Genomic DNA, 56,944 nt, shown 5'->3' with positions numbered 1-56,944 from the left:
CGCAGTGCACGGCCGGTGGGCACCCAGGTGGTGGGCATGGCCTTGACCGCACCCCGTGACCAGGCTCGATGCAGCGCGGTGAGCCGTGGGGTGGCTTCGGTCCTCGCGAGCGGGGTGCCCTCGTCGGACGCGGTCAGTTCGGCGACGAGCCCACACTGCCGGATCGCCTCGACGATCGCCTCGGCCCGCCACGCGTCGCCGACAACGATGGAGATGCGGGAACCCGCGTCGGACACCGACGACTGACCGTGCGCGGCGAGCAGACCGGTGAGGTCGTCGATCGCCGGCTCGTCGATCTCCGCGGAGAAGAACGCCAACTGCGCCACGCAACGAGACTACTTGCCCGCACACCCGCCGGGCGGCAAACACGGCGGGTGCTCACGCGAGCGAGAACACCCCCGACAACACACCGCTCCCGCCCTCATGAGGGCGGGAGCGGTGTGTTCAAGCTCTGTGAGGAGCCGCGTGGTCTCAGACGGCGCGGACGCCCGTCGCCTGCGGTCCCTTGGTGCCCTGACCGACCTCGAACTCGACCCGCTGGTTCTCCTCGAGGGTACGGAATCCATTGCCCTGGATTTCCGAGTAGTGGACGAACACGTCGTCATTGCCCTCGTCGGGAGCAATAAAGCCGAAGCCCTTCTCCGCGTTGAACCACTTCACAGTTCCCTGTGCCATTCCTGCAATCCTTTTCATACATTCAAACTGTCCCGACACGCTGGTCACGTGTCGTGGCCGGTCTTACCGCCATACCTCGGAGAACGCCGATGGGAGAGTTCGTGGACGAACACCGCTCCGCCTGACAACTTCAGTACCACGGCTGCAACCCGATCCCGCACGATCACCGCGTAGAGCGATGGCCACCCGGGAGCTGCGGCCCAGATCAGTCAATCACGTTCGAGCCGCAAAGGATAGTCACTGCAACCACACTGAATGAAAGCCTCGCAGATTTCAGCCGAACGACATCGGCAGGTAACATCACCTGAGCTCGGACAACCCCTCACCATGCGCCACCCCGGCGGAGCCGGTGTCGTCCGTTCGGATCAATTCACGATGCATCCTCACACCTTTGGCACCGACCTCCTCCAGCGCTCCCTCGCCGGCACCGATCCGGACTTGAGTCCGCTCACCCATGTGTCGGTGATCAGTTCTCGCGCAGCAACTTTCACCCAATGGCCAACCTGGGTGCCCGATCCGGTGCGCGACGCGTTCGCCGCAACGGGCATCGAGCGGCCGTGGAGCCACCAGGCCACCGCGGCCGATCTCGCCTTCGCCGGTCACCACGTCGCGATCTCCACCGGAACAGCGTCCGGCAAGTCGTTGTCGTACCAGATGCCGATTCTCACGACACTTCTCGACGACCCACACGCGACGGCCCTCTACATCTCGCCGACCAAGGCGCTCGGCAGTGATCAGATCAAGGCGGTGGCGTCGATCATCTCCGGTCGTCCGGCGTTCTCGCATCTGCAGCCGTGCGCCTACGACGGTGACACCGATCCGGATCTACGGCAGTGGGCGCGCGCTCATTCCCGCTGGATCTTCACCAATCCCGACATGCTGCACGTCGGTATTCTCTCCGGCGCAACCACGCCCGGCGCCGGCTTCACCGGCGGGGCCGCGGTTCCGGGACGATGGCGCCAGTTCTTCCGGCATCTGCGATATGTGGTGGTCGACGAATCACATCATTACCGTGGTGTATTCGGCTCGCACACAGCGTTGATCCTGCGCCGACTGCTGCGCCTGGCGCGCGCTGCGGGCGCCGACCCCACCGTCATCGCCGCGAGCGCCACCTCCGCAGATCCCGCGGCCACCCTGACCCGACTCATCGGCGAGCCTGCCGTCGCGGTGACCGATGACGGCGCACCGCGCGGCGAACGCACTGTGGCACTGTGGGAGCCACCTTTCGTGCCCGGTATCACCGGCGAGCACGGTGCGCCGGTACGACGGTCGGCGGGTGCCGAATCGGCGCGGCTGCTGGCCGATTTCGTCATCGAGGGGGCCCGCACCCTGTGCTTCGGTCGCAGTCGTCGCGGCGTGGAGGTGACAGCGCTCAGTGCTCGTAACCTGTTGTCGCACAGCGCCCCCGAGTTGGTCGAGAAGGTGGCCGCCTATCGCGCCGGGTATCTCGCCGACGATCGTCGCCGGTTGGAGGCGTCGATCTCCACCGGCGAACTGGTCGGCGTGGCCACCACCAACGCGCTCGAACTCGGGGTGGACATCAGTGGGCTCGATGCGGTGATCGTGGGCGGCTACCCGGGGACCGTCGCGTCGTTTTGGCAGCAGGCGGGAAGGGCGGGCCGCCAACGGGAGTCGGGCGATGCCCTGGTGGTGCTCGTCGCCCGCGACGATCCGCTCGACACCTACCTGGTGAATCATCCCGAGGCGCTGCTGACCACCCCGGTCGAGGCGACGGTGATCGACCCGACCAATCCGTACGTATTGCGCCCCCATCTGCTATGCGCGGCATCGGAATTGCCGCTGCGCGACAACGAGATCGAGGCATGGCGAGCACATGATGCGGTGGCCGCGCTGGCCGCCGACGGGCTACTCAAACGTCGCAAGGCCGGCTGGTATCCGGCGGCGGGTGTGGACCCGTACGCCGACGTCGACATCCGCGGCGGGTCCGGCGCGCAGGTGCTGATCGTCGACCACACGTCGTCGCGCCTGCTGGGCACGGTCGACGCCGGGCGTGCGCCGTCGACCGTCCATCCCGGGGCGGTGCACATCCATCAGGGTGAGTCGTATGTGGTCGACGAACTCGATCTCGACGACGGCCTGGCGCTGACGCATCCGGAGGAGCCGGACTGGACCACCTCGGCTCGGGAGACCACCGAGATCGCGATCACCCGGGTGATCGAATCCGTCGATCGGGGTCCGCTGACCGTGTCGCTGGTGGAGGTGGACGTGACCCACCAGGTGGTGGGGTATCTGCGCACGTTGCTCACCGGTGAAGTGCTCGACGCGGTGGAACTCGACATGCCGCGGCAGACGTTGCCCACCCGCGCGGTGATGTACACGCTCACCCCCGAGGTGCTCGCGGAGGTCGGCATCGACGCCGTGCGGATGCCCGGATCGCTGCACGCCGCCGAGCACGCCGCGATCGGCATGCTCGGACTGGTGGCGACCTGCGATCGGTGGGATATCGGGGGCCTGTCGACCAACCTGCACCCCGACACCGGACTGCCCACCGTATTCGTCTACGACGGATATCTGGGCGGTGCGGGGTTCGCCGAGCGTGGCTTCGAGGCCTTCGCCACCTGGATCGACGCCACCCGAGCCGCGGTGGCCGACTGCCGGTGTGAGAGCGGGTGCCCTTCGTGCGTGCAGTCACCCAAGTGTGGCAACGGCAACGATCCTCTCGACAAACCCGGCGCGGAAACCGTGCTTTCCCTACTCGCTGAGCGATACTGAAACGATGCATGACGCGTTTTCCGGACGCGCACGGCCCGTCCGGGACATCAGTACGGCCCGAGCCGCCTTCTTCATCCTGGCCCGGCCCACCGAGACGCCCGACCGGTTTCCGGCCACGATCGGTGAGCCCGACGTGTTCTTCAGCGAGGAAGAGGCCCTCGACGCGCTCGACGTGCACTTCGCGTGGTGCCACGCGCGGGTCGCCGAGTTGGGCAGCGCCGTCGAGTCCGCGCAGTGGTATCTGCAGAGCGCGATGGTGGGGCCACGACTCGCCCCCGCACTCGGCGAGGTCTACCTTGCCGCCACCGACCGCGGCACCAACGAGACCTGGGCGGCGGCGGGCGGTTTCCTCACCGAAGGCGAACTGACGCACTGGTCGCCGTTCGTGCACGCCGTGGCGCCGATGGTGTTGGGAGGACGTCACAGCGATGCCCTGACACTGGCATACCGCGGCGACACGGCCGTGCATTTCCATCGGCTGTGGTTCGCGCCGATGCACTCCGCTCGCGTCTATCCGCGCCCGATCATGCTCGACGAGGAGAGCGCCGGCTGATTCCGGCCACCGGCCGAACCTCCCCCGGCACCGCGACTACTCGACCGGACCCGCCCGGGCGTCGGCGGTGGCATATCGCTGCCCGAGCGCCCCGAGGCTCACCGGTGCGCGCACCGTCACCACCACATCCTCGCCCGTGATCCGGCACCGCGTGAGGATCACCTCGGGGCGCTGCGCCCGGGTGACCTCCTGCGCCGCCAAACACGGATCTGGTTGGGCCGCAACGTGTTGGACAGCCGCGGCCAGTGCCGCCAGATCGGCAGCCGACTGAGCGCGATGTCGCGCCAGGACGGCGGCGCCGACGTAGATCACCAGCACGAGGATGGCGGCGAGACCCGCGATGACGCCTGCCGCCGCCACCGTCGCATACCCGCGCTCGTCGCGGACGAGTGCGGCGCCCGCCGTCATCGGTGCACTCCCGGAGCGAAGTCGACCTGATCGTCGGCGTCGGGTTCGGGGGCCGCGACGGCACGCGCCGAGAGAGTCAGTCCCGGCAACAGCGGTGCCGCCCGCCGCACCTGCACCACGATCCGGTCGGGCTGCTCGGAGATCGAGATCTGCGCATCGTCGCCGGCGATCCGCTGCCCCGCCGACCCGGGTGCCGCGTCGCCCGCGGCAGCGAGTCGGGCCACCTCACGCGCGGCGTCGGTGCATCGGATCTGCGTGGTCACCGCGGTGATCGCGGCCACCGCGAGCACCACCGTGATGACGATTGCGGCAATGGCGTACGCGCCTTCGACGGTGACCATGCCCTCGTCGTCGGCCGCGAGACGCCGCAGCACGCGCACCTCAGCCCACCGACGTGTTGAGCGCCTTGTTGATGATGCCGGTGAGCGCGCTGACGATGTTGTCGCCGCTGATCACCGTGTAGAGGACGGCACCGAACGCGGCCGCCGCAATGGTGCCGATGGCGTACTCTGCGGTGCTCATGCCTTCGTCGTCGGCCACGAGACGGGCGGTGGCCTCGGTGACCGAGTCCAGCCCGGACCGGATCCGACTAATGATGTCATTCGTGTTGTGTGTCATGGTTTCTGACCTTCCTCATCGGGGGTGTCGGTGAATACTTGGACGTGCCGGAACGGCGAAAGGATCCGCGCTCGAGCTCATCGATGCCGGATCTCACAGTCCGCCGAGGGTGACGCGAGCGAGCCCGATCACCACGGGCACGATGCCGAGGCACACGAAGGCCGGGAGAAAGCACAACCCGAGCGGACCGCTGACCAAGACGCCCGCTCGCTCGGCGCGGGCGAGCGCGTCGTCGTGGGCCGCGCGTCTGGTGTCGGTGGCCAACTCGGCGACCCCCGCCGAGAGTGCCGCGCCGGAACGTGCCGAGCGTCGCGCAAGCATCGCCAGATCGTCAAAATGGTTTGCGCCCAGGCCGTTCGGATCAGACGCGTGGTCGGTGAGTGCCGCCGTCCAGGCTCGCTGCGGTTCCGCACCGAGTTCGAGAAGCTCGGCGGCGGCCGCCAACGGCGCAGCAAGCGAGGTGGGCGCCGTCGCGGCAACCGCACGCGCCGCACCGGGTACCGGCAACCCTGCACGCAAACACACCGCGAAGAGGTCGAGAGCTGCAGCAACGGCAAAGGGATCGTCGCGACGCCGAACACCCAGCCAGCGCGCTTTGCGCGGCGGCGACGCGGGTGGATCAATCACCCGGTACATCGTCCATCGAGGCGCCGGAAGCACCAGCAGTGCGGCGGCCACGAGCGTGAAAGCTGCTGACAGAGAGGTCATCCGGAGAGCACCTTGTCGGTGATGCGTTCGGTCCACACAAGGCCCGCCGCAGCAAGAGCGGTGCCCACCACCAGCAGGATTCCGCCCAACCCGCCGCCAAGCAGCACCCGAAGCGGGTTCGCGCCGGTCGCCTGTCCCAATGCGATGCCCAGCAGCGGTAGCCCGGCCAGCACCGTGGCCGTCGCCCGCGGCCCGGCCAGTCCGGCGCGGGTGCGATCGACGAATGCGCGCCGCGCCGCGAGATCGTCACGGACAGCCGCGAGCAGTTCGGCCATCGGCACGCCGTGTCGGTCGGCGGTGTGCCATGCCACCGCGATCCGCTGCCAGGATCGGTCCCCCGCGTCGTCGCCAGTGTGGGATTCACCGCCCGTGTGGGATTCACCGCCCGTGTGGGATTCACCGCCCGTGGTGGCCGCCAGACCACCCATGACATCACCGCCGAGCTCCGCGCGCCCCGCGAGCATCAGGAGAGCGCCGGAGATCTCGGCGCCATCATCCTCGCGCGCAACGATCTCGGACGCGGCCACGGCACATGCACGTGCCGGCGGAGTCCCCACCGACAACTCCGCGACCATCAGCGCGAGTGCGGTGAGCAGGTCGTCGCGCTCGCGGTCGTCTCGGGCGAGGGCGCGACGCCGACGCATTCGCCAACCGATCACGCCCGCCACGATCGACGCCGACACCGCAGCGGCCAGGCCACTGAGCACGAGCGCGGCCACCGGCGCCGCGCCCGCGAGCATCCACCGGAGACCGGTGCTGCCGCGCCGGTCATCGCGGTTCGCCGGAGCGCCGAGGCGGTGTTCCACCCGGCTGCGCGGCCACCACAGCACCGCGACGGCGAGCGTCAGCGGGACCAGCGCGATCACCGGCCCGCCACCATCTCGTCGAAAGCAACACGGTGATGTGTGAAACCACTGTCCCGCAACCACATCGGCACCACGTGTACCTGCCCTTCCGGATCACGGACGAGCAGACCGATCTCACCGAGTCCACGCGTCCCGTCGGCGGTGCGGGTAACCCCGAGCACCACCTGGACCGCGGCACCCAGTTGCGAATGCAGGGCCACCCGATTCATGCCACCCAGCGCGGCAAGTGCTTCCATTCGCGCCGGAACCTCGGCAGTGGAGTTCGCGTGCAGCGTGCCGCCGCTGCCCTCGTGTCCGGTGTTGAGCGCGGTCAGCAGATCGATCACCTCCGCACCACGCACCTCGCCGACGATGATGCGGTCGGGTCGCATACGCAGTGCCTGACGCACCAGCACCCGCACCGGAACCTCGCCTGCGCCTTCAACGTTCGCGGTTCGGGCCACAAGGCGCACCACGTGCGGGTGGTTCGGGGTCAATTCCAGCGCGTCCTCCACGCACAGCACCCGATGTGCCGGGTCCATCGCGCCGATCATCGCATTGAGCAGCGTCGTCTTTCCCGATCCGGTACCGCCGACGATCAGGAACGCCAGCCGAGCCGACAGGATGGTGGCCACCGTGTCGACCACCTCGTCGGGAATGGCGCCGGATGCGATGAGTGCATCGAGATCCTTTCCCGCGGTGCGTAGTACGCGCAGCGAGATACAGGTCCCGTCGGCGGCCAGCGGCGGGATGACCGCGTGCAGGCGAACGGTGTAACCCCGGCGACCGAGGTTTGTGAGCTGCGCGTCGACCCACGGCTGCGCATCGTCGAGGCGACGGCCCGCGCCCAACGCGAGGCGACCGGCGAGCCGTCGTACCGCGGCATCGTCGTCGAAGGTGATGCCGGTGGGCCGCAGCCCGCGACCACGATCCACCCAGACCCGATGCGGGCCGACGACGAGGACGTCGGCGATGTCGGGTTCGGCGAGCAGTTCCTCGAGCCGTCCCGCGCCGGTGAGTTCGGTCTGCAGGCGTCGTAACGCCGAGAGCAGGTCGGTGTCGCCGAGGACGCCTCCGGACTCGGCGCGAATGGCGTCGGCGATCACGGCCGCGGTGGGCTCGGCGGAATCGGCGGCGAGCCGATCCCTGACCCGGTCGATCAACGCGTCCTCGCCGCCGAGGCCGGTCATGCCGCCACCGATCGGCTGCGAGTGAACCCACGATGCACGGCACGAGCCGCCCGACCCAGCGGAGTGCGTGAACCGATGTTCAGTTTGCCCACCTCGAGCCGTGCGGGCAGACGCGGGTCGGGGCGATACGCAGCCAGCAGCGGCACTCCCACCGCCGACGCGATCTGACTGGCCCGCAGACCTCCGGGCGCCGGTCCACGCACCGCCAATTCGACTGCGGCACAAGAGTTCAGGACTCGATCGACGACGAGGCGGGCAGCGGCGCACCCGGCGACGGTCGGGGTGGTGACCACTACGGTGAGATCGGCCGACTCGGCGACCGCGCGGATGACGGGTGTGTCCGCGCGCGGGAGGTCGACGATGACCAGGTCGCCGTGGGCCCTGCCGGCATCCATTGTGGCCAGCACCGCATCGGGTGCGATCGGACGCACGTCGTCGCGGCGTCCGGTGAGCACCGACAGCCGATCGTCGACCCGCGGGAGCGCGTTGCGCAGGGCTGCGCCACTGACCGTCCCACCTTCGAGAGCGAGATCCTGCCAGCGCAGTCCGGGTCTCGATTCGATGCCGAAGAGCAGGTCGATCCCCGCACCGAGCTCGTCGAGGTCGAGCAGCAGCACGTGGGAACCGTCGTCGATCGCGGTGAGCGCGACAGCCGACGCGAGAACCGAGGCACCCGCCCCGCCATGGGCGCCGATCACAGCGAGGACGCCACCGGGATGCATGCGCGGCAACCGGATGTCGCTCAGCGTGCGCACCAGATGTTCGTCGTCAACAGGCAGCACCGCGGCATCGGTGGCGCCGAGATCCATCGCTGCCCGCCACACCGGCGCGGCGGGCTCGCCGTCGGACACGAGCACCACACCCGGACGACGGGGAAGCGCCGAATCGAGCAGAACCTCCACCGCCTCGGCATCGAGCGTCACCGCGCGCGCCCGCAACCACTCACCACGGCATGCATGCGCGTCGCCGACCAGCATTCGATAGCCGGCAGCGGCGGCGCATCGCGCCACATCGTCGTGAAGATCGGCGCTCACCAGCGCCAGCAAGTCGTCGGACATGCCACCAGCATCGGACCGGGAGGCCGTCGTGGGCTCTCCGCGACCGGTCGCCGCCGCGAATCTGGGGACCAATCGGAGTCTGTGCATCGCGCCAAACGCCACCGTCGAGCGTGCCCACAATCCCGTCGACCGTGCCCACAATCCCGTCGACCGTGCCCAAACCGCGGCGGCTGGGCACGCTCAACCGGGAAGTGGGCACGCTCAACCCGGAAGTGGGCACGCTCGACGGTTTTGGCCCCAAACAGAGGACAACCCCGGCCAGGGGGGGAGGAGGCCGGGGTTGTCTGCTTTCAGCCCCGGGGGGTCGGGCTGAAAGGGGACCGACATAAAAGCCAGTCACCAAGAACTATACACCGCCCCTAAGTAGTTGCAAGCTGCACTAACAATCCGATCCACCCTCCGAAGCGAGAAAACGAAACCGGGCCATTCGCCCCTTGATTGTGACGCGCATCACGGTGTACAACAGAATCAGGAAACCTCGGAAGGCAAAGTTCGATCCGGAAGAGAAGGGCCGAGCCCCCAACCGAGCACTTCCCAGCACGGGCGGCAAGCACCCACGCGGAGCGCGCCGCAATAAGGCAGAAGTGTTGTGCGCCTGCGACATCGCGAATCCATCGAGTATCTCCGGACACGGCAGCGCCCCCGCGCCCCACCATGTTGTCCGACGACCGTCGTCGACGGGAGTCGTGACTGGGCCGAAAGTGGCAGCGCGACGAAGGAGACCAACGGACGGAATCGCGGTCAATCGCCGAGGCGGTGACCACAACCCACCTGAGCACGCTTGGTAACTTGGGTCCGTGCTACGCGGGCGGCAGACCTGCCACATGGCAGGCCGGCCGCCCGCAGTGCTGTGCACTCAAAAACCTCAGTGCTGTGCACACAAAACCTTAGTGCTGCCAGTCAGGCGGAACGCGCCGCGTCCGCAATCGACCGGGCCTCGGCGGCGCCGGCCACAAACGCCTCACAACAGAAGATGATCCAGCGCCGAAGGGCGTCGGGGTCGCCGGTGCCGAATGCCGCCGACAATTCGCGATACTCGCCGACCCGTTTGAGCCAGGTCACCTCGGGCACGCCGAGATTGTGCGGATCGAGCCCCGTGGCCGCGCTGGTCAGCCGTGACGCGGCCCGGGCAACCACGCCGTTCGCTGTCTCAAAGGCGTTCAGGCTCAACAATTCACCGTGGACCACAGCGGCCAGAACGGGCGCCGGCGCACTCGTGGCCCCGGTGATGAGCTGACCCAACAGGTCCAGGCGGGCGGCCACGTCCGCGCCCGGTCGTGGACGTCCGAGGGCCTCCGGATCGTCGACGAGGTCGGCGGCCGCGAGTACGTGCAGCCGCGCGAACGCCTGCGCGGGGGCGCGGCGGAACACCGACGTCAGCGACTCCAGCGCCTCACCATCGAGCGCCTGCGCAACCCGCATGGCACCGGCCAGGATCGGATCGTCGAAGTCGCCGTCACGTCGTAGTTCCACACTGCCGCCGTCGATCGCCGCCGACGAACGCCCGGCCCGCCACGACGCCTCGGTGGCGGTTTTGTCCCACCCCCGCAAGTTCGCCGGATGCCGGTGGACGGCGGTCACCGCATCGCGCGCCTCGCCAGCGGCGGCGACGACGCCGGGCAGGTCGAGCAGGGGCGCCAGCGGATCGTCGGTCACTCGTGCAACGATAGCCGTACCGTTCGTCGCGCCAGAACAGCCACTCCCCGCAGGGACCGGGAGGAGGTGTCTGCAACCGCTTTCCAACGTGACTACCCTCACAATGAGAGCCCGCATCCGGTCGCGTCACCACCGGTGAACCGGAGTCGTCGAGAGTGAAAGGCCTGAGCACCAGATGTCCACCACCACCCACCCCGCCCAGTCGTATCCCCCGTCGCCCGACTTCGTCGCCCAGGCCAACGCCACCGAAGAGATGTACGCACACGCCGACGCCGACCGTCTCGAGTTCTGGGCCGAGCAGGCCCGGCGTCTCGACTGGGACACCGACTTCGGCGAGGTACTCGACTGGTCGGACGCACCGTTCGCGCGATGGTTCGTCGGCGGCAAGCTCAACGTGTCGGTGAACTGCGTCGACCGCCACGTCGCGGCGGGCAAGGGCGACAGAGTGGCCATCCACTGGGTGGGCGAACCCGGAGACACCCGCGACCTCACCTACAACCAATTGCTCGCCGAGGTGTCCAAGGCGGCCAACTACTTCACCGAGATCGGCCTGCAGGCCGGCGATCGCGTGGCCATCTACATGCCGATGGTGCCCGAGGCCATCATCTCGATGCTGGCCTGCGCGCGTCTGGGCCTCACCCATTCGGTGGTGTTCGCCGGATTCTCCGCGGGCGCGCTGCGCTCGCGGGTCGACGACGCCGAGGCCAAACTCGTCATCACCACCGACGGCCAGTTCCGCCGCGGCAAGCCGGCCCCTCTCAAGACGGCCGTCGACGAGGCGCTCGGCACCGGGGCCGACGCCGCGGCGTCGGTGGAGAAGGTGCTGGTGGTGCGCCGCACCAATCACGACCCCGATCTCAACTGGGTGCAGGGGCGCGACGTGTGGTGGGAGGACAGCGTCGGCGAGTCCTCGGATCACCACGAACCCGAGGCCTTCGACGCGGAGCATCCGCTGTTTCTGCTCTACACCTCGGGCACCACCGGAAAGCCCAAGGGAATCGTGCATTCGTCGGGTGGCTACCTCACCCAGGCCAGCTACACGTTCCACTACGTCTTCGATCACAAAGAGGGACGCGACGTCTTCTGGTGCGGCGCCGACATCGGCTGGGTGACCGGACACTCCTACCTCGTCTACGGCCCGCTCTCCAACGGCGCCACCGAGGTGGTCTACGAGGGCACCCCGAACTCACCCGACGAGCACCGTCATTTCCAGATCATCGAGCGCTATGGCGTCACCATCTACTACATCGCGCCCACACTGATCCGCACCTTCATGAAGTGGGGTCGTGCCATCCCCGATGCACACGATCTGAGTACGCTGCGGCTTCTCGGTTCGGTCGGTGAGCCGATCAACCCGGAAGCCTGGAAGTGGTATCGCGAGGTGATCGGCGGCGACCGCTGTCCCATCGTCGACACCTGGTGGCAGACCGAGACCGGCGCGATCATGATCTCCCCGCTGCCCGGTGTCACCGCCACCAAGCCCGGGTCGGCGATGGCGCCGCTGCCCGGCATCAGCGCCAACATCGTCGACGACAACGGCACCCCCGTGGGCGCCGGCGAGCAGGGTTACCTGGTGCTCGACAAGCCGTGGCCGTCGATGCTGCGCGGCATCTGGGGCGACGACGACCGGTTCCGCGAGACCTACTGGTCACGCTTCGCCGAGCAGGGCTGGTACTTCGCCGGCGACGGTGCTCGTTACGACGACGACCACGCGCTGTGGGTGCTCGGCCGCGTCGACGACGTCATGAACGTGTCGGGCCACCGGATCTCCACGGCCGAGGTGGAGTCGGCACTGGTGGGTCACTCCGGGGTGGCCGAGGCCGCGGTGATCGGCGCCGCCGACGAGACCACCGGGCAAGGCATCGTGGCCTTCGTGATCCTGCGGGAGGGCATCATCGATTCCGGCGATCAGCTGATCGCCGAGCTGCGCGAACAGGTGTCGGTGGAGATCTCCCCGATCGCGAAACCCCGCGAGATCAATGTGGTGCCCGAACTCCCAAAGACCCGCTCGGGCAAGATCATGCGGCGCCTGCTCAAGGACGTGGCCGAGGGCCGTGACCTCGGCGACACCTCGACACTTGTCGATCCGTCGGTGTTCGAGGCGATCCGCGCACGCAAGGCCTGACATCGGCGGCCACCCGCAGATCTGCGGGTGGCCCGCCACCCCCGGACGCGCCGCATGGCAACATAGCCGGGGAGACCGTCAGACACGGAGGATGCAGTGAGCGAACCCGGCCAGACCATCAACGGTAGTTCCGCGGGAAAGGGGTCGACCGGCGCGGTTCCGTCGATTCCGCTCACCGATGCCGACCGGCCGTCGGGCGCGGAGCCGAGCATCGGTGCCCTGGTCAAGGACGCGACGACGAGCGTGTCCACCTTGTTCCGGTCCGAGGTCGCCCTGGCCAAGGCCGAGGTGGTGCAGGAGGCGAAGAAGGCCGGTGCCGGCACCGGCCTGCTCGCGGTCGCCGGCGTCATGGCGCTGTACGCGAGCCTGTTCTTCTTCATCTTTCTCGCCGAACTCCTCGACACCTGGGTGTCGCGGTGGCTGGCCTTCCTCATCGTGTTCCTGCTACTGGTGCTCGTCACGCTGATCGCCGCGTTCGTCGGGTATCTCTTCTTCAAGCGGGTGCGTGGGCCCAAGAAGACCATTGAGAGCGTCAAGGATGTGCAGACCGTGCTCCCCGGTCGTCACAACGATCTCGCCGCCCCGGTGCGCTCGGGTGCCGCCACCGACCCATTGAGTGATCACCCGAAGATTCCGCCGGCTCGCGAGGGGTGAGGGTTGGCGGTCGGGATTGATCCGTCGAGTGTCCGGCTGCCCGGACCATGGCGGCATTTCGACGTCCGCGCGAACGGGGTCAGATTCCACGCAGTGGAAAGCTCCGACTCCCCCGCACACGTCGACCGCCCGCTCGTGCTGCTGCTACACGGGTTCGGCGAGTTCTGGTGGAGCTGGCGTAACCAGATCACCGACCTGGCGGCAGCCGGATATCGGGCCGTCGCAGTCGATCTGCGCGGATACGGCGACTCCGACAAACCGCCGCGGGGCTACGACGGATGGACCCTGGCCGGTGACGCCAATGGCCTCATCCGGGCGCTCGGGCACACCGACGCGACCCTTGTCGGCCACGCCGACGGCGGCCTGGTGTGCTGGGCCACCGCCACCTTGCATCCGCGTGTGGTGCGGGCGATCGCGGTGATCGCGTCACCTCACCCGCGGGCACTACGCCACGACGTGGTGCGGGACCGGCCACAGCGTGACGCCTTTCTCGGCGGGTTCCTGCGCAATCAGCTGCCGCGGCTGGGCGAGCGGCAACTGACCCGCCACGACGGCGCCTTCGTGGCCGACTACTTCGCCCGGCGTGCGGGCGAATCATGGCAGCGCACAGACGATTACGCCACCGCGGTGGCACACAACCGGTCCGCGATCCAGATTCCCGGTGGGGCCCACTCCAGTCTGGAATACCGCCGCTGGGCGTTTCGGTCACAGTTCCGCCCGGACGGGTACCGGTTCATGGAGTTGATGGATCGGCCGCTGCACATTCCGGTCCTGGCCCTGCGCGGAGCCGACGACGCGTTCATCACCTCCGACGTCATGACGTCGAGCGCCCGGTGGGCTCCGGAATTGCGGTACCGCGACATCGACGGCAGCGCCCACTTCGCGCATCAGGAGCAGCCCGAGCAGGTCACCGACCTCGTCGCCGAGCTCCTCGAACGGCCGCCGGCGGACTGACCCGGCGACCGGTACACGCAGCGCGGTCCACGCAGCTCAATCCCAGATCGGGCGGGCGGCCAAGCGCGTCAGGGTTTCTCGCACCGACCCGTGCAGGACGTACTCGAGGTCGGCGACCAATCGGCCCGGATCGTCGCGCATGTCGCGCGCCAGCCAATGCAGCACATGACCCAGCACCGTGAGGGTGTAATGGTCGATCGCGAAGTCGCGGTCGGCGGGCGAGAGCACCAGATCGCCCTGCACCTCGTCGACGATCGCGCTCATCATCTGCCGTAGCTGTCCGAAGAGGAAGTGTTCGGTTTCGGCCAACCGCAACGAGCGCAGCACCGCATGCACCTGTTCGCGGTGGCTGCACATGTATCTCAACATCTCGAGCAATCCGTCGGCCCAGCTGTCGTAGTGGGCACGGGCCATGATCTGATCGGCGACCTCCACCCGGAACATCCACGCCGCCAGGTCGTAGACGTCGGAGAAGTGTGCGTAGAAGGTCTGCCGCGACACCCCGGCCGCTGCTGCCAGACCCGAGACGGTGACCTTGGCCAACGGAGTGGTTTCCAGTGCAGTTGTGAGGGCGGCGGCCAGCAACTCCTCGGTACGCCGCGCGTCCTGGGTCACCGCACCTCTCCCGTCCGCCCCGGCCCTGACACATCGGCCGATCTGTCCATGGTGTGGTGGTCCGCGCCGGACCTACCATCACAAGTATCGCCGGTCGCAGGGCCAAACAGTTCCTCGACGACGGCGCGGGATGTGATGAAGATGTTCCTCTACGAATCGATCCCCTGGTATTCGTGGATCGCCTGGTTCGTCGTTCTCGGCGCACTGATCGGTCTCAACGAGGTCACCCGCCGATGGAAGTGGGTGGGAATGGCGTTCTTCGTGGCGCTGCCGATCGTCCTGACCATCTTCGTCTGGCCGGTCACCTCGGCTGCGGGAACATCCACCGGAACGTGGTTTCACTGGGTGAAGGTGTACTCGTCGCTCGCCGGTGTGCTCGGCTTCATGGCGATCCGGTACGTGCCGCGTTTCGCCGCCAACCGGTGGTGGCTAATGTTCCCGCCGGCGATCCTGGCGATCAACATTCTCGAGGCATGCATCCGCGACTTCCAGGTGGGAGCGATGCACGCCGACGGTGTGGTCGACGGTGTGTTCATGGTGTCGGGACCGTGGAATTACCTCAACGGCATCGCCGGTCTGCTGAACCTGCTCACCATCTGCGGGTGGATGGGAATCTTCGTCTCACGCGACAAGAGCCGCGACATGATCTGGCCGGACATGATGTGGTTCTGGATCATCGCCTACGACCTGTGGAACTTTGCCTACGTCTACAACTGCGTCGGGGACCACTCGTTCTATGCCGGTGCGGCACTTCTGATCTCGTGCACCATCCCGGCGTTCTTGATCAAGCGTGGCGGGTGGATGCAGTTCCGCGCCTCCACCTTGGCGCTGTGGATGATGTTCACCATGGCGGTGCCGGCGTTCGTCAGCACATCGGCGTTCTCGGTGCAGGCCTCACATGATCCGGCCGCGCTGTGGACGGTGTCGCTGGTCTCGCTCGCGGTGAACGTGGCGGTGGCGGTCTACCAGGTGTACCGGATCGTCAGCCGCAAGCTCAATCCGCTGACCCAGGAGCTCTACACCGACCACGCCTCGTATCAGGCGGTGGTGGCGGCGAACCTCACTCCCGCGGAGGTCGGAGCGCACCCAGCCATCCCCACCGGCAGCGGCGCACATCGCTGATCACCGGACACCACGACGCCGGTCGGCACCTCCGTCGACCGGCGTCGCCCCATCACGGTGCACGGTCGTCACGAATGCACGGTCGTCACGAATGCACGCACTCTCCGGTACTCGCGCGCGCGGTGCGTTTCTCGGAGACGTCGAAATCGGTCTGTACCTGTTTGGCGGTCAGCACGAACCCGGTGTCGTCGGCCGTATCCTCGGCCGCACCGAACACCACGCCGAGCACCTCGCCACCGGCATTGATCATCGGCCCGCCCGAGTTGCCCTGACGGATCTGACCACGCACGGTGTACACCTCGCGCAGTACCTGTTGCCCGCGATAGATGTCGGGTCCCGACAGGTTGATCACCTCGCGGACGCGCACGGCGGTGGCGGTGAACGGGCCCGCCTCCGGGTAGCCGAGCACGATGGCGTCGGCACCACTCGACGCCGGGGTGGCGGCGAACTGCAGAGCGGGGGCACGTAGTCCCGGTACGTCGAGCACCGCGACGTCGTTGCTGCTGTCGAAGAGCACCACCTTGGCGGCCCGCACCACACCGGAGGTGGTCTCCACCTGGAGCCGTCGCGTACCGGCCACCACGTGCGCATTGGTCATCACCCGCTCGGGCGACACCACGAATCCGCTGCCCTCGAGCGCCTGCTGACAACTCGGTGCCACGCCCTCGATCTTGACCACGCTCGGACGGACCTGCGCCACCACCGGGAGGCCGATCAGACCGGGGTCGGGTGGGCCCACGGAGGTCACCGGCGTCTGCACGTACGGGCCGATCACCTCCGGCAGGCCCGAATCGTCGAGCAGCGGACCGAGTTGCTTTCGCGGCAGATCCCGCAACCAGGTGGGTGCCATCGAGTCCACCCCGCCGAGCACGGCCGAACCCCGTACCGCACTGGCGATCTCCGGCGAGGTCGCACGTTGCAGCGGGATGGCGAGCAGCCAGGCCGCCACCAACACCGCCACCACCTGGAGCATCAGACCGATCACACTGTCCACGTGCCGCAACCCCGACGAGCGGATGCCGCCGCGCGCCGCGCGCCCGAGGACCATCCCCGACACCTCGCCCACCACGACGAGCGCCACCACCAGACCCACCCCGACCAGCAGTCGGGTCTCGCGATCGCTGAAGCGCGAAATGATGTGGGGCGCAAGCAGAATTCCGGCTACCGCGCCGAGGATCACCCCAATCATGGCCAGTGCCGACGAGACGGCTCCCTGCCGCCAGCCACTGACCGCGGCGAGCAGCGCGATCCCGATGACGATCAGGTCGACCCAGGTGGATCCGCTCACCGGTCACCGCCCGAGAACGGAAACCCGCTGCGTTGCGGGGAACCGGCGAGTTCGATCGTCTCCTCGAGGGGGCGCACGTCGGAGCGATCCCAGGGCACGTCCCACCCGGCGGTCTGGCTGATGGCGTCGATCAGCCCTCCGGTGAAACCCCACACCAGCAGCCCGTCCACCAGGAACGCCGGACCCTGATACGCCTTGGCGCCGAGCACCGATCGTCGCACCTGGAATCGGTTCTCGGGGGCCAGCATCCGGCGCAGATTGACCCGCACCACACGTGAGGTCTCCCCAGGGTCCATCACCCGCACCGGTCCGGGTTCCCGCCAGTGCCCCACCACCGGCGCCACGTCGAAACCCGACACCGGCACCGGAAAACTCGGCAGGGTGGCCACCACGTCGACACCGGAATCGAGCAGCCCGGTCTCTTCGGTCGCCTCGCGCAGTGCGGTGCCCACCGGGTAGTCGTCGCCGGGGTCGGCGGCGCCGCCCGGGAACGCCACCTGTCCGCTGTGCTGACGCAGGGTCGACGCGCGCTCGGTGAGCAGCACATCCGCGTCGGTAGGCAGGCCTCCGGGGTAGGTGGGGTCGAAAGTCCAAGCGCCACCGAACAACACGAGCACGGCAGCGTCTCTGCGGTTGCTGCCGAGCATCGCCGCCCACCGCGTGCGATCACCGCCCCGGTTCAACACGGCGTCGGAGACCGCACCCACATCCCCGGTGAGCCGACGCAGCCAGGGCGGGATCCGGTCCTCGGGGACCAACGGTCCCACCCGGTGATCGGCGGTCACGTGGTCACGCCCAAATGCTCGCGGACCGTGGCGGCCACCTCGTCGGGATCGTCGAACACTCGCGGCTCCACCGCGGCAACCGACCCGTCCGGCCGGATCAGGATCGTCGACGGATACACACGCGGGGCCCGCAGCGCCGCGGCCACCGCGCCGTCCACGTCGAGCACGACCGGCAGATGCACGCCCACCTCCTGCAGAAACTGCAACACCAGGTAGGGATTCGCGGCGCCCTGACGGTCGTGCACCGTCAGAACGGTCACCTTGTCGCCGGCGCGGCGCGCATAGTCGGCCAACACCGGCAACTCCCGGCGACACGGCAGACACCACACCGCCCACATGTTCACCACCAGCGGCTTTCCCGCGGTACCGACTCCCAGGTCGTAGGGCGCACCCGTCGCCAGACATGGGGCGACGACGCCTCGCAGCGCCGCTGCGGCGACCTCCGGCAGGCCCGTCTGCGGGCACGGTTCGATAGCGGCGGCGGCGCGGGCCTGCGCGAGCTGCTCGTCGCCGACCTGCGCGCTGGGCACTGCGGGGACCCCCGACGGCGGTGCGATCCCGGTGCCCGACGACGGGTCGGAACCGCCGCGCGGCCAGATCGCGACGATCAGGGCGAGCATCACGACGACGAACACCAGAGTCCACCGCGCGGCCGGCGGAAATCGGGGAGATCGCGGGGAGGTGGTCTCCGCGGACGGGTCGGGACGCGGGGTATCCGACCCGGGTGCGGGTGTCGTCGACGGTGCGTCCACTACGCGGAAATCCCTGCCAACTCCAGCAGATGGTCGGTCTCGGGCCCCTTGACGAGCTTGGCGGCCTCCGCTTTGCCCATCGGCCCCAGACCCACCGACGGGCAGTCCTTGGCCAGCACGCACACACCGCACGCCGGTCTGCGGGAGTGGCACACCCGACGGCCGTGGAAGATCACCCGATGCGACAGGTCGGTCCACTCCTTGCGTTCGATCAGCTCCCCGACCGCGTGCTCCACCTTGACCGGATCGGTTTCTGACGTCCATTCCCACCGCCGCACCAGTCTGCCGAAATGGGTGTCGACGGTGATGCCGGGCACGCCGAACGCGTTTCCCAGCACCACATTCGCCGTCTTGCGGCCGAAGCCGGGCAGGCTGACCAGTTCAGGCAGCGTGTGCGGCACCTGTCCGTCGAAGCGTTCGAGCAGCGCCTGACCGAGTCCGATGATCGAGTTCGCCTTGTTGCGGTAAAAGCCGGTCGAACGGATCAGTTCCTCCAACTCGACGCGGTCGGCGGCGGCATAGTCGGCGGCGGTGCGGTATCGGGCGAACACCGCCGGGGTGACCTGGTTCACCCGCACGTCAGTGCACTGCGCGGAGAGGATGGTGGCCACCGACAATTCCAGCGGCGTGGTGAAGTCGAGCTCGCAATACACGTGAGGGAACGCCACCTTGAGCGTCCGGTTCATCCGGCGTGCACGCCGCACCAGGCCGAGACGGGTTTCTTGCCGGCCGACCGCGGCGGGTCCACCGTTATCGGTGGCGGCCTTACGTGCGTTCATCTGTTTCAGGTTAGCCATCGGGCGCAGTGGACAGGTCGCAGACGGTTGGTAACAACTCCATCAAGGCGGCCGTTCCGGTTAGGCCGTCCGTCGACGCCCGGTGTTTACTGATGGCTATGCAAGGACTCGCCGTGCTGCTCTTCCCGGCCGTGTTGATGCTCTTCGCACTCGGCATGGAGCGGGTCCAGGCCCGCACCGACCGGCTCAGCGTCACCCGGGACAACGTCGAGGAATTCTTGCAGTCCGCCGACGCCCACAACGTCGACACCCTCGCCAGGGACGGTTTCCCGGCGGCACTCGACGAACTGCGGGAACGCCGCGCCGGCTGACATTCCACCCGCGGACGCCGTGCTCCCTTCCTGAGACGGCCGTTGTGCCGCGAACACGCTCGCGCACCCAAAGGTCCGCCAGTGACGCACTCAACACATATGCTGGGCGGCAGACTAGAGTTGTGTGGTGCGCGTGGGGTTCGCGTGCGCAAAGATCAGAAAGGTTCCCAGGTGGAGGAAGTACTGGCGAGGGCGGGAATTTTCCAGGGCGTCGAGCCCACTGCCGTCGCGGCGCTCACCAATCAGCTCCAGCCCGTGGATTTTCCGCGCGGACACGTCATCTTCCACGAGGGAGAGCCGGGCGACCGGCTGTACATCATCCTGTCGGGCAAGGTGAAGGTGGGCCGCCGCTCCCCGGACGGTCGCGAGAACCTGCTGACGATCATGGGGCCGTCGGACATGTTCGGTGAGCTGTCGATCTTCGACCCGGGTCCCCGTACCTCGTCGGCGACCACGGTTACCGAGGTCCGCGCCGTGTCCATGGATCGCGACGCGCTGCGCGCCTGGATCAAGGACCGTCCCGAGATCGCCGAGCAGTTGCTGCGCGTGCTGGCCCGCCGCCTGCGCCGCACCAACAACAACCTCGCCGACCTGATCTTCACCGACGTGCCCGGTCGTGTGGCCAAGCAGCTGCTGCAGCTCGCGCAGCGTTTCGGCACCCAGGAGGGCGGCGCGCTGCGCGTCACCCACGACCTCACCCAGGAGGAGATCGCTCAACTCGTGGGTGCCTCGCGTGAGACCGTGAACAAGGCCCTGGCCGATTTCGCGCAGCGCGGCTGGCTCCGGCTGGAGGGCAAGAGCGTGCTGATCGCCGACTCGGAACGCCTCGCCCGCCGCGCACGCTAGGTTTTCGGCCCTCGGAGGGGTGGTTTCGACAAGCTCAACCAGCGTAGAGCCGCTCAACCAGCGAAGCGCCGCTCAACCAGCGCTAGGTTTCGGCCCTCGGAGGGGTGGTTTCGACAAGCTCAACCAGCGAAGAGCCGCTCCACCAGCGCTAGCCTCTCGGCCCTCGGAGGGGTGGTTTCGACAAGCTCAACCAGCGAAGGCCGCTCAACCAGCGGCAGATCACTCGCCGCGCAGGTAGGCCAGTTGGGCCTTCACCGACATCCGCGCGGCAGGCCACAGCTTCTTGTCGACGTCGGCGTACACCGTGCGGACCACCTTCATCGGCTTGGCGTCGCCGGCGGTGACACCCATCTTCTCGAGGGCGGCGGTGATCTGGTCGATGCGTTCCTCGCGATGTGCCTTGTAGAAGCGCGCCACGGGTTCGAGTTCGGGATGGTCGGGCCCGTGCGCGGGTAGCAGCGCCGCATCGGCCCCTTCGACGATGAGCCTGTTGAGGGAGTTCAGGTAGTCGCGCAGACCGCCGTCGGACGGGTCGAGGACGGTTGTCCCGCTACCCAGGATCGTGTCGCCGGTGAGCATCGCGCGACCCCGATCGCCCTCGACCGCACCGTCGCACTCGACGAGGAAGCTCACCGAATCCCCGGTGTGCCCGGGCGTGTGGAACACGGTGATCCGCAGTCCGGCGGCCTCGATCACCTCACGATCGGCCAGCGGTTGCCCCCCGCCCCGGCAGAACTCCCGCAGCCGGGCCCGGGTGGGCGCCCCCGTCTTCTTGTGCAGCGCCTTGATGGCCCCGGTGTGGTCGAAGTGCCGGTGGGTGATGAGTGTCAGCGCAATCCCGGGCTGCTCTGCGATCCGACCCACGTGATCCTTGGCCTTGCGCGGACCGGGGTCCACGATCACGCACTCGGGGTTCCCCGGAGCGCGCAACACGTAGGTGTTGGTGCCGTCGAGTTCCATCATCCCGGGGTTGTCGCACAGCAACACCGAGGCGAATGGCGTCACCTCCCGCAGCACGCCGTAGGCCGGGTGCACGGCCACCGGGTCGGGAGTGCCGGGCGAAGTGGTCACGTCAGGACTCCGGGGTCACCTCGACGATGAGTTCGATCTCGACCGGGGACCCGAGCGGCAACTCCGCGACGCCGACCGCCGACCGCGCGTGCACACCGGCCTCGCCGAAGATCTCGCCGAGCAGATCCGATGCGCCGTTGAGCACGAGCGGCTGATCGGTGAAGCCGGGTGCCGATGCCACGAAGCCCACGACCTTCACGATCCGGGTCACCGAGTCGATGCCGACCAGCCCGTCGATCGCGGCGAGCGCGTTGATCGTGCAATGCCGGGCGGCGGTTTCGGCCTCCGGCGGTTTCACCACTCCCTCTGCCCCGTGACAGACCTTGCCGTGGATCTCGAGTTGGCCGCCCACGAAGGGCAACTGTCCCGAGGTGTACACGAGGTTGCCCACGCGGACCGCGGGTACGTAGTTGGCCACCGGCTTCGGCGCCGGCGGCAGCGCGATGCCGAGGTCGGCGAGACGTTGTGTCCAGGTCATGGCTGCTCCCGTCATCCCTTCGGTCGCTTGAGGTACGCGACGTGCTGCTCGCCGGTGGGACCGGGCAGAACGCTCACGAGTTCCCAGCCGTCGGCGCCCCAGGTGTCGAGGATCTGCTTGGTTGCATGCGTCAGGAGAGGCACCGTCGCGTACTCCCACACGGTCACTTCAGTCATGGACCCAGACTATCTGGTGGCTCCGGATGGCTAATGTGAACCTGTGGTGGACACAAGCCCCGTCTCAGACACCGACGGTCTAACGGACAACGTCTGGCCCGAGAGCGCGGCACGGGCGCGCCTGCACTTCGTCTCCGGAAAGGGTGGCACCGGGAAAACCACGGTCGCAGCCGCCCTCGCCCTGGCGCTGGCCGCCGACGGCAAACGGGTATTGCTGGTGGAGTGCGAGGGCCGTCAGGGGATCGCCGGACTCTTCGACATGCCGCCGCTGCCGCCGCAGGACACCCGCATCGCGACCGCCGAGGGCGGCGGTGAGGTGTCGGCACTTGCGATCGACATCGAGCACGCACTCCTGGAATACCTCGACATGTTCTACAACCTCGGCTTCGCCGGCCGGGCGATGAAGCGGATCGGCGCCATCGACTTCGTCACCACGGTGGCGCCGGGACTACGTGACGTGCTGATCACCGGAAAGATCAAGGAACGCATCATCCACACCGACAGGCGCGGCAACCGGGTGTACGACGCGGTGGTGGTCGACTCCCCGCCCACCGGCCGGATCGGCAGCTTCCTCGACGTCACCACCGCCATGGCCGACCTCGCCAAGACCGGCCCGATCCGCAACCAGAGCGAGTCGGTGGCGCGACTGCTGCACTCAGAGGAGACGGTGGTTCACCTGGTGACCCTGCTGGAGGCGATGCCGATCACCGAGACGATCGAAGCGGTCGACGAACTGCGCGGCAACAACGTCAGCATCGGCAGCCTGATCATCAACCGGGTCAGCCCCGTTCACCTACCCGCCGATCAGATCGACGCCATCGCCGAAGGCAACATCGACGCCCCCCGCGTCGCGTCGAGTCTGGCCGAGGCCGGGGTGCCGGTGTCGGACGCCGACCTGGCCGGGCTGCTCACCGAGACCATCGAGCACGCGACACGGCTGCAGGCGCAGCAGGTGGCCAAGGCGCAGCTCGACGAGGTCGAGATCCCCACGCTCGAACTTCCCGCCCTCGGCGATGGCATCGACCTGGGCTCGCTCTACGAACTGGCCGATCTGCTGCAGAAGGCGGGGGCGTGATGCCACTCGATCTCAAGATGGGTTCGGTCCTCACCGACCCCGAGACCCGCGTCGTGATCTGTTGTGGCTCAGGTGGAGTGGGCAAGACCACCACCGCCGCCGCGATGGCGCTCTACGCGGCCGAACACGGGCGCACGGTGGCGGTGCTGACCATCGACCCGGCCCGCCGCCTCGCGCAGTCACTGGGGATGAGCGAACTGACCAACGATCCGCAGCCGGTGCCCATGGACGGCCCCGGCACGCTCGACGCGATGATGCTCGACATGCGGCGCACGTTCGACGAGATGGTGCTCGAGTACTCCACTCCCGAACGCGCCGAGGCGATCATGGAGAACTCCTTCTACCAGACCGTCGCCTCGTCGTTCTCCGGCACGCAGGAGTACATGGCGATGGAGAAGCTCGGCAAACTCCTCGAACAGAAACGGTGGGATCTCATCGTCGTCGACACCCCGCCGTCGCGCAACGCGCTGGATTTTCTCGACGCTCCCGCGCGTCTCGGTTCGTTTCTGTCCGGGCGGCTGATGAAGGTGCTCGTCGGCGGCGGCCGCGGCGTGGGCCGCATGGTAACCGGTGCGATGAGTCTGGCGATGCGCGGGGTGTCCACCATCATCGGGGGCGAGATGCTGCGCGACGTGGCCACTTTCGTCCAATCCCTCGACTCGATGTTCGGCGGCTTCCAGGAACGGGCGCTCAAGACCTACGAGCTGCTCAAGCAGCCGGGCACCCGGTTCGCGGTGGTGGCGGCCGCCGAGCCGGATGCGCTGCGCGAGGCGGCGTTTTTCGTCGACCGGCTCAGCGAGGAGAGGATGCCGCTGGCCGGACTCATCCTCAACCGAACACATCCCAATCTCACCTCCATCTCCGAGGAGGTGGCCCAGGTGGCGCTCACGCGCGTGTCCGACGAGCTGACCCGCGGCGTGCTGCACGTGCACGCCGATCGCGCGGAGACCGGTAAACGCGAACTACACCTGCTGCAGCGCTTCACCGCGTCGCACCCGACGGTGCCGATCGTCGGCGTGCCGTCGCTGCCGTTCGAGGTGGCCGACATGGAGGCGCTGCGCGCGGTGGCCGAGCAGATCACCGGCCGGGGCTGACCCGACGATGCGCCCGGCGGGCACGCCCGCACCGAGGCTGCGTGGCTTCGACGGCGGCTACGTCGACGTCGCCGGACACCGCGAATGGCGTGAGGTGGCCGGCACCGGGCCGCCGGTTGTGTTGTTACACGGCGGATTCGGTGGCGCGGCGTCCTGGGCGCTCACCGCGCCGCGGTTGGCGGAGTCCGGATTCGAGGTGCACGTGCCCGAACGTCGTGGCCACGCCCGCACTCCCGATGTCGCCGGACCCATCACCTACGCGGCGATGGCCGACGACACCATCGCCTATCTGCAGCGGCACGTCGGCAAGCCGGCCCATCTCGTCGGCTGGAGCGACGGTGCGGCGGTGGCACTGCTCACCGCCCGCGATCGCCCCGACCTGGTGTCACGTCTGGTGCTGATCGGGCAGTACTACAACTCCTCCGGCCGCGCCACCGGCGGCCCACTGCGTTCGGCACTGTCGTCGCCGCAGGTCACGGCGTCGCTGCGCGCGCAGTACGGAGCACTCTCCCCCGACGGACCCGACCATTTCCCGGTGTTCCACGAGAAGATGATCGCGATGTTCGACGTCGGACCCGAGATCGACCTCACGACGCTGCGTTCGGTGGCCGCCGACACGATGGTGATGCAGGGCGACCATGACGAGGTCACCCTCGAGCACAGCCAAGAGGTGGTGGCGGCGATCCCGCGGGCCCGACTGGCCGTGCTGCCGGGTTCTCACATGATTCCGGCAGAGCAGCCCGACGCCGTCAACGCGCTGCTGATCTCGTTCTTACCGAACGGCTTTCCGCCACCGCTGTGGCGCTGATCAGACAGCGCTGGCCTGCTGGCGACGACGCTGCGCGGCGAAGAACGCCGCCCACGAGGTCACCTCCGGGTGCTGACGCAGCAGCGAACGCCGCTGACGCTCCGTCATCCCACCCCACACCCCGAACTCGACACGATTGTCGAGAGCATCGGCTCCGCATTCCAGTTGCACCGGGCAATGACGGCAAATGGTCGCGGCCTTGCGTTGCGCGGCCCCCCGAACAAACAGATCGTCGGGGTTCTCGCCGCGACAGCGCGCGTTGGACACCCAGGTCAATCGCGCTTCGTTGGTCGATACCGCCGCTGTTGCCATGTTCCGACCCCTGTTCTGTCGTCACCGAGATATCCCGGCCACTTCATCTGAGGAATGTTAACTGAGTCACATTCAGCCCTCAATCTAGGGTTATGTGCATTGCGACGCAACCCCCGGCCCGAAAAAAGTGGCACCATCGTGCAGACACCGAGATCGGGCCGCGATCTCCGTCGAATCGCGCGGCGTCACCGATTCGCAACACCCTCTGCGGCGGGGCTGAGCTGCGTCTCAGGAATCACCCGTATCCTGTCCGTTGTGCCGATGTCGAAGAAGCTGGGTCCGCTCGCCGGTGCATGCGCATTGGCCGGCGTGCTCGTCGCCGGATTGCTCTACCCCGTGGCCAGCGGCGTCGGTCTCGCGTCCAACCGCGCGGCCTCCGCGGTGGAGAACGTCTCGTCGGATCTGCTGACCGGAACTCTGCCCGAGGTCACCACGATGACCGACGTGTCGGGTAAGCCGATCGCGCAGCTCTTCGACCAGTACCGCTACCAGGTGGGCTACAACGACATCGCGCCCGACATGATCCGGGCCATCATCTCCATCGAAGACCGCCGTTTCCTCGAGCACGACGGCGTCGACTGGAAGGGCACCATCCGTGCGGCCCTGAAGAACTCGTCGTCGGGAGAGGTGCAGCAGGGCGCGTCCACCCTCGACCAGCAGTACATCAAGAACTATCAGTTGCTCGTGCTCGCGCGTACCGAGGCCGACCGGCAGGCGGCCATCGAGACCACCCCCGCCCGCAAGCTGCGCGAGGTGCGGATGGCGCTGACCATGGAGCAGTCGCTCACCGATCAGGCCAAACGCAAGGGTCTCGACGACGCCGCCGCCAAGCAGGAGGCCAAGAAGGAAATCGTCACCCGCTATCTCAACGTGGTGCCCTTCGGAAACAACTCGTACGGCATCGAGGCCGCGGCGCAGACCTACTTCGGCAAGCCCGCCAAGGACCTGCAGGTGCAGGAGGCCGCGTTGCTGGCGGGCATGGTCCAGTCGAGTTCCGCGCTCGATCCCTACACCAATCCCGAAGCCGCGCTGTCACGCCGCAACGTCGTGCTCGACACGATGATCGAGAACTTCCCCAATCGTCGAGACGAACTCGTCGCCGCCAAGAAGACCCCCCTCGGGGTGGTGCCGTCGCCGCGGATACCCACGCAGGGCTGCATCGCCGCCGACAACAACGGCTTCTTCTGCGACTACGCCATGCAGTTCCTCGCCGAGAACGGCATGTCCCGCAACACGGTGATGCGTGGCGGCTACATCATCCAGACAACCCTGGACCCCGACGTCCAGCGCACCACGGTGCGGGCGGTCAAGAACAACGCGAGCCCCGACGCCGACGGCGTGGCCGACGTGATGAGCACCATCCGGCCCGGCACCAACTCGCATGACGTGGTCTCGATGGCGTCGAGCCGCAACTACGGCCTCAACGCGAACGCGAACCAGACCGTCCAGCCACAACCGTTCTCGCTGGTCGGCGACGGCGCGGGGTCGGTGTTCAAGATCTTCACCGTCGCCGCGGGCATGGAGAAGGGCCTCCCGATCAACTCCAACATCCCCGTGCCCGGCTCGATCGCGGTCGAAGGCATGGGCGACAGCGGCGGCGCGTATGGCTGTCCCGCCAACTACTACTGCGTCAAGAACGACGGCAAGTATCCGGCGTCGATGTCGGTCACCCAGGCGCTGGCGCAGTCCCCGAACACCGCGTTCGTCAAATTGCTGCAGCAGGTGGGCGTCAAACCGACCGTCGACATGGCGGTGCGGCTGGGGATGCGGTCCTACACCGTGCCCGGCTCGTCGGGTTACGGCGACAAGAGCGTCGCCCAGTACGTCAAGGACGGCAACCTCGGTTCGTTCACTCTCGGACCGTGGCCCATCAACCCGCTCGAGCTGTCGAACGTCGCTGCCACCCTGGCGTCGGGTGGCGTGTGGTGCCCGCCCAACCCCATCAAGTCGATCAGCAAGATCAAGCGTGATCAGTACGGCAACCCGGTGATGGGTCCGGACGGCAAGCCGGCCGTGAGCGCCATCCCGTTCAACGCACCCAAGTGCGAGCGGGTGGTCGAGGCCGGATTGGCCAACACCCTCGCCAATGCGATGAGCCAGGACGACAAGGGCGGCGGCACGTCGGCCGGTGCCGCCGGGTCGGTGGGCTGGAGCTACCCCATGTCCGGCAAGACCGGCACCACCGAGGCCCACCGGTCGGCCGCCTTCGTCGGCTTCACCAACGAACTCGCCGGCGCCGCCTACGTCTACTCCGACGGCCCCAACCCGTCCGGGGTGTGCTCGGGTCCGGCCCGGCTGTGCGGCGAGGGCGACATCTACGGCGGCATGGAACCGGCGCGCACCTGGTATCAGGCCGTGATGCCGGTGGCCACCAAGTACGGTCCGATCAGTCTGCCGCCCACCGACCCGCGTTACCTCAACGGAAACGACCGGGGCCGGATACCCCAGGTGAGCGGTCTGCAGGCAAGTGATGCCACCGCCCGGCTGCAGTCGGCCGGGTTCAAGGTCAACCAGCTCGAAGTGGACAGCAGCCGTCCGCAGGGCACCGTGGTGTTCACCGCTCCCTCGGATGCGGCGATGCCCGGCAGCGTGATCACGATCTATGTGAGCAATGGCCGACAGCAATCCGGCGGCGACAGCAACGGTCCCACCCAGACCACGGTGCAGGTGCCCGGCGTCGGGCCGGTGGTGATCCAGCTTCCCGGCTGACGTCGTCGCCCGTTTCGCTCACCGCCGTGACCGGCGGCGGGCTGCGGGTATCCTGGTGAGATGCACAAAGCCGACTCCGGATCCGCGTGGCGCCCGAGCCGCGCCGACCTGACCTCCACCGGTGTCGCCCGCTCGCTCGGCGCCGCCGCGGGCGTCGCGGCCGCCGGCCTGTTCTACTCGACGGTCATCGAACGCAACGCATTCACGTTGCGGCACACCACAATGGCGGTTCTCGAACCCGGCGCGACGCCGCTGCGTGTGCTGCACATCAGCGATCTCCACATGACACCGAACCAGCGCGTCAAGCAGGCGTGGGTGTCCGAGCTGGAATCACTCGAACCCGACCTGGTGGTCAACACCGGCGACAACCTCGCCCACCCGGCGGCGGTACCGGCGGTGATCCAGTCACTCGGCGGCCTGCTGTCGCGGCCCGGACTGTTCGTGTTCGGGTCCAACGACTACTTCGGCCCGCGCCCCAAGAATCCGTTCCAGTACTTCGACAGCCACCATGAACGCACCCACGGCGCCCCGTTGCCGTGGCAAGACCTACGCGCGGCGTTCATCGAGCGCGGTTGGCTGGATGCGACGCACACCGTGCGTGAACTCGAGGTCGGTGGCGTGCGCGTGGTGGCCGCCGGAGTCGACGACCCGCACATCGAACGCGACCGCTACGAGACCATCGCCGGACGGCCCAACCCGCTCGCACATCTGCGGTTGGGCCTCACCCACTCCCCCGAACCCCGCGTGCTCGACCGGTTCGCCGCCGACGGCTACGACCTGGTGATGGCGGGTCACACCCACGGCGGTCAGCTGTGCCTGCCGTTCGTGGGAGCGCTCGTCACCAACTGTGAGATCGACCGATCCCGGGTCAAGGGCCCGTCGGCCTGGGGCTCGACGATGAAACTGCACGTGAGCGCCGGTCTGGGCACCTCACCATGGGCGCCCGCACGGTTCTGCTGTCGTCCCGAGGCCAACCTGCTGACCCTGACGCCGGTGTCCCACGGCGATGCGGAGTTCGACGAGGAGCACTCGCTGCCGCAGTTGGCCACCGAGAACAGGTGACCGCCGACGGCGTCCGCGTCCTGGCCTTCGACACCTTCGGCACACTCACCGACTGGTTCACCGGAATCAGCGATGCCGTGGCCCGCTCGGGGTTGGGCGTCGATCCCGCCGAGTTCACACGCGACTGGCGCAGCCGCTACGCCCCGATACTGGCCCGGGTCGAGTCGGGTGAACTGCCGTGGGCGAATCTCGATGCGCTACACCACATCACGCTGCGCGATACGGCCCACCACTTCGGCGTCGAGGTTGATGACGACGCCGCCGCGAGCTTGGTTCGGGCCTGGCACGAGCTCCCCGCCTGGCCGGACGCGACCCCGGGTATCCGCAGACTCCGCACGCGCTTCGTCGTCTGCGCGCTCAGCAACGGCGACGTCCGGCTCCTGGTGGATCTGGCCCGCCACAACAACTTCGGGTGGGATCTCGCCGCGGGAGCGGATCTGTGGCAGCACTACAAGCCGTCACCCGAAACCTATCTGGGACTGGCACGCCTGATGCAGGTCGAGCCTGCGCAGGTGATGATGGTGGCCACCCACCAAAGTGATCTCGACGCAGCGAGATCGAACGGTCTGCGCACCGCCTTCGTCGCGCGCCCGGACGAATGGGGCGGCGCGGCAAAGGACGATTCCGGCTCACCGGCGAATGACGTGCACGCCGCCGACGTCCTCGACCTCGCCGCCCGGCTCGGCGCCTGATCGCCGACACGCGCCTCGGTGGTTGTGGCATACCAGCGGCGTCTCACCAGAGGTTGTAGGAAACGGCACAAGTAAGGCCCCTGACCTGCATTCCTGCCGATCAGGGGCCCTGCTGTCGTCTCAACCAACGAGTCGGGGTGGCGGGATTCGAACCCACGACCTCTTCGTCCCGAACGAAGCGCGCTACCAAGCTGCGCCACACCCCGTGTGCAACCTGCGATAGCTTACCCCCACCACCGTGCGCGAACTAAATCGGCTGGTCACACCGCGATGCGATCAACACCGACAGCGGTTTTGAGCTCCCGTGCGGCGACTTCGGGACGCTTTTCATCCGACGTGGCCATATGGCCGGCGCCACCATCGGATGTCGATAGTGTTGGAGGGCATCACACATCGACAACCGGTCAGAAAGGCGCACCACCATGAGCACACAGTTCGATGACGCGGCAGCCGAGAGTTCCGCGAAACAGGGATTCGCGTTCGGCATCTCCCTCGTCGCAGCCGCACTGCTGTTCACCGCCGGAATCGTGGGCATCTTCACCGGCATCTCCGCCATCGCCAACGACCAGCTCTTCGTTCTCGACGGCGACTACATCTACAAGTTCAACCTCACCACGTGGGGCTGGATTCACCTGATCATCGGCATCATCGCGATCATCGTCGCGGGTGCGCTGGCAGTGGGCGCCGACTGGGCGCGCATCGCCGCGATCATCATCGCCTCACTGTCGATCATCGCCCAGTTCCTGTGGCTGCCGTACTACCCGGCGTGGGCGATCCTGATCATCGTCGTCGACCTCATCGTGATCTGGGCGGTCGCCACCTGGCAGCCGGCGATCACCTACGCGCGGGACTGACCGCCCATCCGCGAGGCGGCCGGGACCGAATGGCTGTGCGTTCACACGACTGATCCCCTATGACCGGTCACCCGGTGACCGAGTCGACCGTCAGGAAGGCACCATGCCCCACTCGAGAAGAATCCTGGCCGCACTCGCGGCTGCGCTGTTCGTCGTCACCGGCCTCGTCGCCACCACCGCACCGGCACGCGCCGACACCTCGCTGCAGCCGGTGAAGAACTTCGAGGTTGCGCGGTACCTCGGAACCTGGTGGCAGCAGGCCACTATTCCGTCCTTCTACGGCATCCGCTGCGCCAAGGACACGAACGCCACCTACGGCCTGATCAACCCCACCACTGTCAGCGTCGACAATCGGTGCACCAGCTTCACCCGGCAACCCGACGGCATCAAGGGCAAGGCCACCGTCGTCGACCCCGAGAAGAGCAACGCAGCGCTGGCCGTCTCGTTCCCCGGTGTCCCCAACACGATCAACTCGGGCAACTTCCCGAACTACGTGATCGCGTGGGTTGCCGACGGCAAGGACCCGAAGGGCCCGTACGAGTACGCGATCGTGGGTGACCCCTTCCGCGTCTCCGGCTTCGTGCTCTCCCGCAAGCAGGTGCTGACCACCGAGGACCTCCGGATGCTCAAGACGCAGACCGAGAAGCTCGGCTTCAATTCGTGCACCTTCCTGATCTCACCCACCACGGGCGGACGAAGCGACTACTCGCCGCTCTGCACCGTCTGAGTCGTCGGGCCCTCCGGCCCGGGGTATCGATGCGACGGCACTAGGCTGGGTTGGGTGACGAGGACACCCGACCCGGCCGTGCTCGTGGAGTCCGCCTACCGCATCGCCGACGATATGCTGTTCGGCGACGCCGCCGAGGTGGACCGCACCGGCGAGATCCCCGTCACCCACTGGTCGGCGCTGGCCGATGCCGGCCTCTTCGGCATCGCCGCCCCGGATTGCGGCCTCGACCTCGCGCAGGTCATCGAGATCATCGAGGTCCTCACCAGCGGCTGCCTGTCCACCGCCTTCACCTGGCTCCAGCATCACGGGGTGGTGATCTCGTTGTCGTCCACCGACAACGAGCCGCTGCGCGCAGAGTTGCTCGACGACGCGATCGCCGGACGGTTGCGCGCCGGCGTCGCGTACGCGGGTGCGGTGCCCACGCCGCCGCGGATGCGGGCCACGCGCACTGCCGACGGCTGGTCGCTGTCGGGGTATGCCCCGTTCGTCAGCGGCTGGGGGTACATCGACATCCTGCAGATCTCGGCGCGTGACGTGGAGACCGACGACGTGATCGCGGTGATCGTGCCGACCCATCCCATGTCGGCGGCGATCTCGGTGTCCCCGCTCGCGCTGACGGCGGGAAACGCCACTCACACGGTGAGTGTGCGGGTGGACAACCTCACCGTGCCGGACGCGTTCGTCGTCGGCCGGACCCCGCTCGACAAATTCTTCGCCACCCAGAACACCGGGATTCGACTCAACGGCAGCCTGCCCTTCGGCCTCGTTCGCCGCTGCACCGCCCTCATCGAGCGGGCCGGCGACGTGGCAGAGGCCCGACGGCTGCGGGAACGCGCCGGTGAGATCCGGGCCCGGCTCGATCGATCACTCGATGACTCCGGGCACCTGCTGTCGGCACGTGCCGATGGCGCGCAACTCGCGGTCGACGCCGCCGCCGCACTTGTCGCCGCCGACGGAGGGCGCGCCCTGATCCGGGGCAGCGACGCCGACCGGCTGGCGCGCGAGGCCATGTTCACCCTCGTCGCGGCCAGCCGCCCCGAACTCAAAGGCCTACTGCTGCAACGATTCAGCGGCACTGCCGCGGATCTGCACGCTCCCCGGCCCTGATACCGCAGCCCGGCACACGACCGCAGAGCGCGCGGTCACGGCCGCTGGTAGTCACGGAGGAAGAGCGCCTCGGCAAGGGCGATGTGCTCGATCTCGCCGGGATCGACGCTCTCGTTGGGCGCGTGGATGAGGCACTGCGGCTCCTCCACACCGAAGAGCATGATCTCCGCGTCGGGGAAGGTGTCCTGCAGCACGGTGCACAGGGGGATCGAACCGCCCTGACCCTGCAACACCACGTCGTTGCCGTAGGCCGTGCCCATCGACGCCACGATCGCATCGAAAGCGGGTCCGCCGGTGGAACCGGAGAACGGCGCCCCGATCGCCTCTCGCTCGATGGCGACCCGCACATTCCACCGCGCCACGGCACGCAGATGCTCGATCAGCGCGTCCTGCGCGGCCACCGGATCCATGCCCGGCGGAACCCGCAGATTGATCCGCGCCCGCGCCCGCGGCGTCACCGACGCCGTCGACCCGGCCACCGGGGAGCAATCGATCCCGAGGACCGTGGCCGTGGGGCGCGCCCACACCATGTCCGACACGCGGCCGGACCCGATGACGTCGACGCCGTCGAGAACGGTGGCGTCACGGCGGAATCTGTCTGCGGGATAATCGATTCCCGGCCACACCGCATCGTTGGCAAGGCCGCGGACCGTTGTGTTGCCCGCCTCATCACGCAGCGAGGCCAGCATCGCGATCAGCGCGGCCAGAGCGTCGGGCGCTGCCCCGCCGAACATGCCGGAGTGCATCGCCGACTCGAGGGTTTCGACGCTCACCACCACGTCGGCGACGCCGCGCAGGCTGGTGGTCAACGTGGGTGTGCCCACCTGGAAATTTCCGGAATCCGCGATGAGGATGGCGTCGGCGGCGAACAGTTCGGGCCGTTCGGGAACCAGGTGCTCGAGCCCACCCAGGCCGAGTTCCTCGGAGCCCTCGGCGACGATCTTGATGTTCACACCAGCGGTACCGGCCAACGCGCGCAGCGCGGTGAGGTGCACCGCGATGTTGCCCTTGCAGTCGGCGGCGCCGCGCCCGTACCAGCGTCCGTCGCGTTCGGTGAGCGTCCAGGGCGGTGATGTCCACGCCTGCTCGTCCATCGGCGGCTGGACGTCGTGATGGCAGTACAGCAACACAGTCGGGGCGCCGGGCGGGCCGTCGATGTGCCCGGTCACCGACTTGCTGCCGTCGGACGTCACATGTGCGGCCACGTCGTGCAACCCGACCTCGGTGAACGCGTTGATCAGCCAGTCCACCATGGCGTCGCAGTCTTCGGGAGGCTTGCCACCTGGATCGAAGACCGAACGGAAGGCGACCATCTCCGCGAGGTCGGTGCGGGCCTGCGGCATCAGGTTCGCGACGCGGGCGGCCAGGGTGTCGGTGTCGGCGGTGTCATCCACAGTTCGAGTAACGCATATCGGCCACCACCTGTCATCCCGGCCGCTGAAATGGGGACATCACCGCGTCAAGCCTGCCTCCGCACGGAACGCACTCGGTGTGGTGCCGTACTCGGCGCGAAAACGGTTGCGCAACGTGGCCACCGAGCGAAAACCCGACTGCCGCGCCACCTCGTCGAGCGGGATCGAGTTCTGCGCACTCAGCAGCTCGCGGGCGTGGACGAGGCGCCGGGCGTTGATCAGGTCGGTCGGAGACTCTTCTGCGTCGGCAAACCGCCGGTACAGGTGGCGACGGCTCATGTGCAGGATGTCGGCCATGGAATGCGCCGAGAAATCCGGGTCGGCGTAGTGATGCTCGATGAGATCGCGGACCGCTTCGCGGATGAACATGGCATTGTTCGCCAACCGGCGCGTGGAGTAGGTGAAGTGTCCGAGGGCAGCTCGCACCAGTTCGATGGCGGCCATCTCCGCCTCGGGGTCGATGTCCAGGTTGCGGCCCGCGGCGTCGTAGGTGAACCGGAACAGGAACTGAGCGGTGGCCCTGGCGAACGTGGAGTCCGCGGCCATCGGCAGAAGGAGCCGATTACTCACCACGTCACCGCCGAGCACGTCTTGGGGAAACAGGAGCATCGCGGTCTCGCAGACCGATGTGATCTCGGCAGTGAACGGGCTGGCCGTCGTGAGCACCATGAACTGCCCGGACTCGTAGGTGTGTTGGCGGCCGAACTGGGTGACACGGAATTGCCCGTTGAGCCGGTGCGCCGCGACCATGAGATAGGGGGTGTCCACCTCGGCCTCCGCTCGGGCGGCGGAACGCTCGGAGCGGCGCGGAGTGCACAATTCGCAGTGCGCCCGGATCATGGACAGACTGCGGTGGTACATGATGCACTCAAAGGCGTCGGGGTCACGCACCGTGACACGGGAGAACTGTTGCGAATAGGTGGCGAGGCCTTCCCGGCCGCGGAACACGATCCTGTTGTCTGCACCGGGAGAATGTGGATCGATTCCGATTCGATTCTGCCACTGCGCAACTCGTGCCGGGTCCAGTCCGTCTTCCCTGCTCACCACATACATCGCTATACCGTCCCGTTCTCAGTTGTCGGCGTTGCGGGACGTACGCGGCGATACTGGTCGGGCGTCATCCCGAACTGCGCCTTGAATCGGTTGCGTAACGTGGCCACGGTCGCAAACCCCGATGCCTCCGCGACCCGTTCGAGACTGAGTTGATCCGGTCCGGAGAGTAGCCGCGCCGCGCGCCGCAGCCGGCGGTCGGCGATCATCGCGGCCGGCGACAACCCGAATCCGGCGAGCTGGCGGTAGAGCTGACGGCGACTCAGGTGCAGATGGCGCGCAATCGAATCCGCGGTGAAGTCCGGGTCGCGGAAGTGCTGTTCGACGAGCCGTCTGGACGCTTCCCGCACGAAGACCGCGTTGTCACCGGAGCGCAGCGAGCGCAGATCCTGCTGACGAATGACGTTGCGCACCAAGTCGACTGCCGCCAGCTCGGTTTCCATGTCGACATCCATCCCCCGCACGGCGGCTTCGCAGGCGAAACCCCTGATGAAGGCCGCGGTCGCACGCGCCAGCGGGGAATCCGACACGACGGGCGGAAGTGCGGAACTGCCCTCGGGCAGCTCATTCGCCAGCAGTTCGGTCGGAATCCAGATGCCGACCGGATCATTGACGGTGAACGACGTCTGGTCGTAGACCGCTCGGTTGTCGGCCATCGCCAGGTGCTGCTGGTTGTTGAAGAAGTGATCGACGCCGTCCTGTCGAACCAGACTGTTACCCGGCATCGAATACGTGTTGACCAGCAGAAAATCCGAGGGGAACTCGTCGACCACCGAGGGCGTGCGACTGGTGGTACACGGAGTTCGGAGCAGTGCGTGAACGAGGATCACCGACAAGGGTCGCCAGTAGACGTATTCCTCGAATGGGGTGTCACCGTACGGAGTCACCTGCAGCGCGGGAATGTAGTTCGCCACGCCTCGGTCACCGACCCGATGAAAGTGTCGGGTCGGGTTGGGTCCGGGCGTCATCGAGGAGCCGATACGCCTGCGCCAATCGGCGACGATCTGCGGGGTCAGCCCTTCCTCTGGGGCCTGGTCGACGGAGACGGCGGTCATGAGGTCGCACCCGGTACAGCGGAACGTCGCGGCAGCACGATCAGGGACGAGAGGAAGAAGCAGACAGCACCGACGAAGGTGCAGCTGTTGGCGAGCACGTTGTCGATGGTGTTGCCGTCGGGGGTGATGTAGGCGGCTACCGCGCTCACGCCGAAGGCGATACAGCCGAGCATGTTGATCTGGGTGGCCCACCAGCCGGAATCACTCGGATTCCATAGCTTCTTCACCCGCCAGTAGGCGACGATCGCGAAGGCGCCGCTGATGAGGAACGCCACCGAACCGCCCGCATCCGGCGCCCAGACGAGGTGCTTCTCCGCGGGCACGGTGTGCGCCGCCAACGCTGCGGAGGTACTGACGTTGAACATCAGGGTGCCGAAGGACTGGGTTGCCGCGGCAAGCCATTCTGCGCGCACCATGGTTCCCGGGGCATAGTCGACGGGAACGGTCATCGCCCCGCTCAGCAACAGTTGCACCAGACCCGCGGCGGTGAAGAACCACGCGCCGATGAAGTAGCAGATGTTCGCGTTGGCCGCGCCCATCCAGATACCGATCCATGGCGCCGATCCCAGCGCGAACAGTGCAGAACCGATCATGAATCCCCAGCACTGCTTGTTCAGTGTGGGGGTCAGCAACGCACGATGCCAGGATGGCTCCCGGGCGGTGGTTGTGCTCACCTGATCGCTTCCTATTCCTTGAAGTACGGCTTCCTTGAAGTGCGGCGTCATTCGACCACCGGCCCGAGCGGGTGGGCTCCCCGTCGCCCACCCGGTCGGTGGCCGGCCGGTCAGTGGTGGAAGTGCGATCCGGTGCCTTCGCGCGGCAACGGCGACTCCAACGCGTCGAGGAAGGCCACCTCGCTCTCGAGGTCGGCGAGCAGCGCGGTCGCCAGATCGTGGCTCAGACCGGCACGGACCACGATGCGCTGCAGCGTCCAGTCCGCCAGGCCGTCGGCCATCGGATACGCCGGCACCAGCCATCCCTTGAGCCGCAGCCGATCGGAAAGGTCGTACAAGTTCCACTTGTCGGTGTAGCCCGCCTTCAGCTTCCACGCGAACACCGGAATGGTGTCACCGTGACTGACCAACTCGAACGGACCGAGCTTGGCGATCGACGAGGAGAGATACGTCGCGACGTCGATCGACCCCTGCTGGATGGCCCGGTATCCGTCGCGACCCAAACGCAGGAAGTTGTAGTACTGCAACAGAACCTGTGCGCCGGGACGCGAGAAGTTCAGCGCCAGGGTGGGCATGTTCCCACCGAGGTAGCTGCAGTGGAACACCATGCTCTCCGGCAGCGCTTCCACATCGCGCCAGATGATCCAGCCCAATCCGGGATAGACGAGGCCGTACTTGTGGCCGGAGGTGTTGATCGAGACCACGCGCGGAACGCGGAAGTCCCACTCCAGTTCCGGCTGACAGAACGGGGCCACCATGGCACCGGATGCACCGTCGACGTGGATCTTGATGTCGAGGCCGGTATTCGCCTGGATCTCGTCGAGCTTCTCGGAGATCGCCTTCACCGGCTCGTAGAGACCGTTATAGGTGACACCGACGATCGCGACGACGCCGATGGTGTTCTCGTCGACGTACTTTTCGAGCTCGTGGCCGTCGAAGACGAAATGCTCCTCCGAGACCGGTACCCAGCGCGGTTCGACCTCGAAGTAGTTGAGGAACTTCTCCCAGCACACCTGGACCGCGGTCGACAGCACGAGGTTGGGCTTGTCGATGGGCTTGCCCTCGGCCTTGCGACGCTGCTGCCAGTGACGCTTGAGGGCCAGGCCGCCGAGCATGGCTGCCTCCGACGATCCGATCGTCGAGGTACCGATCGCATTGTCCACGTCGGGAACGTGCCACAGATCGGCGATGATCTTCCAGCAGCGGTCCTCGATGGCCGCGGTCTGCGGATACTCGTCCTTGTCGATCATGTTCTTGTCGTAGGTTTCCGAATACAGCTTGCGCGCTTCGTCATCCATCCACGTCGACACGAATGTCGCGAGATTCAGACGCGCGTTTCCGTCGAGCATCGCCTCGTCGTGGACGATCTGATACGCGGTCTCCGGCAGGCTCATCGAGTCCGGGATGGTGAACTTCGGATACTCGGTCGCCTCGCCCGGCCGGACGAATACAGGGTTGAGAATGACTGACTCGGATGTGTTCGTGGTCGCTCGCGCATTCGTATGCTTACGCTCGGTCATGCTCTCCTCCTCAGGAGTGTTGTGAATGAACTGTTCGGTTTTCTGGGCGTGATGTGGTCATGGACGTTTCGTCGTAGCGGAAGGGCAAGGGCTCAGCGCCCCTTAGACTTCGACCGGCGGATAGAGCCGATCCATGGTGTATTGCCGGTTTCTTCGGGCGGCCCAGGTGGTGATCGCGAGGAAGACCAGCGTCATGGCCGCGACCACGGATAGGGCTATCCAGAATCTGGAATCGATGCCGCCCACGGTGAGTTGGCGCAACCCGGTCACCGTGTACGTCATCGGGTCCACCCAGTGGATGTATTGGAACGGTTTTGTCGTGGTGGGTACCGGATAGATTCCACCCGCGGAGGTGAGCATGATCATGAGGAACGCCAGGGTCACCACTCGGCCCACCGCGGGCCCGAACAAGGCGTTGAACATCTGGATCATCGCCAGGAACATCGCCACCATCAACAACATGAAGGCAAATGTGCCCACCGGATGTGTCGGCCGCAGCCCGATCGCGAAAACCACCACCAGGTAGAGGATCAGCGCCTGCAGCACTCCGACGAAGAATGTCGGCGCGTACGAGGCGAGTACGACGCGCACGGAGTTGAGGCCCTGCGCGATCGGGCGCGCCTGCAGCGGCGTGAAGAGCATCCACGCGATGATGCTGCCCACGAAGAGCGCCAGCCCGAAGAAGAACGGGGTGAAACCGGTGCCGAACGTCTTCGCTTCATTGAGCGTGTTCTCCTGCAGCGCAACGGGTTTCGCCAGAGCATTGGCGAACTGTTCCTTCTGCTTGCTCGACCACTTCGGGATGTCCTTCACTCCGTCGTTGACGCCGTTGGCCAACTGCTGTGTGCCCGCGGCCAACTGTGTGGTGCCGGTGGCAAGCTGATCGGCGCCGTTACTGAGTTCCACCAGACCGGTGCTGAGCTGGTTGGCACCCGAGCTGAGTTCGTTGGCCGCACCCTGGGCGGCCAGGATGTCGCTCTTGAGCTTTCCGCTCTCGAACAGAGCAAGAGCCTGTCGTAGCGGACTCTGCGGATTGTTGACCTGCGCCGACAGCACCTCGACGTCGGATCTCACCTGGGTGAGCTGATTGTTCGCATCCGGGCCGAGGCCCTGCGTGCGGAAGTAGCTGCGCACGGGTGCGAGAGCGTTTCCGATGTTCTGGATGTTCGGGTCGGGACTGGCGAGCAGTTGGGCCACGACGCTGTCGACGATCTGGCTCGCCTGTGACTGCGCGTTGGCGGCGACGGTCAGCTGATTGGTCACCACCTGGGTGTTGTTACCGAGCCTCTGAGCGGTCGCGTTGAGCTGCGCCGGACTGACCCCGTTGGTACCGGAATTGTTCAGGGCCTGCAGCAACGGCGCCGTGGCGCCGGTGAGCGCGGTGTCGAGTTGATCGAGTCCACCCGCGAGTTGCGCCGCGCCGTCCTTGGCGGTCACCAGGTTCGTGGCGAGTTCCTGGGCACCGGTGTTGGCCTGCTTCATGCCGGTGTTCAGCTGGTTCACACCGGCTTGTGCCTGTTTGATCTGCGGAATCAGTTTGGACACGTCGCTGAGCACGATGTCGAAGGTCTGCGCCCCCACCTGGGCTCCGACGGTATTCACGATCTGCAACGCCGCATCCTGGCCCATCACGGTGGACAGGTAGTTGTTCGCGTCGTTGTAGGTGAAGATCAGCGGCGCGGAGCGGGGGTTGTCACCCGTCGGTGAGGCGACCGCCTCGCTGAAGTCCTTGGGCAGAGTGATGGAGAAGTAGTATTTTCCGTCCCTGACGCCTTCGGCTGCTTGCTCTTCCGAGACGAGGTGCAGGTCGAGTTGCTTCGAGTCGATCAGCCCCTGCGCGACCTGCTCACCCGCTTTGAGGGGCTGGCCCTGCACAGTGGCGCCTACGTCGGCATTCACCAGCGCCACCGGAAGCTTGTCGACGGCGTTGAACGGGTTCCAGAAGGCCCACAGGTACAGGGCGCCGTACATCAGTGGCATCAGAATGATCACGATGAGGGCGAGCCGGGGCATCCGGCCCCGGTAGTAGCGCTTGAAATCGCTGCCTGGGGAGAACGCTGCGAGCATGTCAGATCCGATCCTCGGTCTCGAGTTGAACGAACTCGTTGTCTGTCAAGTTGTGCACTCGGACAACATCTCTCACGCCGGTGTCGGGAAACACACCGTTGACGTCGGCGGTGATGATCGTCTGCTCACGGCCGATTTCCACCAGGCGATTGAGGAGTTTGTGGGCGCTTTCCACCCGGGTGAGGCGATCGACTCCACCGACCACGAGGAGTGGCGGCTTGCGAATGTTGGCGACGGCAATCCGAAACAACGCAGCGGTGAATTCGGGCAGTTCCTCGATATACGCGTCCATGGTGGGAAGCGAGTACGGGCCGAAGACCGGCCGGCAGATCCGTTCCAGATCTGCCTCCGTGGATTGCGGCACCCACTTGTACCACTTCGCCGCCCAGCGGATCTGCTCGGTCACCACGTCATGGACCCGGATTGTCTGCTCGATGCCGTCGACCTCGTCGATCCACGCCAAGCCGGCCCGATTGAAGAGGTACTGGGCGTTGTTCTCCCGCCCGAATGCGTGCAATGTGCCCGACGTCGGCTTCATCCGGCCCGCAAGCGTCAGAAGCAGGGCGGTGCGGCCCCGCCCTCCGGAACCGACCAGCACGGTGACGCCACCTGCACGCACCGTGAGGTCCGTCGGACCGAAGATGTGTCCCCAGGACGCCTTGACGCCCATCCCGCGGGCTTCGAGTAAGACGTCGCCCCGGCCGGATTCTTCGCGCACGACACCGATCGGCTCGGTCGCAGGATCAGCACCACCACTCGGCGAGGTCATCGGGTCGCCCTCTGCTGCGTCTGGAGAATCCGCACTTCTGCGTTCACGCCGGGCGTCACAAGTATGGTCACGAGTTAAATCTAGTCAACGAATTGCGCCCATGTCCATTTCTGTGACATCCGAGCACAGATTTGCAGCAAGGATGAAAGTCGTTGCGGTGGAATACTTTTCGGGCAACACAAGTCCACCCGAAGGTTGCCGTTTGGGGCCGGGCCGCGGCGACTCGCCGTATCCGAATCGACCAGCAAGAATGGCCACGTCGTGAGGGCGTGCAGCACCCGCGATAGGGCACCGGTCCCTACTTCCGCTCTCAGATTAGGTCGCGTTTACGCAAAACAAGCGCGAAAGTGGGACATTGTGGCACGATTTTTTCGCTGGACCGTCACGGTGTTGGAGTCCACCCGATCACTGGTAGGAGACGAAGAAGGGCCGGGGTCTGACCAGCATCGTCTGCGCCGGAGTGAGGGTCGGCGTGTCCTCGGTGTAGAAGTTCTTCCACCCCATCACGACGCCGGGCGGCAGATCCACCAGCAACCTGCGCCACGTGTCCATCTTGACCGACGGGATGCCGTGCCCGTCGGCGTGGATCACCGTCTGGAGCTCCGGGCGCCCGGTGATTATCTGTTGCCGATCGGCGAGCATGTCGGTGTCGAACTCGTGGAGGACGAAGAGCTTCTGGGGCAACCGATCGTTCCGCGTGAGTTCGGCGAGCCAGTCGCCGGTCCGGTTGACCTCACCCGCGCTCACCGACCCGATCTGGGTGAGGTGGACCTGGTCGGGCTTGAGTCGCCACTCCGGATCGAGCGCGAGCCCGACGTGCGGAAACCGAAGGAACTCGGCGTATCTCTTGGCCTGCGTCAGGAAGTCCGTGCGGCCGGGCTGGAGATCGAGGGTCACGTAGATCCCGGCGCGTCCGGCGGCCTCCACCCACGGCCGTATCACCGCCGGGTCGATCGTCGACGAATACGTCGCACCCGGCCCCGGCGACGCCGACGCCACGGTCACGATGATCTCGAACGCGGGCACCACCAGTTCGCGACTGACCCGTTGATAACTTGCGGCGAGTGCTCGCACGCGCGCGATGGAGGCGCGCAGATCCTGGCGACCGAGCGGTCCCAGCGACGGCGACCCCGGCGAACCGTACAGCGCGACCATTCGCTTCCCGGGGACCACCAGCTGACCACCGCCGGGCACCTCGGGCAGCGACAGCGCTTCGCGTACCCGTTCGCGGAAGAGGTTGTCGTCACCGAACGCTGCACCCAGGGCGAGCACCGGGGCATGCGCGAGAGTCGCCGGGCGAAGCGCGCCGATCGACTCGCCGGTGGCGCGCGGATCGGGCACCGGAACCGGAATCACCGTGGCACCGACGGCTGCCGCGGTGGCCGATGTGCTCGGGTCGGGTGTACCCGTGACGTAGACGAGCGGAGCCGGACCCGACGGGGCATCGTTGCCGATCACGTCATCGAGCCCCGGTGTCGTGGTGATGGGCACGCCGGCCGATCCACCGCCGACCACGTGCACCGCCCGGGTGCCCAGTCGCCGAAGTTCCTGCTCGAGACGTCCTCGCCCGACGTCGTCGGTGGCGGCGGCGAACACCGGCACATGCCGGGCCCGCGCCACTGCGGTGACGCGGTCACGGTCTGCCGGTCGAGCACCCGCGGTCATCACGATCGCCTCGGCCGATCCGCGGAAAAGATGTGCGCTGAGCGTGATCGCCGGTGCGCCGGACCCCTCGAGCACGGTGGGCACCGACGACAAGGAGGCGAATGGTTGGGTCCCCGTCGCTGTGCGCACCACCGTCGAGGCGGTGGTCAACAACGCGACCAGGGCTAGAGCCACCACGACACACACGATGCGCGCGCGGTGACCCACTCCCGCCCCCCTCCGCTCGCGGTGCCCGCTTCACCGTGCACCACTGCGAGACCGAGTACCACACGAAGACCATCGTGATGCGTGTCCCAACATAGCAATCGCACGGCCCGTGCCGACACGTCATCGAACACCACGACGCCGCGCCCGGCGGTGGGTCATCACGGGGTGGGGGCGCTCGTCAGGCCATCACGCCGGTGGAGGGTCAGCACCCGCAGTTCCTGGCCGATCCGGTCGGCGTCGGGACCGCCGTGCTCGCCCAGAGACGGGGTGTCGAGACCCGATCCCGCGTGGTCGAACCCGAAGGGAATCGCGGGAAGGTCGCGATCCCAGTGCAGGCGGACCACCGCGTAGATCGCCGGCGTGACGACCAGCGCGAGAATGAGGCAGAGGACGATGTTCTGCGCGAGGTTCATGACAGAAATTATTTGTCCGAGCATATCCAGCCACCAGTGGCATCAATGACAACCATCGACAAATTTCTGCCATACTGGTCGGGTGCTCAGGAGTGTCGCCGTTCTGCTCTATTCCGAGGTCGCGCTCTTCGAGTTCGGGGTGATCAACGAGGTCTTCGGGCTCGATCGCACCGACGACGGTGTGCCCGCCTTCGACTTCCGGGTGTGCTCCATTCAGCCCGGCCGGCCACTGAGCATCGGCAACGGCGCGACGGTGATCGCCCCGCACGGACTCGACCGCTGCCTCGACGCCGACCTCGTCGCGGTGCCCGGTGGGAGCACGTCGGGCGAGTACCCCGGCGAGGTCCTCGATGCGCTGCGCGGTGCGGTGGCCAACGGGGCGCGCGTGCTCACCGTCTGTTCCGGAGCGTTCGTCGCGGCCGCCGCCGGACTCCTCGACGGGAGGCGCTGCACCACGCACTGGCGGTACGGCGAGAAGCTGGCGCGCATGTACCCGCGCGCGTCCGTCGACATCGACGTGCTGTTCGTCGACGACGGACCCGTCACCAGCAGCGCGGGCACCGCGGCGGGCATCGACGCGGCACTACACCTGGTACGGGAGGAATGCGGACACGAGGCGGCCAACCGGATCGCACGCCGGATGGTGGTTTCCCCGCACCGCGACGGCGGGCAACGCCAGTTCGTCGAGATGCCGATGCCGACATGCGAGTCCGACGGGTTCGCCGCGACGCTCACGTGGCTCATCGAGAACCTGGATCGCGAGATCCGGGTGGACGAGATGGCCGATCGCATGCACATGTCGGCACGCACGTTCGCGCGACGATTCGTCGACGAGGTCGGGGTCTCGCCGCACAAATGGCTTGTCGAGCAACGCGTCCTGCGCACCAGGGAATTGTTGGAGACCACTTCGTTACCGGTCGAGGAGGTGGCAGCGGCGGTCGGGTTCGGGTCGGCGACGCTGCTGCGCCATCACTTCAGTGCCGCGGTGGGCGTGTCACCGACCACCTATCGGCGGCGATTCGCGGCGTCGACCACCGACTGAACGCGTCACTAATCGTCGGTCGCAACGGGGTCGGGCGCAGCGGGGTCGGTCGCAGCGGGGTCCGCGGTCTCGTCGGCGTTCTCGTACGACTCGTCGAAGGAGACCCGGGGCGTGGTCGCAAAGTGGAGCAGTGCCGCACCGGCGAAACCGAGCGCCGCGAGCGCGAAGAGAATGGCCACCACCACCGCGGCGACGTGCACCGTCGCGGTCAGCAGCCCGTCACCGCGGGTGGCGAGCGCACCCGCGGTGAGGAGAACCGCCGCGAGTAGCGCCCACACCGCGGCGCGGACACGCGGCGCCACCACCGAACTGTGGAACAGCCGCTGATAGAGCGTGACCTCGAATTCGTCGACGGCCGCGAGCCGCACCGCGTCGTCACCGGCAAGGGCACGCAAATCGCGCGCCAACTGCACACCGGAGCGCAACCGTTCGGGATCGCCCTCACGCGACCGCGTGTAGGCAATAACCGCGATGGTCGCCGCGAGCAGGCCCAAACCGGCCATCACACCCCAGTTGTCCACGGGATCACACGCTACAACCCCGCCGCCGGCTGCCGGATCGGCGGCGTCGGGCTCAGGCGACCTGCGCCTGCCACATCCAGTGCAGTTGCTCGAGCTTCGAGGCGAAGCCGATGAGCAGGTCCTGGGTCACCGGGTCGGCCTCCTCGGTCAGCTCGATCCGGGTGCGCAGACCCGCGATGACCGCCTTGAGGTTGTCGACGATCGCCGCGACCACATCCGCATCCGAAGTCCAGCCGTCACCGAAACCGGTGGTCGCAGCGGTCTTGGCGACCGTCTCTGCGCGACCGTCGGGAGACACGCCGATCGCGGTGGCACGTTCGGCGGCGTCGTCGGTGAAGTCACGGCTCACCGTGACCAGTTCGTCGAGTTCGAGGTGAACCGACCGGAAGTTGCGGCCGACGACGTTCCAGTGCGCCTGCTTGGCGATCAGTGAGAGGTCGATCAGGTCGACCAGGGTTTCCTGCAACGCGCGGCCGGTCACGGCCTTCTGCTCGTCGGAGAGCGTGCTGGTGATGGGGGTGCTGATTGTCATGTGCTGACTCCTTCTTGTTGAGCGGATTGAGCTCGCTTCGCGCTGGTTGAGCTTTCCTCGCGCTGGTTGAGCTTTCTTCGCGCTGGTTGAGCTTGTCGAAACCTCACACCCGGACGGTGATGTTGTGGTCGATGTTGCCCTTGGTGGCCTTGGAGTAGGGGCAGAAGGCGTGCGCCCCCTGGGCGAGTTCGAGCGCCTTGGCCTCGTCGACGCCGGGGATGTACGACTCGATGTCGACGACCAGTCCGAAGCCGCCGTCGGCGGGGTCCTTGCCGATCCCCACGGTCACGGTGACGGTCGACTCGTCGGGAAACGGCGAGCCCGCGGACTTGGAGGTGGCACGCAGGGCGCCGAGGAAGCACGCGGCATATCCCGCCGAGAACAACTCCTCGGGATTGCTGCCCTCGCCGCTGCCGCCGAGTTCGGTCGGCGGACGCATGTCGAGATCGATACGGCCGGTGTCGGACACCACTTCGCCGTCTCGACCGCCGCCGGCGGCCTTGGATGAAATGCGATATGCCGGTTCGATTGCCATCACTGTCTCCTTCGTATTGTCTGCCTGCGCGAACCGCGGGCAGGGAACTCACTACTCGGCAACGTCAGGACCCGTTCGCGCCCGGCAGGCCGGGCACAGACCCCAGAAAATGACCTCGGCCTCGTCGACGAGGTATCCGTGGTCGTCATCGGGCGCCAGACACGGCACCCGACCGACCGTGCAGTCGACGTCGACGATCTGCCCGCACGATCGACACACCAGGTGGTGGTGATTGTCTCCGGTTCGCGTTTCGTATCGCACCGGCGATCCTGCGGGTTCGATCTTGCGGAGCAATCCACGTTCGGTACATGCCCGCAAAACGTCGTACACGGTCTGCGTGGACACACCTCCGAGTTGCTCTCGCACGCCTCGTGCAACGAAATCGGCTGTCGAGTGCGGACTTTCGTGCAGGATCTCCAGAACCGCCAGACGGGGAGCGGTGACTCGCATGCCCGCTGCCCGCAATCGGCGCTGAAATGTCCGGCCGTCCTGCATGGTTTCCACGCTACTCCCTTTCTGGAATTAGTCCAGTTGTTGGAATAGATCCAGTAAGTTCGGCTATCGGTGCAGGTCGGGCCGAATTCGGCCGTTCTCTCGTGCGGCAGGGCCGTGTCTGCCAAACTCCGTCGGTCGGGAGCACGGGTCGGCCGAGAAGGAGATGGCATGCACAGATCGCTTCGATGGACACTGGCAGCGGTCGCCGCCGTTGTCGGTGCCGTGTCGTCGATGACCATCACCCCGGACGTCGCGGCAGCAGCGACGGGTTACTCGGTCGCCACCCTGCACTTCAAGGTCACCGGAACCTCCGCGGGCACCTGCGATGTGGTGGGCGACGTGTACCGGCCGGCCGGAGCGTCGGCATCGAACCCGGCACCGGCGATTCTCACCACCAACGGCTTCGCGGGCTCCAAGGACACCCAGGCCCCGTTCGCGAAGTTCTTCGCACAGCGCGGCTACGTGGTGCTCTCCTACTCCGGACTCGGGTTCGGTGGATCAGGGTGCAAAATCAGCTTCGATCGGCGCAACCCCGACGGCGTCACCGCCGCGCGCCTGGTCTCCTATCTCGGTGGCGCACCGGGAATCGCCTTCACCGACGCCGCACACACCGCACCCGCACCCCCGCTCACCATCGTGCAGCACGACCGGGTCGATCACCTGGGCGTGCCGCACCCCGACGACCCGCGCGTCGGCATGGTCGGCGGTTCCTACGGCGGTCAGATCCAGTTCGCGGCCGCCGCCGTCGACCCCCGCATCGACACGATCATGCCCATGATCACGTGGAACGATCTCTCGTATTCGTTGGCGCCCAACAACACCGATCGGGTCACCGGCGTCACCACCGCATTGGCCGGCTCGGCCAAGATCAACTGGAACGCGTCGCTGGGAATCGGCGGAATCGCATCCGGCATCAAGTACGCCGATGTCGACCCCGTGCGGCTAGTCGGCTGTCCCGACTACCCCGTGGAGATCTGTCAGGGATTCGCCGACATGATCACCACCGGTTCGATCAACCAGAATGTCGTCGACTACCTCCGAACGAGTTCGGTCTCCAGCTATCTCCCTGCCATCCGGATTCCGACGCTGCTCATCCAGGGGCAGCAAGACACACTGTTCAACCTGAACGAGGCGGTGGCCACCTATCGCGGGCTCTCCGCACGCGGGGTGCCGGTGCGGATGATCTGGTACAGCGGAGGCCATTCCGGCAATCCCGCCCCCGGCGATCTCGACATCTCGGCGCCCGATCCCTACTCGGGCTACACGGTCCGCCGAATGGTCGACTGGGCCGATCACTACCTCAAGGACACCGATGCGGCAGTGGGCCCCCGGTTCGCCTGGTTCCGCGACTGGATCTCGTATCAGGGCAGCGCCACCCCCGCCTACGCCACCGCGGACGCCATCGACGTGAGCAGCCCGCGACGGTACGTGCTGTCGGGGACGTCGCTCTCGCCGGCCGGCGCGCCGGCCCTTCCGGCCACCGCGCGTTTCGTCACCGCGCCGCTGGGATTGCCCACCACACACGACAAGCCCGATTCCCTCGGGCTGATCTCGTTGCCGGAGAACGACATTCCCGGCACGTACGCACAGTGGGACACCGCGCCCCTCGACACCGGTGTCGTCGTGGTCGGGGCGCCGACGGTCACCGTCAAGGTGAATGCGCCGGTCGCGCCGAACGCGCCGATCGGCGACAAGCTGGTGTTGTTCGGCCGCATCGTCGACGTCGACCCGGCGGGCGGTGCCACCACGGTGCGCAACCTCGTCGCCCCGGTGCGCATCCCCGACGTGAACCGACCGTTCACCATGACGATGCCTGCCTTCGTCCACCGCTTTGCCCCCGGGCATCGCATCCGGCTGCTCATCTCGGCCGGATCGACCAACTACCGCGGCTCGATGCCGTCGATACCTGTGTCGATCACGTCGAGTGACCGCCAGGTGCTGACACTCCCGACGACCTGACACCCGCATCGTTTCGCGTTCGAGTGGCGCGTCGGGGACACCTGCCGTAAGCTCGTCGCCACGAGGTCGCGTGTAACAGTGGGCAAGAGTCCCGGTGTTCGCGTCCGCGGGGCCCTTCTCTCCGGTCTCGCGTCGAAAAGCGCATGCGGTCTCATTTCGCAGAGAGAGATAGACCCATGATCGACACCACCATTTCCGGCACTTCTGCCGGCCCTTCCGCCGACTCCGCATCCGAGTCGGACTACGCGATGACCGAACTGAACCGGGAGGCCGCCATGGGCGGCCTGGGTACCGAGACCACCGACCGGGAGGTCCGCCGCATCAGCCTGGCCGACTTCGATCGCCGGCGCAGTGAGATCGCCGACGAACTCTGGTCCGCGGCAACCGATATCGGCTTCTTCCAGGTGGTCGACCACGGCATTGACCTGGCCGAGGTGGCACACGCCTTCGACATGTCGGCCAAGTTCTTCGCCCTCCCGCGCGAGGTGAAGGAGCAGTACCCACTCAAGAAGGGGCAGAACGCCGGCTGGGAGTTCATGAGTCAGGTGCGGCCGTCGGTGGGCACCCCCGACCAGAAGGAGTCCTACCAGTTCACCCGTCCCCGCATGGAAGGCCTGTGGCCCACGGAGGATGAACTGGCCGGATTCCGTTCCACCATCGAAGATTTCGAGCACAAGTGCTGGCAGATCGCGATGAACCTGCTCGGCTGCTTCGCGGAGAAACTCGGCCTCGACCGCGACTTCTTCACCCGTGCACACGATCCCGAGTCACCCACCTACCAGAGCACGCTGCGCCTGCTGCACTACTACGCGTTCCCCGACGAGATGCTCGACCAGGAGAACGTGTGGCGCGCCGGTGCGCACACTGACTTCGATGCGCTGACACTGCTGTTCCAGCGCAGCGGGCAGGGCGGGCTGCAGGTGTTGCCGGGCGCCGAGGCGCAGGGCCAGGCATGGACGCCGGTCGAGCCGTCGGATGATGCGATCACCTGCAACATCGGCGACATGCTGATGCGGTGGAGCGATGACCGGTTGCCGTCGAACTTCCACCGGGTGCGCGCGCCGCGTCGTGGTGAGTACAGCGGACCCCGCTACACCATCGCCTATTTCGCCCAGGCGAACACCGACGTGCTGATCGAGAGCGCGGCCGGCACCTACCCGCCGATCACCGCCGCCGACTACATCGCCCAGCGCTTGTCGGCGAACTTCGACAAGAAGTGACCCACCGATGACAGCGGACCAGGTGCTGCCGGAGCGGCGGCCCACCACATTCAGTGATGTGACCGTCTACTCGGGCGGCACCTGGCTGCCGCATCGGGACGTACGGGTTGTCGACGGTGTTGTCGCGGCCATCGACGCCACGGCCATCGACGCCGCCGGCTCCCCGGACGCCGGAAGCAGTGAAACTATCACTGCGACAGGTGGATTCCTGATTCCCGGCTTCGTCAACACACATACCCACCTGCAACAATCGCTGATGCGGGGCATCGCCGAGTGCACCCCACTGCTCGAATGGTTGCTGGCCGTCGGCGAGGAGTCGGTGGCGATCACACCGGAGCGGGCCTACACCGCTGCGGTCGCCGCATGCCTGGAGATGCTGCGGTCGGGGACCACCACGGTGGTCGAGCACATGTGGCCACACCCGTCACCCGAGGTGCACGGCGCGGTGATCTCGGCCCTGCGCGACACCGGGATCCGCGCGGTCCTCGGACGTGGCGTGGCCGACCGGCCCGACGCCACTCGCAAGTGGGGATTCGAGCCGCGGCTGATGCAGCCGCTCGACGACGTACTCGACCACGTCGATCATCTCCGCGAGCAGGTGTCGGGTTCGGTGATCGACATCGCCCTGGCGGTACCCAACCCGCGTTCGCTCACCGAACCGGGCATGGTGAGGCTGCGCGAATTCGCGCAGGCCCGCGACATGTCGGTGTCGATCCATCTGCTCGAAACACCCACCGACGACCGGATGTGCCTCGAGCACGCCGGCGTCGGCGCGGTGGAGTACCTCGACGACAACGGTTTCCTGTGGAATCGCGTGCTGGCGGTGCATTGCGTGGAACTCGACGAGGTGGGCCAGCGGATACTCGCCGAGCGCGGGGTGGCGGTGTCGCACAACCCGTTGTCCAACATGCGACTCGGCAGTGGTGTGGCACCGGTCCCGGCGATGCTCGATCGGGGACTCGGGGTGGGACTCGGTGTCGACGGCGCGGCCAGCAACGACACCCAGGACATGCTGGAGACCTTCCGCATCGGCGCCTACCTGCAGCGCGCGGTACATCGTCGCGCCGATCTTCTCGGCTTCGGCGAGATGCTCGACATCGCTTGCGGCGGAGCCAATGTGGCACTCGGGCTGCCGGAGGTGATCGGCGGGGTCAGCGTCGGTGCCCCCGCCGACCTCACCCTGATCCGGTTCGACCGTGACTACGCCACCCTGCCGGTCCGCGACCCGGGAGCGTCGCTGCTCACCACCGGGTCACGGTCGATCGTCGACGTGGTGATGGTCGACGGCGAGGTGGTGATCGCCGACGGTCGCAGCACCCGCATCGACGAGGCCGCGTTCCTCAAGGAGATCGCCGCACTCTCCTGACGTCGTCAGGTGCGATTGCGCATCATCCGGCCGGGCCGGATGCGCGTGGACTCGGGCAGCCACCGATCCACCGAACGCCGTAGCGTCATCACCGCTGCCACCACCAGCAGGGCCGCCTGCATCCAGCCGATGACGACGATCGCCGACCACAGCTCGTCGTAGCGGAACAGCAGGTCGAGGCCGATCGGGATGCACAGCACGTTGACCACCACCAGGGTGAGGAACACACTGCGGCTGCCGCGGCTGTGGTGCGTGGCAGTCGCCACGAGCGTGATGTACTCCACCACCAGAAACAGCACCGCCGCGATCAACATCGGTACCGGAAGGGTGTGCGCCAGGCTGTCGGCCTTCTCGGGCGTCAGCCGATTCGACGATGAGCCCTGTGTAGCACCCTGGAGAAGTCGCGCGCGCAGCAACTCCTCGATCTGACCCAGGTGCGCGAATCCGTAGACCACGCAGACCAGGCACGCGATGGCCGCCGCCCACCACACCACTCGCGCATGTGTCACCAGCGCCGCGGGCGGCGCACCTGGTTCCGACCGGGGACGGGGATACAACTCGGCTCGATCCCGATCTGTCGACGTGCGCCGCAGTTCCGCGAGATCCTCGGCGTCGAGCTCGGCTTGCGTCGGGCGGTGCTCGGAGTCCCCGGCGCCCGGGGCGGTCGACGGATCGGTCATATGCCCGATCCTGCCATGCGTGGGCGTCGGCGATATGCCCGATCTGCGCATTCGATGTCCGCTTTGACCATCCGTTTGCGAATTGCCAACCGCGCCTTGAAGAATCCGCTCCTACGTGAATTTCACGTTACCCTTCCCGGGCTGACCGATGACTGGTGCGTGCTGCGGTGTTTGACTGACGCCACGTCCACCGTCTGCTGTGTCGACGGCTTCCGCACCACACCCAAGGGGCTCCGCATGTCCGAGGTCATCGTCGAATCGTCTGCGGGCGAATCCACCCAGTTACGCCGCACCGTGGGCTTCTGGGGGCTGTCGTTCGTGTCGCTCGGGTCCATCATCGGTTCTGGCTGGCTCCTCGGCGCACTCACCGCTGCATCCATCGCGGGCGGTGGCGGGTCGCTGATCTCATGGGTGCTCGCGGCGGTGATGCTCATGGTGCTGGCGCTGATCCACGCCGACCTCGGTGCGGCCTACCCGGTGGCCGGCGGCACTTCCCGGTACCCGCATTACGCCTTCGGCGGCTTCGCCGGATTCACGGCGGGCTGGACCACCTATCTGCAGGCCGTGGCGATCGCGCCCCTCGAAGTCGAGGCATCCCTCAGTTACGTCAACTCGATCGGTGACGTCAGTAAGAACTTCCCACTGGTACACAGCGACGGCACGCTCACCGTCGCGGGCATCGTGATCGGCGTGATCGCGATGGCGATCTTCGCCTTCATCAACCTCGGCGGCGCAAAACTGTTGTCCGACAGCAACACCGGTATTGTCCTATGGAAGATCTTCGTTCCGGTGCTGACGATCGTCACCTTGATCGCACTCAACTTCCACATCTCCAACTTCACCGCGGGAGGTGGATTCGCCCCGTTCGGTTTCCACGGCATCTTCGCCGCACTCCCGGCAGGTGTGGTGTTTGCACTCCAGGGCTTCGAGCAGGCGACACAGATGGCCGGTGAGGCCAAGAACCCGCAGAAAGACGTCGCCAAGGCGATCATCCTGGCGATGGTCATCGGCGCCCTCGTCTACATCGGCCTCGAGATCGCGTTCGTGGGCGCGCTCAATCCGGCACAACTGGCCCAGAGCGGTTGGGCGAACCCGATCGGGAAGGGCGATTACGGGCCGTACTACACGCTGGCCATCTCTGCCGGGGTCACCTGGCTGGCCGTCATCCTCATCATCGACGCCATCGTCTCCCCGGGCGGTACCGGACTGATCTATGTCGGCACCACGGCGCGCATCTCCTACGCACTGGGCCTGCCATCCGCGATGACCAAGGTGTCCAAGCGAGGAGTCCCGGTGTGGTCGATCATCGTGGCCACGGTGTTCGGCATCCTGTTCCTGCTTCCGGCGCCGAGTTGGCAGCAACTGGTGTCCGTGATCACCGGCGCCACCGCGATCATGTACGGTTTCGCGCCGATATCGTTGGGCGCCTTACGCAAGGGTGATCCGAGCCGCAATCATCCGTACCGTCTGCCGGCTCCACAGGTGATGCTGCCACTCGGCTTCATCTTCGCCAATCTGATCATCTATTGGGGCGGATGGGACACCACGTGGAAACTGATCGTCGGCCTGCTGATCGGACAGGCGATCTTCGGACTGGCCGGCCTGGGCGGGGCCAAGTCGGTCGATCTCGCTCGCGCGCGGTGGAGTTCGGGGATCTGGATGTGGGCATGGTTCGCCGGCATCCTCGTCATCAGCTATCTGGGCAACTACGGCGACCATGCCGCGAAGAAACTGCCCGACGACTGGGACGCGCTGATCGTGGCGGCGTTCGCGCTGGTGTTGTACTACGTGGTGATCAACACCGTCCAGCAGCGCAGCGACATCGAGACCGAGGTGGCCGTCGACCTCGAACACGATGCGGGCATCGAGCTGCAGGCACCGTCGGGCATCGCGTAACCGCCCGCCGCGGTGTGCGACGCGACGGTCAGTGGGCGATCTTGAGCATCCGGCCGATCGTGGCCTGCCACAGCGACCCATCCGGACCGATCGTGCCCGTCAGCTGAAGCGGTTCGTCTGCGGGCGCGACACCTACCTGTCGGTTCACCACCCGCCGTCCGGTGGCGAAGTCGATGGCAACGTAGAAAACGGGACCGGTGTGCGCGATCGCGCCGGGCACGTAGGGTCCGTACCCGAGGGCGTGGATCAGTCCGTCGGCCCGGGACAGCTTGGGCAGCGACGCCAGGCGGTCGCTGCTCTCCCAGATCCGCCGGCAACCGTGAGCGCTCACGTCGATTCGGGTGGCGCCACCGGAGAATGCTGCCCGGGCCGGCACACTCGGACCGTCGACGGCCTGCGGTGGGTACTCGTATCCGTAGGTACTCGGGATCACGAGGGAATCACCCCACGCCATCGGAGAGTTCTCGGTGCCCGGACCCGACGTTCCGAACGCCCTCATCCGGCAGACCTGCGACCCGTCCGCGCTGCGGTAGACGATCAGATTCGGCGGCTCCGCGTTGTCCACGATGGCCACCCAACCATCCCCGCCCGGCCCGAAATATGTTGGCGTGGTGCCAGATCCCCAGGTGAGCTGTCCCGGCCGACGAGCCGGACCACGATCGTAGGACCGCCGCCAGACGATCTGGGGCGCACCATCGCCGCCGGTGCGCACCTCGTAGAGCGCATGCGTGGTGATCACCGAGACCCCACCCGCACGCACCGACAGCCCGTTGCCCAGATCCTCGCCGCGCGGTAACCGGATCGTCCGGGCCCGGCCGGCATCATCGACGATGCCCACCACACCGTGGGTGGTGGCGAACCACACCTGGTTGCGTCCTGTCCCGCCGTGTGAGGGCCACGCCGGCGCCAGCGCCGTGATCGCGTCGCCGGCCGGCACCCACCGGGATACATCGATGCGTTGCGACACGAACAACCGCCACCCGGCGGCCGTGCGCCGATGTGCGACTCGCAGGACCGTACCCGACGCGTCCCCGACCACCACCCGGTCCCGATCGTCGAGATAGCCGTACACGCCGCCGAGCAGGCCACGTCCCTTCGTCAGTGCCAGCCGCGCAAGGGGCGCGGCTGTCCGCGAATCGAACAGCGTCACGGTCGGAATCACCACCGCCGGGGGCGCGGTGCTGACGAACTGCGTGCACAACGCCACCGGCATCCCGTCGCTGCCGAGAAAAGTCGCCGCACACGCCCCACCCGGCACCGACGCCGCCGCGACGTGCGCGCCGGCGCCCGGACCCGGGTTCTGCGTGCTGTCGGTCGACCAGAGATCCCCGTGCATCAGCGATGTGCCCGCCGGTCCCAACCCGGTCGCCGGGCCCGGAGCGGGTGCCGCCGAATACGTGGTCCACGCACCGGGCGCGGCCGATAGCGCGCCTGTTCCGACCAGCGCGCCCACTGCCGCGAGAAGTCCCGCCGTGACCATGATCAGCGTTGTTCGCGTCAGTCCCCGGCGGGGCCTCGGATTCATTGGCACCGAACGAAGCAACCACATCCCCGCCCGACGGGCAACCATTGCGCGCCCGATGATTTCGGCCGACCCCCGATCAGCTGTTGAGATGTGTCAGCAAGAAGTTGGTCCCGGGCAGCAGTGTGGTGATCAACGGCAGGCCATGGTTGACCACCAGCCCCGGGAAGATCGGCGGGATGGTGTTGGTCACCATCGAGACGTCGGCGCCCTGTGCGCGCCAGTCCCGGTAGAGTTGCGCGACCTGCCCGTAGGGGATGACGTCGTCGTTGATCCCACCCTCGAGCAGCACCGGAGCCGTGGGGCGCAGTCGCCCGATCCGCTGGTCGTCGACGATCTTGGCGACGGCCGGATACCGCTTGATCACCGCGGACAGCGGCTGTCGCGACCGCGTCCACGAGCTGGTGCGCTGGAATCCGAAGGTCAGACCGGTGTCACCGATGCACTGGGTGGACAGTTGCCGCAGCGCCCCACGGCCACGCGCGTTGGTTTCCTTGTCGATCACCGTGGCGAGTGCGGGATACCGGGCCTCGAGACCGTTGATGGCATAGCCGATCCCACCCACGATGAAGGTGCCGTCGATCTGATCGATGACCTTGGTCAGGTCGGCCGGGGGTGCCCCGGCGTACGCGGCCTTGACGTTGAGTTCGGGGGCATACGTCGGGGCGAGTTCCACCGCCGACGCCGATGCGCCGCCGCCCTGCGAATACCCGGAGAACGCCACCGGCGAGTTCTGCGGGACCTTGGCGACGCGCAGCGCCGCACGCGCCGCATCGATCATCGCCTGCCCGGATTCGAGCCGGTTGACGTAGGTGTGGACACCCGGCGTGCCCATGCCGATGTAGTCGGTGATCGCCACCCGCACACCGTTGATCAGCAGCAGGTTCATCTCCAGACCGCTGTAGTTCAACGCGATGCTCGGTTTGGCGGGATCGATCGCCATCGGGAAACTCATCAGTTTGGAGCCCGCGCACTGGTCGCCCTGACCGACGGTGCCCGGGCCGATCACCACCGTGGGCCGCGGTCCCTTTCCGCGCCACGGCGCAGTGGGTTCGACGACGGTGCCGGTCACCGCTGCGGGCTTTCCGTCCTGGTAGCGCGAGGTGTACATGATGCGCGTGGCGGTGCCCGGCCACTGATTCGGCAGGCCCGGTATCTGCAGCAACAACGGACTCGGCTCGCTGCGGATCACCGCACCGGGTGTCTCCGCGAACCGGGCGGGCGGCGTGTAGAAGTCGGCGGCATGCGCAGGCGCCGCCACCGCGGTCGTCGCGCTCACCGCGGCGACGAAGGTCGCCGCAGCCAACGTCAGCCGACGTCGCGTCAAGAAGAAGGACAGGACAGATTTCAAACCCCGACAGTTATCCATAGGTCCGTAACCTACCCCACAGTAGGCGAGTTACGTGAGGGGCATCTCAGCAATGGGTGGTGTTACGGTTCGCGATCCGAATCAAGCCATCCACCAGAATGAACTGCGTAGCGT

General features: G+C 67.0%; 57 protein-coding genes and 1 tRNA gene (1 of these 58 only partly in view). 22 read left to right on the top strand and 36 right to left on the bottom strand.

Annotated elements, in window-relative coordinates:
• Both ACWDTD_RS12360 and ACWDTD_RS12355 read right to left on the bottom strand, forming a co-directional pair.
• Nucleotides 1-326, bottom strand: the 5' portion of a protein-coding gene (locus tag ACWDTD_RS12360; protein ID WP_449747387.1) for a hypothetical protein. Its footprint begins 262 nt before the window's first position; the window shows 326 of its 588 coding nt (coding positions 1-326); it begins with the start codon at nt 324-326; its stop codon lies off the left edge, out of view.
• A 145-nt stretch (nt 327-471) separates the two neighbouring features.
• Nucleotides 472-675: a cold-shock protein gene (locus ACWDTD_RS12355; RefSeq protein WP_005171662.1), complete on the bottom strand. Its 204-nt coding sequence runs from the start codon at nt 673-675 to the stop codon at nt 472-474.
• 375 nt (nt 676-1,050) lie between these two features.
• On the opposite strand from ACWDTD_RS12355, the gene ACWDTD_RS12350 reads away from it, so the two are divergent.
• Nucleotides 1,051-3,408, top strand: coding sequence for a DEAD/DEAH box helicase (locus tag ACWDTD_RS12350; protein WP_449747386.1), 2,358 nt, complete (start codon nt 1,051-1,053; stop codon nt 3,406-3,408).
• 4 nt (nt 3,409-3,412) lie between these two features.
• Nucleotides 3,413-3,961, top strand: a complete 549-nt coding sequence (locus ACWDTD_RS12345; RefSeq protein WP_449747385.1) for a hypothetical protein — start codon at nt 3,413-3,415, stop codon at nt 3,959-3,961.
• Between the two features lie 36 nt (nt 3,962-3,997).
• Here ACWDTD_RS12345 and ACWDTD_RS12340 read toward each other — a convergent pair whose 3' ends face one another.
• The 8 genes from ACWDTD_RS12340 to ACWDTD_RS12305 all read right to left on the bottom strand — a co-directional run bounded on the left by ACWDTD_RS12340 (nt 3,998) and on the right by ACWDTD_RS12305 (nt 10,444).
• Entirely contained in the window at nt 3,998-4,369 is a 372-nt protein-coding gene (locus tag ACWDTD_RS12340) for an Rv3654c family TadE-like protein (RefSeq protein WP_449747384.1), read from the bottom strand.
• Nucleotides 4,366-4,710: a TadE family type IV pilus minor pilin gene (locus tag ACWDTD_RS12335; RefSeq protein WP_449747413.1), complete on the bottom strand. Its 345-nt coding sequence runs from the start codon at nt 4,708-4,710 to the stop codon at nt 4,366-4,368. Before ACWDTD_RS12335 ends, ACWDTD_RS12340 begins: the two co-directional genes overlap by 4 nt.
• Nucleotides 4,711-4,750: 40 nt before the next feature.
• A complete protein-coding gene (locus ACWDTD_RS12330) occupies nt 4,751-4,987 on the bottom strand; it encodes a DUF4244 domain-containing protein (RefSeq protein ID WP_449747383.1) in 237 nt (78 codons plus the stop codon).
• A 93-nt stretch (nt 4,988-5,080) separates the two neighbouring features.
• Nucleotides 5,081-5,695, bottom strand: a complete 615-nt coding sequence (locus tag ACWDTD_RS12325; RefSeq protein ID WP_449747382.1) for a type II secretion system F family protein — start codon at nt 5,693-5,695, stop codon at nt 5,081-5,083.
• Nucleotides 5,692-6,558 carry a type II secretion system F family protein gene (locus tag ACWDTD_RS12320; protein WP_449747412.1) on the bottom strand — a complete coding sequence of 289 codons (867 nt, stop codon included), beginning with the start codon at nt 6,556-6,558 and terminating at the stop codon, nt 5,692-5,694. Before ACWDTD_RS12320 ends, ACWDTD_RS12325 begins: the two co-directional genes overlap by 4 nt.
• Nucleotides 6,558-7,730, bottom strand: coding sequence for a TadA family conjugal transfer-associated ATPase (locus tag ACWDTD_RS12315; RefSeq protein ID WP_449747381.1), 1,173 nt, complete (start codon nt 7,728-7,730; stop codon nt 6,558-6,560). Before ACWDTD_RS12315 ends, ACWDTD_RS12320 begins: the two co-directional genes overlap by 1 nt.
• Nucleotides 7,727-8,788, bottom strand: a complete 1,062-nt coding sequence (gene ssd, locus ACWDTD_RS12310) for a septum site-determining protein Ssd (protein ID WP_449747380.1) — start codon at nt 8,786-8,788, stop codon at nt 7,727-7,729. Before ssd ends, ACWDTD_RS12315 begins: the two co-directional genes overlap by 4 nt.
• Before the next feature lie 900 nt (nt 8,789-9,688).
• The gene (locus ACWDTD_RS12305) at nt 9,689-10,444 is read right to left on the bottom strand and encodes an oxidoreductase (protein ID WP_449747379.1); all 756 of its coding nucleotides are present in this window, start codon (nt 10,442-10,444) and stop codon (nt 9,689-9,691) included.
• 175 nt (nt 10,445-10,619) lie between these two features.
• Here ACWDTD_RS12305 and acs point away from each other — a divergent pair, with 175 nt between their 5' ends.
• The 3 genes from acs (at nt 10,620) to ACWDTD_RS12290 (ending at nt 14,177) form a co-directional block, all read left to right on the top strand.
• Nucleotides 10,620-12,569, top strand: a complete 1,950-nt coding sequence (acs, locus tag ACWDTD_RS12300; protein WP_449747378.1) for an acetate--CoA ligase — start codon at nt 10,620-10,622, stop codon at nt 12,567-12,569.
• Between the two features lie 96 nt (nt 12,570-12,665).
• Nucleotides 12,666-13,223 carry a phage holin family protein gene (locus ACWDTD_RS12295; RefSeq protein ID WP_449747377.1) on the top strand — a complete coding sequence of 186 codons (558 nt, stop codon included), beginning with the start codon at nt 12,666-12,668 and terminating at the stop codon, nt 13,221-13,223.
• Between the two features lie 3 nt (nt 13,224-13,226).
• A complete protein-coding gene (locus tag ACWDTD_RS12290; protein ID WP_449747376.1) occupies nt 13,227-14,177 on the top strand; it encodes an alpha/beta fold hydrolase in 951 nt (316 codons plus the stop codon).
• Nucleotides 14,178-14,213: 36 nt separating this feature from the next.
• On the opposite strand, the gene ACWDTD_RS12285 is transcribed toward ACWDTD_RS12290, so the two are convergent.
• Complete coding sequence (locus tag ACWDTD_RS12285; RefSeq protein WP_449747375.1) at nt 14,214-14,792, bottom strand: TetR/AcrR family transcriptional regulator C-terminal domain-containing protein; 579 nt, start codon at nt 14,790-14,792, stop codon at nt 14,214-14,216.
• A 141-nt stretch (nt 14,793-14,933) separates the two neighbouring features.
• On the opposite strand from ACWDTD_RS12285, the gene ACWDTD_RS12280 reads away from it, so the two are divergent.
• Nucleotides 14,934-15,914 carry a DUF5692 family protein gene (locus ACWDTD_RS12280; RefSeq protein WP_449747374.1) on the top strand — a complete coding sequence of 327 codons (981 nt, stop codon included), beginning with the start codon at nt 14,934-14,936 and terminating at the stop codon, nt 15,912-15,914.
• An 85-nt stretch (nt 15,915-15,999) separates the two neighbouring features.
• Here ACWDTD_RS12280 and ACWDTD_RS12275 read toward each other — a convergent pair whose 3' ends face one another.
• From ACWDTD_RS12275 to nth, 4 genes are read right to left on the bottom strand one after another with little or no spacing between them, the layout of a single operon-like run.
• Nucleotides 16,000-17,202, bottom strand: coding sequence for a MarP family serine protease (locus ACWDTD_RS12275; RefSeq protein WP_449747373.1), 1,203 nt, complete (start codon nt 17,200-17,202; stop codon nt 16,000-16,002).
• Nucleotides 17,199-17,987 (bottom strand): NUDIX hydrolase, encoded by a 789-nt coding sequence (locus ACWDTD_RS12270; RefSeq protein WP_449747372.1) that lies wholly within the window; start codon nt 17,985-17,987, stop codon nt 17,199-17,201. The genes ACWDTD_RS12275 and ACWDTD_RS12270 overlap by 4 nt, the downstream gene beginning before the upstream one ends.
• The gene (locus ACWDTD_RS12265) at nt 17,984-18,739 is read right to left on the bottom strand and encodes a TlpA family protein disulfide reductase (RefSeq protein ID WP_449747371.1); all 756 of its coding nucleotides are present in this window, start codon (nt 18,737-18,739) and stop codon (nt 17,984-17,986) included. Before ACWDTD_RS12265 ends, ACWDTD_RS12270 begins: the two co-directional genes overlap by 4 nt.
• A complete protein-coding gene (gene nth, locus ACWDTD_RS12260; protein ID WP_449747370.1) occupies nt 18,739-19,518 on the bottom strand; it encodes an endonuclease III in 780 nt (259 codons plus the stop codon). Before nth ends, ACWDTD_RS12265 begins: the two co-directional genes overlap by 1 nt.
• 116 nt (nt 19,519-19,634) lie before the next feature.
• Between nth and ACWDTD_RS12255 the strand changes: the two genes are divergently transcribed.
• Together ACWDTD_RS12255 and ACWDTD_RS12250 are read left to right on the top strand one after the other, a co-directional pair.
• Nucleotides 19,635-19,847, top strand: coding sequence for a hypothetical protein (locus ACWDTD_RS12255; protein WP_449747411.1), 213 nt, complete (start codon nt 19,635-19,637; stop codon nt 19,845-19,847).
• A gap of 171 nt (nt 19,848-20,018) precedes the next feature.
• Nucleotides 20,019-20,693 (top strand): Crp/Fnr family transcriptional regulator, encoded by a 675-nt coding sequence (locus ACWDTD_RS12250; RefSeq protein WP_449747369.1) that lies wholly within the window; start codon nt 20,019-20,021, stop codon nt 20,691-20,693.
• A gap of 219 nt (nt 20,694-20,912) precedes the next feature.
• Here ACWDTD_RS12250 and ACWDTD_RS12245 read toward each other — a convergent pair whose 3' ends face one another.
• From ACWDTD_RS12245 to ACWDTD_RS12235, 3 genes are read right to left on the bottom strand one after another with little or no spacing between them, the layout of a single operon-like run.
• A complete protein-coding gene (locus tag ACWDTD_RS12245; RefSeq protein ID WP_449747368.1) occupies nt 20,913-21,764 on the bottom strand; it encodes an MBL fold metallo-hydrolase in 852 nt (283 codons plus the stop codon).
• 1 nt (nt 21,765) lies between these two features.
• On the bottom strand, nt 21,766-22,242 hold the full coding sequence (locus ACWDTD_RS12240) for a RidA family protein (protein ID WP_449747367.1): 477 nt from the start codon (nt 22,240-22,242) through the stop codon (nt 21,766-21,768).
• Between the two features lie 11 nt (nt 22,243-22,253).
• Entirely contained in the window at nt 22,254-22,418 is a 165-nt protein-coding gene (locus ACWDTD_RS12235; protein WP_449747366.1) for a hypothetical protein, read from the bottom strand.
• 46 nt (nt 22,419-22,464) lie between these two features.
• On the opposite strand from ACWDTD_RS12235, the gene ACWDTD_RS12230 reads away from it, so the two are divergent.
• From ACWDTD_RS12230 to ACWDTD_RS12220, 3 genes are read left to right on the top strand one after another with little or no spacing between them, the layout of a single operon-like run.
• A complete protein-coding gene (locus tag ACWDTD_RS12230) occupies nt 22,465-23,493 on the top strand; it encodes an ArsA-related P-loop ATPase (protein WP_449747365.1) in 1,029 nt (342 codons plus the stop codon).
• Nucleotides 23,493-24,587, top strand: coding sequence for an ArsA family ATPase (locus ACWDTD_RS12225; protein ID WP_449747410.1), 1,095 nt, complete (start codon nt 23,493-23,495; stop codon nt 24,585-24,587). Before ACWDTD_RS12230 ends, ACWDTD_RS12225 begins: the two co-directional genes overlap by 1 nt.
• Nucleotides 24,588-24,594: 7 nt before the next feature.
• Entirely contained in the window at nt 24,595-25,395 is an 801-nt protein-coding gene (locus ACWDTD_RS12220) for an alpha/beta fold hydrolase (RefSeq protein ID WP_449747364.1), read from the top strand.
• Here the strand turns inward: ACWDTD_RS12220 and ACWDTD_RS12215 are convergent, their stop codons facing one another.
• Complete coding sequence (locus tag ACWDTD_RS12215; RefSeq protein ID WP_449747363.1) at nt 25,396-25,707, bottom strand: WhiB family transcriptional regulator; 312 nt, start codon at nt 25,705-25,707, stop codon at nt 25,396-25,398.
• A gap of 261 nt (nt 25,708-25,968) precedes the next feature.
• Here ACWDTD_RS12215 and ACWDTD_RS12210 point away from each other — a divergent pair, with 261 nt between their 5' ends.
• The 3 genes from ACWDTD_RS12210 to ACWDTD_RS12200 are packed head-to-tail and all read left to right on the top strand — an operon-like array spanning nt 25,969 to nt 30,170.
• Nucleotides 25,969-28,416, top strand: a complete 2,448-nt coding sequence (locus tag ACWDTD_RS12210; RefSeq protein ID WP_449747362.1) for a penicillin-binding protein — start codon at nt 25,969-25,971, stop codon at nt 28,414-28,416.
• Between the two features lie 60 nt (nt 28,417-28,476).
• Complete coding sequence (locus ACWDTD_RS12205; protein ID WP_449747361.1) at nt 28,477-29,478, top strand: metallophosphoesterase; 1,002 nt, start codon at nt 28,477-28,479, stop codon at nt 29,476-29,478.
• Nucleotides 29,475-30,170 (top strand): haloacid dehalogenase type II, encoded by a 696-nt coding sequence (locus ACWDTD_RS12200; RefSeq protein ID WP_449747360.1) that lies wholly within the window; start codon nt 29,475-29,477, stop codon nt 30,168-30,170. Before ACWDTD_RS12205 ends, ACWDTD_RS12200 begins: the two co-directional genes overlap by 4 nt.
• A gap of 132 nt (nt 30,171-30,302) precedes the next feature.
• On the opposite strand, the gene ACWDTD_RS12195 is transcribed toward ACWDTD_RS12200, so the two are convergent.
• Nucleotides 30,303-30,376: transfer RNA gene (locus ACWDTD_RS12195), tRNA-Pro, on the bottom strand.
• Nucleotides 30,377-30,592: 216 nt separating this feature from the next.
• On the opposite strand from ACWDTD_RS12195, the gene ACWDTD_RS12190 reads away from it, so the two are divergent.
• From ACWDTD_RS12190 to ACWDTD_RS12180, 3 genes are all read left to right on the top strand, one after another.
• Nucleotides 30,593-31,024, top strand: coding sequence for a DUF7144 family membrane protein (locus tag ACWDTD_RS12190; RefSeq protein ID WP_449747359.1), 432 nt, complete (start codon nt 30,593-30,595; stop codon nt 31,022-31,024).
• Between the two features lie 103 nt (nt 31,025-31,127).
• Nucleotides 31,128-31,751 carry a lipocalin family protein gene (locus tag ACWDTD_RS12185; protein ID WP_449747358.1) on the top strand — a complete coding sequence of 208 codons (624 nt, stop codon included), beginning with the start codon at nt 31,128-31,130 and terminating at the stop codon, nt 31,749-31,751.
• A gap of 54 nt (nt 31,752-31,805) precedes the next feature.
• A complete protein-coding gene (locus ACWDTD_RS12180) occupies nt 31,806-32,861 on the top strand; it encodes an acyl-CoA dehydrogenase family protein (RefSeq protein ID WP_449747357.1) in 1,056 nt (351 codons plus the stop codon).
• Between the two features lie 35 nt (nt 32,862-32,896).
• Here ACWDTD_RS12180 and ACWDTD_RS12175 read toward each other — a convergent pair whose 3' ends face one another.
• From ACWDTD_RS12175 to ACWDTD_RS12135, 9 genes are all read right to left on the bottom strand, one after another.
• Complete coding sequence (locus tag ACWDTD_RS12175; protein ID WP_449747356.1) at nt 32,897-34,255, bottom strand: M20/M25/M40 family metallo-hydrolase; 1,359 nt, start codon at nt 34,253-34,255, stop codon at nt 32,897-32,899.
• Between the two features lie 57 nt (nt 34,256-34,312).
• Nucleotides 34,313-35,317, bottom strand: a complete 1,005-nt coding sequence (locus tag ACWDTD_RS12170) for a helix-turn-helix domain-containing protein (protein ID WP_449747355.1) — start codon at nt 35,315-35,317, stop codon at nt 34,313-34,315.
• 11 nt (nt 35,318-35,328) lie between these two features.
• Complete coding sequence (locus tag ACWDTD_RS12165; RefSeq protein WP_449747354.1) at nt 35,329-36,378, bottom strand: helix-turn-helix domain-containing protein; 1,050 nt, start codon at nt 36,376-36,378, stop codon at nt 35,329-35,331.
• Nucleotides 36,375-36,971, bottom strand: a complete 597-nt coding sequence (locus tag ACWDTD_RS12160; protein ID WP_449747409.1) for a hypothetical protein — start codon at nt 36,969-36,971, stop codon at nt 36,375-36,377. The genes ACWDTD_RS12165 and ACWDTD_RS12160 overlap by 4 nt, the downstream gene beginning before the upstream one ends.
• A gap of 191 nt (nt 36,972-37,162) precedes the next feature.
• Nucleotides 37,163-38,572: a glutamate decarboxylase gene (locus ACWDTD_RS12155; protein ID WP_449747353.1), complete on the bottom strand. Its 1,410-nt coding sequence runs from the start codon at nt 38,570-38,572 to the stop codon at nt 37,163-37,165.
• 102 nt (nt 38,573-38,674) lie between these two features.
• Nucleotides 38,675-40,639, bottom strand: coding sequence for a YhgE/Pip family protein (locus ACWDTD_RS12150; RefSeq protein WP_449747352.1), 1,965 nt, complete (start codon nt 40,637-40,639; stop codon nt 38,675-38,677).
• A 1-nt stretch (nt 40,640) separates the two neighbouring features.
• Nucleotides 40,641-41,408: an ATP-binding cassette domain-containing protein gene (locus ACWDTD_RS12145; protein WP_449747351.1), complete on the bottom strand. Its 768-nt coding sequence runs from the start codon at nt 41,406-41,408 to the stop codon at nt 40,641-40,643.
• A gap of 405 nt (nt 41,409-41,813) precedes the next feature.
• Complete coding sequence (locus ACWDTD_RS12140) at nt 41,814-43,250, bottom strand: hypothetical protein (protein ID WP_449747350.1); 1,437 nt, start codon at nt 43,248-43,250, stop codon at nt 41,814-41,816.
• 188 nt (nt 43,251-43,438) lie between these two features.
• Complete coding sequence (locus ACWDTD_RS12135; protein WP_449747349.1) at nt 43,439-43,693, bottom strand: hypothetical protein; 255 nt, start codon at nt 43,691-43,693, stop codon at nt 43,439-43,441.
• 82 nt (nt 43,694-43,775) lie between these two features.
• On the opposite strand from ACWDTD_RS12135, the gene ACWDTD_RS12130 reads away from it, so the two are divergent.
• Nucleotides 43,776-44,735, top strand: a complete 960-nt coding sequence (locus ACWDTD_RS12130) for a GlxA family transcriptional regulator (RefSeq protein ID WP_449747348.1) — start codon at nt 43,776-43,778, stop codon at nt 44,733-44,735.
• 8 nt (nt 44,736-44,743) lie between these two features.
• On the opposite strand, the gene ACWDTD_RS12125 is transcribed toward ACWDTD_RS12130, so the two are convergent.
• From ACWDTD_RS12125 to ACWDTD_RS12110, 4 genes are all read right to left on the bottom strand, one after another.
• A complete protein-coding gene (locus tag ACWDTD_RS12125) occupies nt 44,744-45,256 on the bottom strand; it encodes a hypothetical protein (RefSeq protein ID WP_449747347.1) in 513 nt (170 codons plus the stop codon).
• Between the two features lie 52 nt (nt 45,257-45,308).
• Nucleotides 45,309-45,788 (bottom strand): Dps family protein, encoded by a 480-nt coding sequence (locus ACWDTD_RS12120; protein WP_449747346.1) that lies wholly within the window; start codon nt 45,786-45,788, stop codon nt 45,309-45,311.
• A 103-nt stretch (nt 45,789-45,891) separates the two neighbouring features.
• Nucleotides 45,892-46,323, bottom strand: a complete 432-nt coding sequence (locus ACWDTD_RS12115) for an organic hydroperoxide resistance protein (RefSeq protein ID WP_449747345.1) — start codon at nt 46,321-46,323, stop codon at nt 45,892-45,894.
• A 51-nt stretch (nt 46,324-46,374) separates the two neighbouring features.
• A complete protein-coding gene (locus ACWDTD_RS12110) occupies nt 46,375-46,818 on the bottom strand; it encodes a Fur family transcriptional regulator (RefSeq protein ID WP_449747408.1) in 444 nt (147 codons plus the stop codon).
• A 168-nt stretch (nt 46,819-46,986) separates the two neighbouring features.
• Here ACWDTD_RS12110 and ACWDTD_RS12105 point away from each other — a divergent pair, with 168 nt between their 5' ends.
• The 3 genes from ACWDTD_RS12105 (at nt 46,987) to ACWDTD_RS12095 (ending at nt 51,363) form a co-directional block, all read left to right on the top strand.
• Nucleotides 46,987-48,777: a CocE/NonD family hydrolase gene (locus ACWDTD_RS12105; protein ID WP_449747344.1), complete on the top strand. Its 1,791-nt coding sequence runs from the start codon at nt 46,987-46,989 to the stop codon at nt 48,775-48,777.
• 248 nt (nt 48,778-49,025) lie between these two features.
• Nucleotides 49,026-49,997: an isopenicillin N synthase family dioxygenase gene (locus ACWDTD_RS12100; protein WP_449747407.1), complete on the top strand. Its 972-nt coding sequence runs from the start codon at nt 49,026-49,028 to the stop codon at nt 49,995-49,997.
• 7 nt (nt 49,998-50,004) lie between these two features.
• The gene (locus ACWDTD_RS12095; RefSeq protein WP_449747343.1) at nt 50,005-51,363 is read left to right on the top strand and encodes an amidohydrolase family protein; all 1,359 of its coding nucleotides are present in this window, start codon (nt 50,005-50,007) and stop codon (nt 51,361-51,363) included.
• 5 nt (nt 51,364-51,368) lie between these two features.
• Here ACWDTD_RS12095 and ACWDTD_RS12090 read toward each other — a convergent pair whose 3' ends face one another.
• Nucleotides 51,369-52,043, bottom strand: coding sequence for a hypothetical protein (locus ACWDTD_RS12090; protein WP_449747342.1), 675 nt, complete (start codon nt 52,041-52,043; stop codon nt 51,369-51,371).
• A gap of 171 nt (nt 52,044-52,214) precedes the next feature.
• Here ACWDTD_RS12090 and ACWDTD_RS12085 point away from each other — a divergent pair, with 171 nt between their 5' ends.
• Nucleotides 52,215-53,939, top strand: a complete 1,725-nt coding sequence (locus ACWDTD_RS12085; protein WP_449747341.1) for an APC family permease — start codon at nt 52,215-52,217, stop codon at nt 53,937-53,939.
• Between the two features lie 28 nt (nt 53,940-53,967).
• Here ACWDTD_RS12085 and ACWDTD_RS12080 read toward each other — a convergent pair whose 3' ends face one another.
• Both ACWDTD_RS12080 and ACWDTD_RS12075 read right to left on the bottom strand, forming a co-directional pair.
• Nucleotides 53,968-55,419 (bottom strand): hypothetical protein, encoded by a 1,452-nt coding sequence (locus tag ACWDTD_RS12080; RefSeq protein WP_449747340.1) that lies wholly within the window; start codon nt 55,417-55,419, stop codon nt 53,968-53,970.
• A gap of 121 nt (nt 55,420-55,540) precedes the next feature.
• Complete coding sequence (locus ACWDTD_RS12075) at nt 55,541-56,767, bottom strand: lipase family protein (RefSeq protein WP_449747406.1); 1,227 nt, start codon at nt 56,765-56,767, stop codon at nt 55,541-55,543.
• Nucleotides 56,768-56,944 lie beyond the last annotated feature (177 nt).

It is taken from the genome of Gordonia sp. NPDC003425 (assembly GCF_053588635.1).
This window is presented reverse-complemented; position numbering and strand designations above follow the sequence as displayed.

Excerpts from the sequence above, each read along its gene's own strand:
- ACWDTD_RS12355 (WP_005171662.1), bottom strand. The coding sequence starts at position 675 with ATGGCACAGGGAACTGTGAAGTGGTTCAACGCGGAGAAGGGCTTCGGC.
- ACWDTD_RS12350 (WP_449747386.1), top strand. The coding sequence starts at position 1,051 with ATGCATCCTCACACCTTTGGCACCGACCTCCTCCAGCGCTCCCTCGCC.
- ACWDTD_RS12345 (WP_449747385.1), top strand. The coding sequence starts at position 3,413 with ATGCATGACGCGTTTTCCGGACGCGCACGGCCCGTCCGGGACATCAGT.
- ACWDTD_RS12340 (WP_449747384.1), bottom strand. The coding sequence starts at position 4,369 with ATGACGGCGGGCGCCGCACTCGTCCGCGACGAGCGCGGGTATGCGACG.
- ACWDTD_RS12335 (WP_449747413.1), bottom strand. The coding sequence starts at position 4,710 with ATGGTCACCGTCGAAGGCGCGTACGCCATTGCCGCAATCGTCATCACG.
- ACWDTD_RS12330 (WP_449747383.1), bottom strand. The coding sequence starts at position 4,987 with ATGACACACAACACGAATGACATCATTAGTCGGATCCGGTCCGGGCTG.
- ACWDTD_RS12325 (WP_449747382.1), bottom strand. The coding sequence starts at position 5,695 with ATGACCTCTCTGTCAGCAGCTTTCACGCTCGTGGCCGCCGCACTGCTG.
- ACWDTD_RS12315 (WP_449747381.1), bottom strand. The coding sequence starts at position 7,730 with ATGACCGGCCTCGGCGGCGAGGACGCGTTGATCGACCGGGTCAGGGAT.
- ssd (WP_449747380.1), bottom strand. The coding sequence starts at position 8,788 with ATGTCCGACGACTTGCTGGCGCTGGTGAGCGCCGATCTTCACGACGAT.
- acs (WP_449747378.1), top strand. The coding sequence starts at position 10,620 with ATGTCCACCACCACCCACCCCGCCCAGTCGTATCCCCCGTCGCCCGAC.
- ACWDTD_RS12280 (WP_449747374.1), top strand. The coding sequence starts at position 14,934 with ATGTTCCTCTACGAATCGATCCCCTGGTATTCGTGGATCGCCTGGTTC.
- nth (WP_449747370.1), bottom strand. The coding sequence starts at position 19,518 with ATGAACGCACGTAAGGCCGCCACCGATAACGGTGGACCCGCCGCGGTC.
- ACWDTD_RS12255 (WP_449747411.1), top strand. The coding sequence starts at position 19,635 with ATGCAAGGACTCGCCGTGCTGCTCTTCCCGGCCGTGTTGATGCTCTTC.
- ACWDTD_RS12240 (WP_449747367.1), bottom strand. The coding sequence starts at position 22,242 with ATGACCTGGACACAACGTCTCGCCGACCTCGGCATCGCGCTGCCGCCG.
- ACWDTD_RS12235 (WP_449747366.1), bottom strand. The coding sequence starts at position 22,418 with ATGACTGAAGTGACCGTGTGGGAGTACGCGACGGTGCCTCTCCTGACG.
- ACWDTD_RS12225 (WP_449747410.1), top strand. The coding sequence starts at position 23,493 with ATGCCACTCGATCTCAAGATGGGTTCGGTCCTCACCGACCCCGAGACC.
- ACWDTD_RS12220 (WP_449747364.1), top strand. The coding sequence starts at position 24,595 with ATGCGCCCGGCGGGCACGCCCGCACCGAGGCTGCGTGGCTTCGACGGC.
- ACWDTD_RS12215 (WP_449747363.1), bottom strand. The coding sequence starts at position 25,707 with ATGGCAACAGCGGCGGTATCGACCAACGAAGCGCGATTGACCTGGGTG.
- ACWDTD_RS12210 (WP_449747362.1), top strand. The coding sequence starts at position 25,969 with ATGTCGAAGAAGCTGGGTCCGCTCGCCGGTGCATGCGCATTGGCCGGC.
- ACWDTD_RS12205 (WP_449747361.1), top strand. The coding sequence starts at position 28,477 with ATGCACAAAGCCGACTCCGGATCCGCGTGGCGCCCGAGCCGCGCCGAC.
- ACWDTD_RS12190 (WP_449747359.1), top strand. The coding sequence starts at position 30,593 with ATGAGCACACAGTTCGATGACGCGGCAGCCGAGAGTTCCGCGAAACAG.
- ACWDTD_RS12185 (WP_449747358.1), top strand. The coding sequence starts at position 31,128 with ATGCCCCACTCGAGAAGAATCCTGGCCGCACTCGCGGCTGCGCTGTTC.
- ACWDTD_RS12165 (WP_449747354.1), bottom strand. The coding sequence starts at position 36,378 with ATGACCGCCGTCTCCGTCGACCAGGCCCCAGAGGAAGGGCTGACCCCG.
- ACWDTD_RS12160 (WP_449747409.1), bottom strand. The coding sequence starts at position 36,971 with ATGATCGGTTCTGCACTGTTCGCGCTGGGATCGGCGCCATGGATCGGT.
- ACWDTD_RS12155 (WP_449747353.1), bottom strand. The coding sequence starts at position 38,572 with ATGACCGAGCGTAAGCATACGAATGCGCGAGCGACCACGAACACATCC.
- ACWDTD_RS12150 (WP_449747352.1), bottom strand. The coding sequence starts at position 40,639 with ATGCTCGCAGCGTTCTCCCCAGGCAGCGATTTCAAGCGCTACTACCGG.
- ACWDTD_RS12145 (WP_449747351.1), bottom strand. The coding sequence starts at position 41,408 with ATGACCTCGCCGAGTGGTGGTGCTGATCCTGCGACCGAGCCGATCGGT.
- ACWDTD_RS12135 (WP_449747349.1), bottom strand. The coding sequence starts at position 43,693 with ATGAACCTCGCGCAGAACATCGTCCTCTGCCTCATTCTCGCGCTGGTC.
- ACWDTD_RS12120 (WP_449747346.1), bottom strand. The coding sequence starts at position 45,788 with ATGACAATCAGCACCCCCATCACCAGCACGCTCTCCGACGAGCAGAAG.
- ACWDTD_RS12115 (WP_449747345.1), bottom strand. The coding sequence starts at position 46,323 with ATGGCAATCGAACCGGCATATCGCATTTCATCCAAGGCCGCCGGCGGC.
- ACWDTD_RS12110 (WP_449747408.1), bottom strand. The coding sequence starts at position 46,818 with ATGCAGGACGGCCGGACATTTCAGCGCCGATTGCGGGCAGCGGGCATG.
- ACWDTD_RS12105 (WP_449747344.1), top strand. The coding sequence starts at position 46,987 with ATGCACAGATCGCTTCGATGGACACTGGCAGCGGTCGCCGCCGTTGTC.
- ACWDTD_RS12100 (WP_449747407.1), top strand. The coding sequence starts at position 49,026 with ATGACCGAACTGAACCGGGAGGCCGCCATGGGCGGCCTGGGTACCGAG.
- ACWDTD_RS12095 (WP_449747343.1), top strand. The coding sequence starts at position 50,005 with ATGACAGCGGACCAGGTGCTGCCGGAGCGGCGGCCCACCACATTCAGT.
- ACWDTD_RS12090 (WP_449747342.1), bottom strand. The coding sequence starts at position 52,043 with ATGACCGATCCGTCGACCGCCCCGGGCGCCGGGGACTCCGAGCACCGC.
- ACWDTD_RS12080 (WP_449747340.1), bottom strand. The coding sequence starts at position 55,419 with ATGGTCACGGCGGGACTTCTCGCGGCAGTGGGCGCGCTGGTCGGAACA.